52 protein-coding genes (1 of these 52 running past the window's edge) are annotated in these 56,840 nt (G+C 62.0%); 32 read left to right on the forward strand and 20 right to left on the reverse strand.

The window, feature by feature from the left end:
* The first annotated feature begins 191 nt into the window (after positions 1-191).
* Positions 192-764: a hypothetical protein gene (locus tag BN1127_RS18515; RefSeq protein WP_042650435.1), complete on the forward strand. Its 573-nt coding sequence runs from the start codon at positions 192-194 to the stop codon at positions 762-764.
* A gap of 145 nt (positions 765-909) precedes the next feature.
* Here the strand turns inward: BN1127_RS18515 and BN1127_RS18520 are convergent, their stop codons facing one another.
* Positions 910-1,395: a VOC family protein gene (locus tag BN1127_RS18520; RefSeq protein ID WP_042650436.1), complete on the reverse strand. Its 486-nt coding sequence runs from the start codon at positions 1,393-1,395 to the stop codon at positions 910-912.
* Positions 1,396-1,614: 219 nt separating this feature from the next.
* Between BN1127_RS18520 and BN1127_RS18525 the strand changes: the two genes are divergently transcribed.
* Entirely contained in the window at positions 1,615-2,370 is a 756-nt protein-coding gene (locus tag BN1127_RS18525; protein WP_042650437.1) for a class I SAM-dependent methyltransferase, read from the forward strand.
* 121 nt (positions 2,371-2,491) lie between these two features.
* Here BN1127_RS18525 and BN1127_RS18530 read toward each other — a convergent pair whose 3' ends face one another.
* Positions 2,492-2,737, reverse strand: coding sequence for a hypothetical protein (locus tag BN1127_RS18530; protein WP_042650438.1), 246 nt, complete (start codon positions 2,735-2,737; stop codon positions 2,492-2,494).
* A gap of 116 nt (positions 2,738-2,853) precedes the next feature.
* Here BN1127_RS18530 and BN1127_RS18535 point away from each other — a divergent pair, with 116 nt between their 5' ends.
* Positions 2,854-4,155 (forward strand): MFS transporter, encoded by a 1,302-nt coding sequence (locus BN1127_RS18535; protein ID WP_042650439.1) that lies wholly within the window; start codon positions 2,854-2,856, stop codon positions 4,153-4,155.
* Between the two features lie 72 nt (positions 4,156-4,227).
* Here BN1127_RS18535 and ahpF read toward each other — a convergent pair whose 3' ends face one another.
* From ahpF to BN1127_RS18550, 3 genes are all read right to left on the reverse strand, one after another.
* Entirely contained in the window at positions 4,228-5,814 is a 1,587-nt protein-coding gene (ahpF, locus tag BN1127_RS18540; protein ID WP_042650440.1) for an alkyl hydroperoxide reductase subunit F, read from the reverse strand.
* Between the two features lie 141 nt (positions 5,815-5,955).
* Positions 5,956-6,522 carry an alkyl hydroperoxide reductase subunit C gene (gene ahpC, locus BN1127_RS18545; protein ID WP_005324327.1) on the reverse strand — a complete coding sequence of 189 codons (567 nt, stop codon included), beginning with the start codon at positions 6,520-6,522 and terminating at the stop codon, positions 5,956-5,958.
* Positions 6,523-7,164: 642 nt separating this feature from the next.
* Positions 7,165-7,611 (reverse strand): CBS domain-containing protein, encoded by a 447-nt coding sequence (locus BN1127_RS18550; RefSeq protein ID WP_042650441.1) that lies wholly within the window; start codon positions 7,609-7,611, stop codon positions 7,165-7,167.
* 275 nt (positions 7,612-7,886) lie between these two features.
* Between BN1127_RS18550 and queA the strand changes: the two genes are divergently transcribed.
* The 7 genes from queA to nlpI all read left to right on the forward strand — a co-directional run bounded on the left by queA (position 7,887) and on the right by nlpI (position 14,921).
* Positions 7,887-8,954: a tRNA preQ1(34) S-adenosylmethionine ribosyltransferase-isomerase QueA gene (queA, locus tag BN1127_RS18555; RefSeq protein ID WP_042650442.1), complete on the forward strand. Its 1,068-nt coding sequence runs from the start codon at positions 7,887-7,889 to the stop codon at positions 8,952-8,954.
* Positions 8,955-9,071: 117 nt separating this feature from the next.
* A complete protein-coding gene (gene tgt, locus BN1127_RS18560) occupies positions 9,072-10,208 on the forward strand; it encodes a tRNA guanosine(34) transglycosylase Tgt (RefSeq protein ID WP_042650443.1) in 1,137 nt (378 codons plus the stop codon).
* Positions 10,209-10,258: 50 nt separating this feature from the next.
* On the forward strand, positions 10,259-10,594 hold the full coding sequence (gene yajC, locus BN1127_RS18565) for a preprotein translocase subunit YajC (RefSeq protein WP_042650444.1): 336 nt from the start codon (positions 10,259-10,261) through the stop codon (positions 10,592-10,594).
* 18 nt (positions 10,595-10,612) lie between these two features.
* Positions 10,613-12,466 (forward strand): protein translocase subunit SecD, encoded by a 1,854-nt coding sequence (secD, locus tag BN1127_RS18570; protein WP_042650445.1) that lies wholly within the window; start codon positions 10,613-10,615, stop codon positions 12,464-12,466.
* Positions 12,467-12,475: 9 nt separating this feature from the next.
* A complete protein-coding gene (gene secF, locus BN1127_RS18575) occupies positions 12,476-13,423 on the forward strand; it encodes a protein translocase subunit SecF (RefSeq protein ID WP_042650446.1) in 948 nt (315 codons plus the stop codon).
* Positions 13,424-13,529: 106 nt separating this feature from the next.
* Positions 13,530-13,898: a rhodanese-like domain-containing protein gene (locus tag BN1127_RS18580; RefSeq protein ID WP_042650447.1), complete on the forward strand. Its 369-nt coding sequence runs from the start codon at positions 13,530-13,532 to the stop codon at positions 13,896-13,898.
* A gap of 90 nt (positions 13,899-13,988) precedes the next feature.
* A complete protein-coding gene (gene nlpI / locus BN1127_RS18585; RefSeq protein ID WP_301270914.1) occupies positions 13,989-14,921 on the forward strand; it encodes a lipoprotein NlpI in 933 nt (310 codons plus the stop codon).
* 77 nt (positions 14,922-14,998) lie between these two features.
* On the opposite strand, the gene BN1127_RS18590 is transcribed toward nlpI, so the two are convergent.
* Positions 14,999-15,871, reverse strand: coding sequence for a U32 family peptidase (locus BN1127_RS18590; protein ID WP_042650449.1), 873 nt, complete (start codon positions 15,869-15,871; stop codon positions 14,999-15,001).
* 12 nt (positions 15,872-15,883) lie between these two features.
* Positions 15,884-16,879 carry a ubiquinone anaerobic biosynthesis protein UbiU gene (gene ubiU / locus BN1127_RS18595; RefSeq protein WP_042650450.1) on the reverse strand — a complete coding sequence of 332 codons (996 nt, stop codon included), beginning with the start codon at positions 16,877-16,879 and terminating at the stop codon, positions 15,884-15,886.
* Between the two features lie 190 nt (positions 16,880-17,069).
* Between ubiU and ubiT the strand changes: the two genes are divergently transcribed.
* A complete protein-coding gene (gene ubiT / locus BN1127_RS18600) occupies positions 17,070-17,585 on the forward strand; it encodes a ubiquinone anaerobic biosynthesis accessory factor UbiT (RefSeq protein ID WP_041206966.1) in 516 nt (171 codons plus the stop codon).
* Here ubiT and BN1127_RS18605 read toward each other — a convergent pair.
* Positions 17,550-17,966, reverse strand: coding sequence for a hypothetical protein (locus BN1127_RS18605; protein ID WP_042650451.1), 417 nt, complete (start codon positions 17,964-17,966; stop codon positions 17,550-17,552). The two genes, ubiT and BN1127_RS18605, sit on opposite strands and share 36 nt — an antisense overlap.
* 184 nt (positions 17,967-18,150) lie before the next feature.
* Here BN1127_RS18605 and trmJ point away from each other — a divergent pair, with 184 nt between their 5' ends.
* The 20 genes from trmJ to BN1127_RS18705 all read left to right on the forward strand — a co-directional run bounded on the left by trmJ (position 18,151) and on the right by BN1127_RS18705 (position 37,066).
* Positions 18,151-18,885, forward strand: a complete 735-nt coding sequence (gene trmJ / locus BN1127_RS18610; RefSeq protein ID WP_042650452.1) for a tRNA (cytosine(32)/uridine(32)-2'-O)-methyltransferase TrmJ — start codon at positions 18,151-18,153, stop codon at positions 18,883-18,885.
* A 93-nt stretch (positions 18,886-18,978) separates the two neighbouring features.
* Positions 18,979-19,482 carry a Fe-S cluster assembly transcriptional regulator IscR gene (gene iscR / locus BN1127_RS18615; protein WP_025327241.1) on the forward strand — a complete coding sequence of 168 codons (504 nt, stop codon included), beginning with the start codon at positions 18,979-18,981 and terminating at the stop codon, positions 19,480-19,482.
* A 52-nt stretch (positions 19,483-19,534) separates the two neighbouring features.
* Positions 19,535-20,749 carry an IscS subfamily cysteine desulfurase gene (locus BN1127_RS18620; RefSeq protein WP_041205949.1) on the forward strand — a complete coding sequence of 405 codons (1,215 nt, stop codon included), beginning with the start codon at positions 19,535-19,537 and terminating at the stop codon, positions 20,747-20,749.
* A 54-nt stretch (positions 20,750-20,803) separates the two neighbouring features.
* Positions 20,804-21,187, forward strand: coding sequence for a Fe-S cluster assembly scaffold IscU (iscU, locus tag BN1127_RS18625; RefSeq protein WP_005299770.1), 384 nt, complete (start codon positions 20,804-20,806; stop codon positions 21,185-21,187).
* 15 nt (positions 21,188-21,202) lie between these two features.
* The gene (gene iscA / locus BN1127_RS18630; RefSeq protein ID WP_005324290.1) at positions 21,203-21,526 is read left to right on the forward strand and encodes an iron-sulfur cluster assembly protein IscA; all 324 of its coding nucleotides are present in this window, start codon (positions 21,203-21,205) and stop codon (positions 21,524-21,526) included.
* Between the two features lie 86 nt (positions 21,527-21,612).
* Complete coding sequence (gene hscB, locus BN1127_RS18635; RefSeq protein WP_042650453.1) at positions 21,613-22,131, forward strand: co-chaperone HscB; 519 nt, start codon at positions 21,613-21,615, stop codon at positions 22,129-22,131.
* Positions 22,132-22,159: 28 nt separating this feature from the next.
* The gene (gene hscA, locus BN1127_RS18640; RefSeq protein WP_042650454.1) at positions 22,160-24,016 is read left to right on the forward strand and encodes a Fe-S protein assembly chaperone HscA; all 1,857 of its coding nucleotides are present in this window, start codon (positions 22,160-22,162) and stop codon (positions 24,014-24,016) included.
* A gap of 1 nt (position 24,017) precedes the next feature.
* A complete protein-coding gene (fdx, locus tag BN1127_RS18645; RefSeq protein WP_005324284.1) occupies positions 24,018-24,356 on the forward strand; it encodes an ISC system 2Fe-2S type ferredoxin in 339 nt (112 codons plus the stop codon).
* 159 nt (positions 24,357-24,515) lie between these two features.
* Positions 24,516-25,820 (forward strand): aminopeptidase PepB, encoded by a 1,305-nt coding sequence (pepB, locus tag BN1127_RS18650; RefSeq protein WP_042650455.1) that lies wholly within the window; start codon positions 24,516-24,518, stop codon positions 25,818-25,820.
* The gene (gene pepB, locus BN1127_RS18655; RefSeq protein WP_042650456.1) at positions 25,817-27,109 is read left to right on the forward strand and encodes an aminopeptidase PepB; all 1,293 of its coding nucleotides are present in this window, start codon (positions 25,817-25,819) and stop codon (positions 27,107-27,109) included. Before pepB (BN1127_RS18650) ends, pepB (BN1127_RS18655) begins: the two co-directional genes overlap by 4 nt.
* A 270-nt stretch (positions 27,110-27,379) precedes the next feature.
* Complete coding sequence (gene ndk, locus BN1127_RS18660) at positions 27,380-27,808, forward strand: nucleoside-diphosphate kinase (RefSeq protein ID WP_005324280.1); 429 nt, start codon at positions 27,380-27,382, stop codon at positions 27,806-27,808.
* 168 nt (positions 27,809-27,976) lie between these two features.
* Positions 27,977-29,080: a dual-specificity RNA methyltransferase RlmN gene (gene rlmN / locus BN1127_RS18665; RefSeq protein WP_041205947.1), complete on the forward strand. Its 1,104-nt coding sequence runs from the start codon at positions 27,977-27,979 to the stop codon at positions 29,078-29,080.
* Between the two features lie 12 nt (positions 29,081-29,092).
* Positions 29,093-29,884 carry a PilW family type IVa pilus biogenesis/stability lipoprotein TapF gene (gene tapF, locus BN1127_RS18670; protein WP_082030168.1) on the forward strand — a complete coding sequence of 264 codons (792 nt, stop codon included), beginning with the start codon at positions 29,093-29,095 and terminating at the stop codon, positions 29,882-29,884.
* On the forward strand, positions 29,874-30,803 hold the full coding sequence (locus tag BN1127_RS18675; protein WP_042650458.1) for a RodZ domain-containing protein: 930 nt from the start codon (positions 29,874-29,876) through the stop codon (positions 30,801-30,803). Before tapF ends, BN1127_RS18675 begins: the two co-directional genes overlap by 11 nt.
* 10 nt (positions 30,804-30,813) lie before the next feature.
* Positions 30,814-31,929 carry a flavodoxin-dependent (E)-4-hydroxy-3-methylbut-2-enyl-diphosphate synthase gene (ispG, locus tag BN1127_RS18680; RefSeq protein WP_042650459.1) on the forward strand — a complete coding sequence of 372 codons (1,116 nt, stop codon included), beginning with the start codon at positions 30,814-30,816 and terminating at the stop codon, positions 31,927-31,929.
* Between the two features lie 139 nt (positions 31,930-32,068).
* Positions 32,069-33,346, forward strand: a complete 1,278-nt coding sequence (gene hisS, locus BN1127_RS18685) for a histidine--tRNA ligase (protein WP_042650460.1) — start codon at positions 32,069-32,071, stop codon at positions 33,344-33,346.
* A gap of 3 nt (positions 33,347-33,349) precedes the next feature.
* Entirely contained in the window at positions 33,350-34,000 is a 651-nt protein-coding gene (locus tag BN1127_RS18690) for a YfgM family protein (RefSeq protein WP_042650461.1), read from the forward strand.
* The gene (bamB, locus tag BN1127_RS18695) at positions 33,993-35,177 is read left to right on the forward strand and encodes an outer membrane protein assembly factor BamB (RefSeq protein ID WP_042650462.1); all 1,185 of its coding nucleotides are present in this window, start codon (positions 33,993-33,995) and stop codon (positions 35,175-35,177) included. The genes BN1127_RS18690 and bamB overlap by 8 nt, the downstream gene beginning before the upstream one ends.
* Before the next feature lie 74 nt (positions 35,178-35,251).
* The gene (gene der, locus BN1127_RS18700) at positions 35,252-36,748 is read left to right on the forward strand and encodes a ribosome biogenesis GTPase Der (RefSeq protein ID WP_041205938.1); all 1,497 of its coding nucleotides are present in this window, start codon (positions 35,252-35,254) and stop codon (positions 36,746-36,748) included.
* Between the two features lie 87 nt (positions 36,749-36,835).
* Positions 36,836-37,066: a zinc ribbon domain-containing protein gene (locus BN1127_RS18705; RefSeq protein ID WP_042650463.1), complete on the forward strand. Its 231-nt coding sequence runs from the start codon at positions 36,836-36,838 to the stop codon at positions 37,064-37,066.
* 342 nt (positions 37,067-37,408) lie between these two features.
* Here BN1127_RS18705 and mltF read toward each other — a convergent pair whose 3' ends face one another.
* Complete coding sequence (gene mltF / locus BN1127_RS18710) at positions 37,409-38,902, reverse strand: membrane-bound lytic murein transglycosylase MltF (RefSeq protein WP_041205934.1); 1,494 nt, start codon at positions 38,900-38,902, stop codon at positions 37,409-37,411.
* A gap of 149 nt (positions 38,903-39,051) precedes the next feature.
* Here mltF and purL point away from each other — a divergent pair, with 149 nt between their 5' ends.
* Positions 39,052-42,945, forward strand: coding sequence for a phosphoribosylformylglycinamidine synthase (gene purL / locus BN1127_RS18715; protein WP_042650464.1), 3,894 nt, complete (start codon positions 39,052-39,054; stop codon positions 42,943-42,945).
* Between the two features lie 259 nt (positions 42,946-43,204).
* Here purL and nuoN read toward each other — a convergent pair whose 3' ends face one another.
* The 11 genes from nuoN to nuoC all read right to left on the reverse strand — a co-directional run.
* The gene (nuoN, locus tag BN1127_RS18720; protein WP_042650465.1) at positions 43,205-44,668 is read right to left on the reverse strand and encodes an NADH-quinone oxidoreductase subunit NuoN; all 1,464 of its coding nucleotides are present in this window, start codon (positions 44,666-44,668) and stop codon (positions 43,205-43,207) included.
* Positions 44,669-44,717: 49 nt separating this feature from the next.
* On the reverse strand, positions 44,718-46,235 hold the full coding sequence (gene nuoM, locus BN1127_RS18725) for an NADH-quinone oxidoreductase subunit M (protein WP_042650466.1): 1,518 nt from the start codon (positions 46,233-46,235) through the stop codon (positions 44,718-44,720).
* A gap of 68 nt (positions 46,236-46,303) precedes the next feature.
* Positions 46,304-48,151 (reverse strand): NADH-quinone oxidoreductase subunit L, encoded by a 1,848-nt coding sequence (nuoL, locus tag BN1127_RS18730; protein WP_042650467.1) that lies wholly within the window; start codon positions 48,149-48,151, stop codon positions 46,304-46,306.
* Complete coding sequence (nuoK, locus tag BN1127_RS18735) at positions 48,148-48,456, reverse strand: NADH-quinone oxidoreductase subunit NuoK (protein ID WP_005299823.1); 309 nt, start codon at positions 48,454-48,456, stop codon at positions 48,148-48,150. Before nuoK ends, nuoL begins: the two co-directional genes overlap by 4 nt.
* On the reverse strand, positions 48,453-49,004 hold the full coding sequence (nuoJ, locus tag BN1127_RS18740; RefSeq protein ID WP_042650468.1) for an NADH-quinone oxidoreductase subunit J: 552 nt from the start codon (positions 49,002-49,004) through the stop codon (positions 48,453-48,455). The genes nuoK and nuoJ overlap by 4 nt, the downstream gene beginning before the upstream one ends.
* A gap of 9 nt (positions 49,005-49,013) precedes the next feature.
* Positions 49,014-49,556 (reverse strand): NADH-quinone oxidoreductase subunit NuoI, encoded by a 543-nt coding sequence (gene nuoI / locus BN1127_RS18745; RefSeq protein WP_025327221.1) that lies wholly within the window; start codon positions 49,554-49,556, stop codon positions 49,014-49,016.
* A gap of 7 nt (positions 49,557-49,563) precedes the next feature.
* Positions 49,564-50,532, reverse strand: coding sequence for an NADH-quinone oxidoreductase subunit NuoH (nuoH, locus tag BN1127_RS18750; RefSeq protein ID WP_025327220.1), 969 nt, complete (start codon positions 50,530-50,532; stop codon positions 49,564-49,566).
* Positions 50,529-53,258 carry an NADH-quinone oxidoreductase subunit NuoG gene (gene nuoG, locus BN1127_RS18755; RefSeq protein WP_042650469.1) on the reverse strand — a complete coding sequence of 910 codons (2,730 nt, stop codon included), beginning with the start codon at positions 53,256-53,258 and terminating at the stop codon, positions 50,529-50,531. Before nuoG ends, nuoH begins: the two co-directional genes overlap by 4 nt.
* Positions 53,259-53,316: 58 nt before the next feature.
* Positions 53,317-54,702, reverse strand: coding sequence for an NADH-quinone oxidoreductase subunit NuoF (nuoF, locus tag BN1127_RS18760; protein ID WP_042650470.1), 1,386 nt, complete (start codon positions 54,700-54,702; stop codon positions 53,317-53,319).
* The gene (gene nuoE / locus BN1127_RS18765) at positions 54,699-55,238 is read right to left on the reverse strand and encodes an NADH-quinone oxidoreductase subunit NuoE (protein ID WP_042650471.1); all 540 of its coding nucleotides are present in this window, start codon (positions 55,236-55,238) and stop codon (positions 54,699-54,701) included. The genes nuoF and nuoE overlap by 4 nt, the downstream gene beginning before the upstream one ends.
* 72 nt (positions 55,239-55,310) lie before the next feature.
* Positions 55,311-56,840, reverse strand: the 3' portion of a protein-coding gene (gene nuoC, locus BN1127_RS18770) for an NADH-quinone oxidoreductase subunit C/D (RefSeq protein WP_042650472.1). 276 nt of this gene lie beyond the right edge of the window; the window shows 1,530 of its 1,806 coding nt (coding positions 277-1,806); the start codon falls outside the window, past its right edge — the gene reads right to left on this strand; its stop codon occupies positions 55,311-55,313.

Consider the following 56,840-nt stretch of genomic DNA (forward strand, 5'->3'; position numbering starts at 1 on the left):
ATTCAAGGCATTTGCGGGAGCAAAAAATCGGCTAAAACATGAAGAAATGAAATGACTGAGTCAGCCGAGAAGAATTTCCCCGCTTATTCGCACCTTCCTTAGCTCAGGAAGCTGACTCAGTCTTATTAAATGAGCAGGAATGTGTTGAGCTTGACAAAAAAGGTGAAGCACCACTCACAACAAACTCAGCAATGTTTGCTTTGCTACGTGACCGTTTGGTCGACCTTGATGAACTGCTAAAAAGTGATGTTTCGCCACAAGAGGCATGGGCGCAAATTGATCAAGAGCGAATTATGCGCCGCGAAATCGCGCGTGAGTTACAGCATGCAGCCAATGGTATATATAAGGTGGATCAAGAGTCAGTGACCGCTGATGAAAAGGAGACCGATATTCGCCTTCGTTCGACGGCTTCTGAATATGAGACAGTAATTGAGTTGAAACTTGGTGATAATCGCTCGGCTCGAGACCTGCGTGACACGATCGAATCTCAATTGGTAAAAAAATACTTGTCGCTTGAAACTCGCCGATCCGGTGCATTACTTATCACCTTGTCCAAGGTGCGGGACTGGGATCATCCTGATAGCGGGGAAAGAATCGGCTTAGAAGAGCTCAAGGAGCTGTTGGATGATGAAGCCAGACGTGTAGAGCGGGAAATGGGAGGTGCAGTTTCATTGACCATACATGTGCTGGATCTTAGACCGAGGCTGCTGACAGAAAAGCAGTCTCGGTCTGGGGTGATGAAGAAAAGGGTTAATCCTGCGTAAAGTTGCCAGTCTTTCGAACAGGATTTATCTCAGGCTGCAGTGAGAAATAGCTTCCAACCAGTACCTTTGGTAGGGTCTTTTCAGCACAATCTCCCACGGTGTTAGCTTTTGATCAATTAGCGAGATGTCGAGGGTTATGGTCACTTCAACCACGCCGTGCCGCCTCGATGGCGGCAATATCAATCTTGCCCATCTGCATCATGGCCTCGAAGGCGCGCTTGGCAGCCTCGGGGTCGGGATCGGTGATCGCCTCGGTGAGGGCGAGGGGGGTGATCTGCCAGGAGATGCCCCACCTGTCCTGGCACCAGCCGCACTCGCTCGCCCGGCCGCCGTTCTCGATGATGGCGTGCCAGTAGCGATCCGTCTCGGCCTGGGTCGTCGTTGCGACTTGAAACGAGAAGGCCCAGTTGTGGCTGACCCCGGGCCCGCCGTTAAGGCCGAGGCAGGGGATCCCCATCACCCTGAACTCGACCGTCAGCACATCCCCTTCCTTGCCGGCGGAGTAGTCGGCCGGGGCGCGGTGCACGGCGTCGACGGCAGAGTCGGGGAAGAGGCTTGTGTAAAACCGTGCCGCCTCCTCGGCATCCCCGTCATACCAGAGGCAGATCCTGTTCTTTGCGGTTGTCATCATCTCGTGGCTCCTGCCGGTTGCTGTCATCCTGTGCCCCTCCCTTTCTCTTGCCCCATTGGTTGCTACCTGGCGCCCTCTGTTGCCAGCCGGGGAGTTGCATGATGTCGTCAAGTGTAGTGGCATAGGGATCCGGCCCGCCCGGTCTGGCGTGCAACGCGGCAGGAAGGGAAACGGGATGCGGGCAGATGGTGCCCGTCACTGACAAGAGAGGTGTGCGCGATGGACAGTACCCAGCGATTCTCGACCCGGGTCGAGGCTTATGTGAAGTACCGCCCCGGTTATCCAGCGGCCATGCTGGACTTTCTGGCTGACGAGCTTGCCATGGTGCCCGAGGCCCAGGTGGCCGACATAGGGGCGGGCACCGGCATTCTGACCACCCTGCTCGCCCCCCGGGTGGCGCGGGTCTGGGCGGTAGAGCCCAACGATGAGATGCGTGGCGCCGCCAGACGGCTGCTGGCGGATATGGGCAACATAGGTTGGTCCCACGGCAGTGCGGAGGCCACCGGCCTACCGACGGGCTCGGTGGATCTGATCACGGTTGCCCAGGCGTTTCACTGGTTCGATCGCGCGGCCTTTCGGCAGGAGTGCCAGCGCCTGCTCAGACCCGGTGGCCGGGTCGCCCTGATCTGGAACGATCGGCTGACGAACACCGATTTTCTCAAGGCTTACGAGGAGGGGCTGCACGCCTATTCGGGGGATTACGAGGAGGTCAATCATCGCAACCTCGGCGAGCACGATTTTCGTGCCTTCTTCGAAGGGGAGTATCGGCTCGATCGCTTCGAGAACCGCCAGCTGTTCGATCTGGACGGCGTGCTGGGGCGGCTCAACTCCTCCTCCTATGCGCCCGCCGTCGGCACCCCGGCCCATGAGCAGATGACGGCGCTGATCCGCCGTGAATTTGGCCGTCATGCGGTCAACGACAGGATCTCCTTCAACTATTGCACCCTGGTTTACAGTGGTCGGGTGTCGGCCTGACCGAGGCCGGCTTCCCGACATGACAAGGCCCTCGTCGTTCTCGACGAGGGCCTTGGTGATGACCCTGGGACCTCGCATGGGTGGGCTGTGAAGCAGACTGTCGCGAGGGGGTACCATGACCTTACTCCATGTCGATGCCCAGGATGGCCATGGCTTTGGCCAGGGTATCGACGGATTCCTGATGTTTGCCTGCCTTGTGCAGGGTCTCTCCTTCTGCTCTCAACTGTTTTACCTCGGCCAGTTGCTCGGCGCTGAGGGCGGGGTTCGTTGCCAGGGCATCATCAATCTTCTTCATGTCTATGGGGCAGTGGAAGGCGATGGCGCTCCCGGCGAAGAGCAGGGTTGCCAACAACAGCATGAGTCTCATCTCTATGACCTCCTTGATGGGATCCCGTTAAGAATAGCCCGGGAGGGCCTGGGCCATTGGGTTGAACCGGGCAAGAAACAAAGGCTACCATGACCCTTTCGTCACGAGGAGGTGCCATGACACTCACGAGATTGCTGTCACCCCTGACCAGCCTGGTGATCTTCATTCTGGGCCACGGCATGTTCAACACCCTGCTGACGGTGCGCCTCTTTGCCGAGCAGGTGTCGGTGCAGGCCATCGGCCTGGTGTCGGCCGCCTACTTCGGCGGCCTGGTGCTGGGGGCCTTCGTCAATGCGCGCCTCATCATCCGGGTGGGCCATATCCGGGCCTATGCGGCCTACGCCTCCCTGCTCTGCTTCCTGTTCCTGCTACACGGCATGGTGGTGGACCCTATCGCTTGGGCGGCGCTGCGGCTGCTGGGAGGCTTTGCCACCGGCGGCCTGTTCGTGGTGCTGGAGTCATGGATGCTGGTCTCAAGCACCCCGGCCAACCGGGGGCGGCTGATGTCCCTCTACATGATCCTGCTCTATGGCTCCCTAGCCATGGGCCAGTTGTTGCTCAAGTGGGTGGATCCCATGGTGTTGACCCCCTTTGCCCTGTGCGCCATGGCCGCCACCCTGTCGGTGGTGCCGCTCGCCCTCTCCCGGGTGCCCACTCCGGCCATGGTGGCACCCCAGCCGGTCGGGGTGCTGGAGCTTGTCCGGCTCACCCCGGCGGGCATGGGCAGCAGCTTCACCTCGGGCCTCATCCTCGGGGCCATTTACGGCCTGCTGCCGCTCTACTTTACCGACAGCGGTGCCTCGCTCTCTCGGGTGGCGGACATGATGGCGCTGGTGATCCTGGGGGGCATGTGCCTGCAATACCCCATAGGCCGGATGTCAGATCGTTATGACAGGAGGCTGGTGATCCTGCTGCTGTGCGGGGCGCTGACTCTGCTCGCCCTGCTGATGGTGCTGCTGCCCGAGGCGTGGCGCGAGCCGATCGCGGGTGCCCTGGTGTTCCTGCTGGGGGGGATGGCGTTCTCCATCTACCCCCTGAGTCTCAGCCACGCCTGCGACGAGTTGCGCCCGGATCAGGTGCTGGGGGCCAATCAGGGGCTGCTGCTCGCCTACAGCCTGGGGGCCATGACGGGGCCACTGTTGGCGCCCTTCGTCATGGTGCAGTTCGGGCCAGAGGGGCTGTTTATCTACTTCGCCCTGTGCGGTGCCCTGCTGGCGGGTTATCTGGGCTGGCGCAGGCGGCAGCGGGCGCCCATTCCCCTGGCTGAGCACCAGGTGTTCATGCCGGTGCCGCCCAATACCCCGATGACGGCCGAGCTGGAGCCGAGAACGGATCTGGAAGGGGAGGCGGTGCCCGCGAGTTATGCCGCGCCCGAGGTTGAGGATGTGGAGGGGATGGAGGAGCCGCAGGTTCGCTGAGGCAGCCAGCCCGAAGACGCGCATAAAAAAGCCGACTCCAGGGAGTCGGCTTTTTGTCGGGCGTGGGGCCCGTCAGGCGGTCACTGCATCGGCCTTGGCGGCAGCGGCTTCCGGCGCCGCATTGCGGATGAGGTAATCGAAGGCCCCCAGGGCGGCGGTGGCACCGGCGCCCATGGAGATGATGATCTGCTTGAACGGCACAGTGGTGGCATCTCCTGCGGCGTAGACGCCGGGCAATGAGGTGGCGCCCTTGGTGTCGATCTCGATCTCGCCGAAGCGGGTCAGGGCAACTTCGCTCCCCTTGAGGAACTCGGTGTTCGGTACCAGACCTATCTGCACGAAGATGCCGGCCACCGCCAGGTGCTTGATCTCGCCTGTGGTACGATCTTCGTAATCCATGCCCACCACCTTGCTGCCGTCACCGATCACTTCGGTGGTGCGGGCGCTCATGATGATGTCGATGTTGCCCATGGAGCGGGCCTTCTTCTGCAACACCTCGTCGGCGCGCAGAGTGTCGGCGAATTCCACCACGGTGACGTGTTCGACGATACCAGCCAGATCGATGGCCGCCTCGATACCGGAGTTACCACCACCTATCACCGCCACCCGCTTGCCCTTGAAGAAGGGACCGTCGCAGTGGGGGCAGTAGGCCACGCCCTTGGTGCGGTACTCGAGCTCGCCCGGCACGTTCAGGTCGCGCCAGCGGGCACCGGTCGCCAGGATCACGGCACGGCTCTTCAAGGTGGCACCGGAGGCAAGATCCACGTTCACGTAGCCATCCTTGCTGATGGCGGCAGCACGCTGTTCGGTGATCACTTCCACGCCGTACTGCTTGACGTGCTGCTCCAGGCTCGCGGCCAGCTTGGGGCCCTCGGTGTAGGGCACGGAGATGAAGTTCTCGATGCCGACGGTGTCCATCACCTGACCGCCGAAGCGCTCGGCGACGATGGCGGTGCGAATGCCTTTACGAGCTGCATAGATGGCCGCTGCGGCGCCAGCCGGGCCACCGCCCACTACCAGCACGTCGTAGGGGGCCTTTTCGCTCAGCTCTTGCGCCTTGCGCTCTGCCGCGCCGGTATCGAGCTTGGCAATGATCTCTTCCAGGGAGGTGCGACCCTGGCTGAACGGCTGGCCGTTCAGGTAGACGTTCGGGACCGCCATGATCTGGCGCTCGTTCACCTCGTCCTGGAACAGGGCACCGTCGATCATGGTGTGGGTGATGCCGGGGTTCAGGGTGGCCATCAGGTTCAGGGCCTGTACCACGTCCGGGCAGTTGTGGCAGGAGAGGGAGATATAGGTCTCGAAGTGGAACTCGCCCTTGAGGTTCCTGACCTGCTCCAACACGGCCGGATCGGCCTTGGAGGGGTGGCCGCCGCTTTGCAGCAGGGCGAGCACCAGGGAGGTAAATTCATGACCCATGGGGATGCCGGCAAAATGCACGCGCGGTGCCTGGCCTTGTGGCGCCACGCTCATGGAAGGCTTGCGGGCGGCAGTGCCATCGGTCATGGAAATCTTGGGGGACATCTCTGCTATCTCGTTGGCCAATGCCAGGAGCTCTGCGGATTTGTCGCTGTCATTGCCGGACACGCTGATCTCGATGGGATTGACGATGTACTGCAAGTAACCGTTGAGTTGTTGTTTGAGGTTGGTATCTAACATGGTCGAATTCCTTCTTGTTATGGCGGTCGGCACTATTAATGAATACAGAAAGCACTGGATGCAAAAAACAGTGAATACAGGAAGCGCTGGGCCAGAAAGCAGACCGGCCCTTGAGTGGGCCGGTCTTGGAGAGCAGGAGGCTTAGATTTTGCCTACCAGATCCAGGGACGGGGCCAGGGTGGCATCGCCTTCTTGCCATTTGGCCGGGCACACTTCACCCGGGTGAGCGGCAACGTACTGGGCAGCTTTGACCTTGCGCAGCAGCTCCAGAGCGTCACGGCCGATGCCACCAGCGTTGATTTCAACGATCTGGATGACACCTTGCGGGTCGATGACGAAGGTACCGCGGTCAGCCAGGCCAGCTTCTTCGATCATCACGCCGAAGTTGCGGGTGATGGTGCCGGTCGGGTCGCCTATCATCGGGTACTGGATCTTCTTGATGGTGTCAGAAGTGTCGTGCCAGGCCTTGTGAGTGAAGTGGGTGTCGGTAGAAACGGCGTAGATCTCGACGCCCAGCTTCTTGAAGGCAGCGTAGTTGTCAGCCAGGTCGCCCAGCTCGGTCGGGCAAACGAAGGTGAAGTCAGCCGGGTAGAAGAACACCACGGACCACTTGCCTTTCAGGTCAGCGTCAGACACCTGAACGAATTTGCCATTGTGGTAGGCGGTAGCGTTGAACGGCTTGATTTCAGTGTTGATATAGGTAGACATGTATTTGCTCCTTGGTGATGTACATATGCCCGTCTGGTCGTGAAGTGCTTGGCCAGGCGAGGCGCTTAACTTTCGATGGAGGCATCATAGGGCTTTTAGCTAATCGGTCAAAGCCACAATTTTGAATCACTTAAATCTATTTATTAGATAGCCCATCGCAACTGTACCTAACATGAATATCTCAGGCCTTCAGAGATAACTCATTGTCGAAGTTCAATTTCTGTCCGCCATGTCACATTTTCAAGTCCCGGATGGGAACTTGTTTTATGCCGGAGGTGATGAGAGGAGTGTTGAAGGTGCGTCGGGCAGAGGGGGAGGGCGTGAGAGACGGGCAAAAAAATCCCGGCGCCGTCGCACAGACAGTGCCGGGTCATCAAACAAGGAATGGCGATATAAAAATGCTTTACAGCAAAGACTAACTACGGGGTGTGCAAACTTGCAGACATATGAAGAGAAGACATCGGGTGCACAATCCTCATCTCCTCTTCGGCAACCATTGCATGGACAGCATCATAGTGTGATGAAGATCACAAAGCAAGTTTGTGGTGTAAGTTTTCAATCAAACTGAAAGTGTTTCAGCTATTTAGCCGATTAATCAGGCTGAAAACGCTTTTATTGTAATTTAATTACAGTTTTTTGTGATCAAAAATCGGAGGGCGGCTCCTGCTCCTCCATCAGTTCCAGCAGATTGATGGCGACAGTGATGAAGTCCGACTCCGTGACGATGCCCACCAGCTTGCGTCCCCGCACCACCGGCAGGCAGCCATATTTGTGGCGCTGCAGGTAGAGGGCCGCTTCCTTGATGCCGGCGTGGGGATCCACGCTCGCCACCTGGCGGGTCATGATCTCGTCGAGCTGGACGCTGTCGGTGAATTCCGCCTCCCGCTCCGGATTGATGAGCAGCAGCTTGGAGTCGCGGGTTGCCAGGATGTCGGAGAGGGTGACCAGCCCCAGCAGATGCAGGTGCTCGTCGACGATGGGGATGTGGCGGATCTGCTCCTGCTGCATCAGCTCCATCGCCTGCTTGACGCTGTTCTGCGGCCCCAGGGTGAAGGGGTGTTCGGTCATGATTTCAGTCAGGGTCATCATGGTGGGCCTCCTTGTGTTTCTGATCTCACCCTAGCTCAGCTCCTGGCCTTGGAACCTGATCAGGGTCAATACAGTTCATTAAAGAATCATTAACCCAGGGGTTGTTGGTACGGCGGGGTACAAATTGACGCCCAAGTGTCCGTGTCGGTGCGCCAAGGGGCCCCCAGGCTCGCAAAAAGAGCGCTATCCCTTGCCGGCCTTGGGTTTTTGGTCTTTTGGGTTGCCTTGGAAGAGGGGGATAACTAGACTAGCCGCCGATTCCCCCGAGGTGAAAGATGCAAGTATCCGATTTTCATTTTGATCTGCCAGACGAGCTGATTGCCCGCTATCCGATGGCAGAGCGCACCGCCAGCCGCCTGTTGCAGCTCGATGGTCAAAGCGGCGCCCTGCGCCACGGTCAATTTGTGGATGTGCTGGACCAGCTCAACCCGGGCGACCTGCTGGTGTTCAACAACACCCGGGTCATTCCGGCGCGCATGTTTGGCCAGAAGGCCAGCGGCGGCAAGCTGGAGGTGCTGGTGGAGCGCATCCTGGACGAGCACAGCGTGCTGGCCCATGTCCGCTCTTCCAAGTCTCCCAAGCCCGGAACCCGCCTCATCCTCGATGGCGCCCCCGATGGGGAGAAGGTGGAGGCCGAGATGCGCGCCCGCCACGATGCCCTGTTCGAGATCCACTTCCTGGACCCGCGCCCCGTGCTGGAGATCCTGGAAGCCATCGGCCACATGCCGCTGCCCCCCTATATCGACCGTCCCGACGAGGACGCCGACAAGGAGCGCTACCAGACCGTCTACAACCAGAAGCCGGGCGCCGTGGCGGCGCCGACCGCCGGTCTGCACTTCGACGAGCCGCTGCTCGAGAAAATTCGTGCCAAAGGGGTTGAAACAGCCTTCGTCACCCTGCACGTGGGGGCGGGCACCTTCCAGCCGGTACGGGTGGAGAAGATTGAAGATCACCACATGCATTCGGAATATGCCGAAGTGCCGCAGGAGGTGGTGGACGCCATAGCCGCGACCCGTGCCCGCGGTGGTCGCGTGGTTGCGGTGGGCACCACTTCGGTGCGATCCCTCGAGAGCGCGGCCAGGGTGACCCTGGCCCAGGGCAAGCCGCTGGCGCCCTTCTTCAGCGACACCGACATCTTCATCTTCCCGGGTTACCAGTTCCAGGTGGTCGATGCCATGGTCACCAACTTCCACCTGCCCGAATCCACCCTGATCATGCTGGTCAGCGCCTTCGCGGGGTACGACAACGTGATGGCGGCCTATCAGGCTGCAGTGGAAGATCAGTACCGTTTCTTCAGCTACGGGGACGCCATGTTTGTCACCCGTCGCCAGGTTGAGGCATAAGCCTCCGCCTTCAGAAGCCGTTCAGGGAGGTCTTGTCAGGATCCTGGCCGGTTTCTTGTATCGGGCCCATGGGGCCCTCCGTTGTCAGACTGTTTCTCTGACTGAATCGAGGTAGCAATGAAATTTGAACTGAAAACCACAGATGGTCGCGCCCGTCGCGGTCAGCTGGTATTCGAGCGCGGTGTGGTCCAGACCCCGGCCTTCATGCCGGTCGGTACCTACGGCACCGTCAAGGGGATGACCCCGGAAGAGGTGCGCGAGACCGGCGCCCAGATCCTGCTTGGCAACACCTTCCACCTCTGGCTGCGGCCGGGTCAGGCGGTGATGCGCGCCCACGGGGATCTGCATGATTTCATGAACTGGCAGGGCCCCATCCTGACCGACTCCGGTGGTTTCCAGGTGTTCAGCCTGGGGCACATTCGCAAGATCACCGAGGCCGGTGTGCACTTCCGTCATCCCATCAACGGCGAGAAGATCTTCCTCGACCCCGAGAAATCCATGGAGATCCAGTACGATCTGGGCTCCGACATCGTGATGATCTTCGACGAGTGCACACCCTATCCGGCGACCTACGAAGAGGCGCGCAAGTCCATGGAGATGTCCCTGCGCTGGGCCAAGCGCTCCCGCGACAAGTTTGATGCACTGGGCAACAAGAACGCCCTGTTCGGCATCATTCAGGGTTCCGTCTACGAGCCGCTGCGGGATGTCTCCCTCGACGGTCTGCTGGAGATCGGCTTCGACGGCTATGCGGTAGGCGGTCTGGCGGTGGGCGAGCCCAAGGAGGACATGCACCGCATCCTGGATCACGTCTGCCCGAAGATCCCGGCCGACAAGCCGCGCTACCTGATGGGGGTGGGCAAGCCGGAGGATCTGGTGGAAGGGGTGCGCCGCGGCATCGACATGTTCGATTGCGTGATGCCGACCCGCAACGCCCGCAACGGCCATCTGTTCACCACCGACGGGGTGGTCAAGATCCGCAACGCCAAGTATCGCGAAGACACCAGCACCCTGGATGCCGACTGCGATTGCTACACCTGCAAGAACTACACCCGCAGCTATTTGTACCATCTGGACAAGTGCAACGAGATCCTCGGTGCCCGTCTGAATACCATTCATAACCTGCGTTATTACCAGCGTGTGATGCAGGGTTTGCGGGACGCGATCGAGCAGGGTAAATTAGACGACTTTGTAACTGAGTTTTACCGTCGGCAAGGGAAGCCCGTGCCTCCGTTAACTGAAAATGACGTGAAATAACAACGACATATAAGTTAGTTTTCAAATCCACATCAATAAGAGGTTGTTAAATGAGCATTATCTCCAAGGCGTATGCAGAAGGCGCAGCTCCGGGTGCACAGGGTGGTGGCATGGAAATGATCATCATGCTGGCCGTGTTTGGCCTCATCTTCTATTTCATGATCTACCGTCCCCAGGCCAAGCGCGCCAAGACTCATCGCGATCTGATGAGCTCCCTGGCCAAGGGTGACGAAGTGCTCACCTCCGGTGGCCTGGTCGGCAAGATTGCCAAGGTGTCCGTCGATAGCGACTACATCGTGCTGGCCCTGAACGATCAGACTCAAGTCACCATCAAGCGTGATTTCGTCTCTGCCGTTCTGCCCAAGGGTTCTATCCAGTCCCTTTAATCTCCCGAGGAGCACAGCGTGTTAAATCGCTATCCGCTGTGGAAATACCTGATGGTGATCGTCGTGATCGCCATCGGTTTTCTATATGCAGCCCCCAATCTTTACGGCGAAGACCCGGCCTTGCAGGTCTCTGCCAGCCGTGGTGCCGAAGTCAAACTAGAGACGCTCGATCAGGTGAAGGAGACGCTCGAAGCGGCTCAGATCCCGGTCAAACATGCTGCGTTCGAACACGGTTTCATTCTGATCCGGTTCACCAATACCGAAGACCAGCTCAAGGCACGTGACGTTGTCGCCAACAAGCTGGGCGACAACTTCATTACCGCCCTCAACCTGGCACCTTCCACTCCTGCCTGGCTCGAAGCCATCGGCGCCGCTCCCCTCAAGCTGGGTCTGGATCTGCGCGGTGGCGTGCACTTCCTGATGGAAGTGGACATGGCCGAGGCGCTGACCAAGCAGCAAGAGCAGATGGTGCAGGATTTCCGCTCCGAGCTGCGCACCCAGAAGATCCGTTACTCCGGCGTGCGCCGGGTGGGTGATCAGGTGCAGGTGGTGTTCCGCGAGGAGGCCGATCAGGCCAAGGCCGCCGCCTTCCTGCGTCGGCAGAATCCAGATCTCACCTTCACCACAGAGCAGAAAGGGGATGACTTCATCCTGCTGGCTGGCCTGAGTGAAGCCAAGATCAAGGAAGTGAAGAAGTACGCCCTCGAGCAGAACATCACCATCATCCGTAACCGGGTGAACGAACTGGGTGTGGCCGAGCCGCTGGTACAACAGCAGGGTGCCGAGCGCATCGTGGTGGAGCTGCCCGGTATCCAGGACACCGCCCGTGCCAAGGAGATCCTGGGTGCCACTGCGACCCTGGAGTTCCACATGGTCGATGAGGCCGCCGACATCCAGGCCGCGGCCGCAGGTCGGGTGCCGCCGAGCTCCAAGGTCTACAACGATCGCAACGGTCGTCCCGTGGTGCTGCAAAAGCGCGTGATCCTGACCGGTGACCACATCGTGGGTGCCCAGTCCGGTTTCGATGAATACAGTCGTCCCCAGGTCAACATCAAGCTCGATGGCCAGGGTGGCAACAAGATGGCCAACTTTACCAAGGACAACGTTGGTAAGGGCATGGCCACCGTCTTCATTGAGTACAAGCCGGTCGGTCAACCTGGTCCGGACGGCAAGCGCAAGTTCCGCAAACAGGAGGAGGTGATCAACGTCGCCACCATCCAGTCGCGTCTTGGCAGCCAGTTCCGCATCACCGGCATCGACAACGCCAACGAAGCACACAACCTGGCGCTGCTGCTGCGTGCCGGTGCCCTGATAGCCCCCATCCAGATCGTCGAAGAGCGCACCATAGGCCCGAGCCTGGGTCAGCAGAACATCGACAGCGGGATGGAAGCCATCGGCTGGGCCATGCTGGTGATCGTGCTGTTCATGGGGATCTACTACCGTGCATTCGGTTGGGTGGCCAACCTGGCTCTCTCCATGAACCTGGTGCTGATCGTCGGCATCATGTCTATGATACCGGGGGCCACCATGACCCTGCCGGGTATTGCCGGTATCGTGCTGACGCTGGGTATGGCAGTGGATGCGAATGTGCTGATCTACGAACGTATTCGTGAAGAGATCCGTAACGGCCGCGGCGTGCAGCAAGCCATCCACATGGGCTTTGACCGCGCCTTCTCGACCATCGCCGACTCGAACGTCACCTCGCTCATCACCTGTGTGATCCTGTTTGGCATCGGCACCGGCGCCATCAAGGGCTTCGCCCTGACGCTGGGCATCGGTCTGACCGCCTCCATGTTTACGGCCATCACGGTATCCCGCGCCATCATCAACCTGGCCTGGGGCGGACGGCGCATCGACAAGCTGCCGATCTAAGGAAGAGACATGTTTCAGATTCTACATTTTGAAAAGCCCATCCCCTTCATGCGCTTCGCCAAGTCGGGAATGGTGTTCTCTGCCTTGCTGACGATGCTCGCCCTGTTCTGTCTGTTCGATCGCGGTTTGAACTGGGGTCTGGACTTCACCGGGGGGACCACCATCGAGGTGGGCTTCCAGCAATCGGTGAGCCTGGACAAGATGCATGAGGCGCTGGACGAGCAGAAGATTGAAGGGGCGACCCTGCAATTCTTCGGCTCCAGCCGCGACGTGCTGGTGCGCATGGCTCCGAAAGATGGGGTCAAGGTCGAGCAGCAGGGCAACGAGGTGCTGGCGGCCGCCAAGCTGATCGACGAGAGCGCCGTGCTCAAGCGGGTCGAGTTCGTCGGTCCTTCGGTCGGTGACGAGCTGGCGACAGACGGTGCCCTGGCCATGCTGGCCTCCATCCTCTGTATCCTGGCCTATGTGGCGGTGCGCTTCGAGTGGCGTCTGGCGATGGGGGGTATCCTCTCTCTGGCGCACGACGTGATCATCACCCTCGGCATCTTCGCCTATTTCCAGTACGAGTTCGACCTGACCGTGCTGGCGGCGTTGATGACGCTGGTGGGTTACTCCCTGAACGATACGATCGTCGTGTTCGACCGGGTGCGGGAGAACTTCCGCAAGGTGCGCCGGGGTGATACCGCCGAGATCATGGATCTCTCCATGACCGAGACCCTGAGCCGGACCATCATCACCTCGGGGTTGACCTTCGTGGTGGTGGTGGCGCTGCTGCTCAAGGGCGGCCCGCTGATCCACGGTTTTGCCATCGCCATGGTGATAGGGGTGGCCTTCGGGACCTACTCCTCCATCTATGTGGCGAGTGCCTCTGCCATGTTCTTCGGGGTCAAGCGGGAGCACATGCTGCCGACCCAGGTGGAAAAAGAAGGTGCGGATCAGCAAGAGATCTTGCCGTAACAGACAAGGGCGCCACAGGGCGCCCTTTCTCTTGGGGTGCGGCTGAGTCATTATGCTCCCCAACAGCCATCCTCATGACCCATTACAAGTACGCAAGGAGCAAGCCATGCAACACAATCCCCGTTTTCTGGCCCTGGTAGAGGCCATTCGCCCGCAGATACGGGAAACCGATGTGCACCAGATCAGGCGCTGGCAGGAAGAAGGCCGTGCTTTTCACCTGATCGACGTGCGGGAAGATAACGAGTGGGCGAAAGGGCACCTGCCGGGGGCGGAACACTTGGGCCGCGGTGTGATGGAGCGGGACATAGAGACCCGTTTTCCCGATCCCGACACCGAGCTCTACCTCTATTGTGGTGGGGGTTTTCGCTCCATCCTGGCGGCGGACAACCTGCAAAAGATGGGGTATTCCCGGGTGGTCAGCGTCGATGGAGGCTTTCGTGGTTGGAGTGATGCCGGATACCCTGTCGAATCCTGATTTATTTGAGGGATAGGGGTTGCGCCACATGACAAAAGGCCGGTTGACCTTTACCATATGCGGGGTCAAGCGTAAGCGTCGGAGTGTTCATTGAACGTCAGGAAAGGGATTGGATACCTCACCGGTATTCTGTTGTTGCTCCCCATGTGGGGATGCAGCAGTAGCAGTCAGGTTACAGCGCCTCAAGTTCCCAAGCCGCAACCCGCTTCATTGGTATTGGCGACCCCCTTGCAGGTCTCCTACCAGAGCGAGTTGGCGTTGGCGCGACTCGGGCAGATGCTCAGTGAAATGGAATTGACGACCGAACAGCGGGCAGAACTCTTCTATGAGCGTGCCGTGGTGTTTGACCGGGTGGGCTTGCGTTCCCTGGCGCGACTCGACTTCAACCGCGCCCTGCGGGAGAAGCCGGATTTTGCCGAGGCCTACAACTTCATCGGTGTCTATCTGGTTCAACAGCAGAACTACGACGAGGCCTATGAGGCGTTCGACTCCGCCCTGGAGCTCGCCCCGGATTACGACTACGCCTATCTCAACCGGGGAATCGCGCTCTATTACGGCAATCGCCCCGAGCTTGCCGCGGCGGATATGAAGCGCTTCTACGAGGCGCAACCAGAAGACCCTTATCGGGTGATCTGGCTCTATCTGGCCGAGCAGAAGCTCAACGGACCGGCGGCCATGAGCCGGATGCGCGAGCGGCTCAGCAAGTATGACGACGACGCCTGGAACTGGGATCTGGTGCGCCTCTATACGGGCGACATCAATGCCACCCAGTTGATGAGCAACGTGGTGAAAGGGGTCAAGGACAACAGGGAGCTCGCCGAGCGCCTGTGCGAGACCTACTTCTATCTCGGCAAGTTCGAGCTGGCCAAGGGTAACCGCAAGGAAGCCATCAGCTACTTCAAGCTGGCGCTGGCCAACAACGTCTATGACTTCATCGAGCATCGCTATGCCTTGCTGGAGCTGGAACTGATGGCGCGCAAGCCCCAGCCACCCGGAGCCCAGGGCAAGAGCGGCAAAGCGTGACTAAACGGGTTTGAACCCCATGAAAAAGGCCTCTTGACGAGGCCTTTTTGCTGTCTGCTGCAGTCGTCCCTGCGTGATCACTCCACCAGGCTCATGCCGGGGATCTGTCGCCAGTAACCGTTGCAGTCCCGTTCCTGCTGCAGGGGGAGGGGAGCCTGACCCTGCTGGTTGGCCTTGAAACGCGCCAGCATGTCGAGTGTCTCCATCCCTTCGGGAGATAGGCGCACTACATCCACCAGTCCAGCCATGCCTTTAAGCTCGTTGCCGAGGTTGTAGCAGTAGCCGGACTGGGTCTGGATGCCGTTGAGATTGAACACCTTCTGTCCCTCGCGGCTGCTGGCCAGCCGTCCGGTCGGGTAGTGGATGCAGGCGAGCTCGCAGTTGTCCTTGGGCTTGTCGAGGGAGCGGGCGGTGAAGCAGCGCGCCGAGTAGGCGAGCGGCAGGTGGCCGTAGGCGAACACCTCCACCTCGAACTGCTGGCGGAGCGGGCCAAGATCCTCATTGAGTTGCACCAGCCAGTCGCGGGAGAGCTCCACCGGCATCACCCAGCGCTGCATCCCCTGTTTGAGCAGCATGCGCAGCACGTCTGCGTTGTAGGCATTGATGGCCGGGCCACACACGAAGGGCAGGCCCGCCTCACAGGCGAGCTGGACGGTGCCGAGATCGTTGGCCTCGACCATGAGATCGCCGTTGTCCACCAGCCGCTTCACCTCCTTGAGCTCCGACGGCGCCGAGATCAGCGCCAGAGTGGAGAGCACGGTCTGTTTACCTGTGCTCGCCACCTGGCGGGCTAGGGCAATCCAGTCATCTACTTTCAGTTCACGGCGTTTGCTGCACACCGTCTCACCCAGATAGATGATGTCGGCCTGGCTCTGCACCGCCGCCTCATAGAAGGCCCGGGTGTCGGTCTTGGGCCAGTAGAAGAGCAGGGGCCCGAGAGAGAATTTCATGAACAGTGCTCCTTATTGCCACTGGCGGTGATAGGCGCCGAGGGTGGTCTGACTTCCCTCGGAGACGCGGGCAAGCTGGGCATCCCACTCGCTCTTGACGCTGTAGGCGTTGGGGTTGGCTTGATAAGCATTGATGGCGGCGCGCCAGACCCGGGTCACCTGCTCGACATAGGCGGGGCTGCGCTGGCGGCCCTCGATCTTGACCGACTGGATCCCGGTCTGGAAAAGCTCGGGCAAGAGGCCAAGCGTGTTGAGACTGGTGGGCTCCTCTAGGGCGTGATAGGTCTGGCCATCCACCTCGAAACGTCCCTTGCACAGGGTTGGGTAACCGGCGTTTTCCCCCGGGCCGTAGCGATCGATCAGCACCTCATTGAGACGGGATTCGAGACCGCGGGGGGTCTCTTCCCAGCGTACGAACTTGGCGGGGGAGCAGGCGCCCACGGTATTGGGGCTCTCGCCGGTCATGTAGGAGGAGAGATAGCAGCGCCCCTCCGCCATGATGCAGAGGCTGCCGAATGCGAACACCTCGAGGCCGACGTCGGTCTCGCGGGCCAACTGCCTGACCTGATGCATGGAGAGCACCCGTGGCAGCACCACCCGGCCGACATTGAAGTGCTGCTGGTAGAAGCGGATGGCGGCGGCGTTGGTGGCGCTGGCCTGGACAGATACATGGAGCTCCATGTCGGGATGATGGCGGCTGGCGTAATCCAGCACGGCGAGATCGGCGATGATCAGGGCATCGGCACCGAGCGCCACCCCTCTGTCCACCGCCTGCTTCCATCTGGCATCCGAGCCCGGGTGGGCGAAGGTGTTGATGGCGATGTGCAGCTTTCGACCATGTTGATGCACATAATCCACCGCCTTCTCCAGTTTGCTGTCCGTGAAGTTGAGCCCGGCGAAGTGGCGGGCGTTGGTGTCATCCTTGAAGCCGATATAGACCGCATCGGCCCCGTTATCCACGGCTGTCTTCAGTGCCGGCAGGCTACCTGCCGGGCAGAGTAATTCCATCGGGTACGCTCCGAGAGGGCAAAAATGCAAAAAGTGGCCCGATTGTATGCAGGCTTGACCCCCCGCTTTTTGACCTGAGGCAGCTTTGTGTGGCTTTACCCTTCTAGAGGTAAGTGGGCACAAGTTTGATTTTCAACAGGATCCTGATAATTGCACTGTGTTTGAATGCGCAAAAAACTGGGAGTTTATCGTGTTCCAACAACTGCAACGCCGCCTGGTCGAACAGGCCCCTCGTCTCTTGCGCCGCCCGCTCAAGCTGGTGCCCTTCACCCTGCAGCAAAACCTGATGGAAGCCTTGTTGGCGCAGGCGTTCAAGGAGGCCATCCAGGACGGGGATTTCGCCTTCCTGGCCGGCAAGTGGCTGAAAGTTGAGGTGTCGGACCTCGAACTATGCTGGTTTGTCAGCGAGCGAGAGGGAAAACTGGTGGTGGCCCGTGACTGCGAGCGAGCCGATGTCTGCTTCAGCGGCAGCAGCCAGGATCTCATCCTGATTGCCGGTCGCAAGGAGGATCCGGACTCCCTCTTCTTCCAGCGCAGGCTGAAGATAGAAGGGGATACCGAGTTGGGCCTCGAGGTGAAGAACCTGATGGACAGCCTGGATCTCGATGGGCTGCCCGGGCTGATGAAATATCCCCTGATGGACCTGGCAACCCTGATAGAGCGGGTCCGATCAGCGCAGGATCCGCTGCCCGCGTCGATGGCCTGAGCCGCGTCTCAGCTGCATCGCCAGCCCCGGGGTATGATGGCGATGACGCCGCCTGGTCCATAGGCAGCGACCAGCCCAGAGACAGGGGAGCAGGGCGAGCAGGGCCGTGGTGTCAGGCAGGCGCAGCAGCACCAGCCCGAGCGCCAGCCACAGGAAAGGCAGGGCCTCATAGTACCACTCCGGTTGCAGCCAGCGTTTGGCGGGATAGATGACCAGATCGGTGCGCCTGTAGTTGGAGCGCATCATCCAGAGGAGAGCACCCACCACAAACAGCAGGATCGCCGCGAGCCAGAACAGCGGTGAGTGGGCAAAGAACCACAACACGGCGGAGAGCAGCAGGTAAAGCAACGGCAATTGTTCATAGATCCAGGGGGGAAGCATGAGAGGAGTGCTCCGGGTAATGCAGCTTGACCCTCTAAGGTTAGCTCTCCCTTTTCCCGCCTTCAGGCCGGTTGGTTATACAAGCGGTGATTTTTGTTCTGAAATGCAGGGTCAGAAGCGATGCCAAAATAGCGATTCGTTATGTTACTATTACGCGCCATTTTTGACTGAAGATTGACTGGGCATGTTGGATCAGATTCGTATCGTTTTGGTAAACACCTCTCACACCGGCAACATGGGCTCTGCGGCGAGAGCCATGAAGACCATGGGGCTGACTCAGCTGGTGTTGGTTGATCCGCAAGCCTTGCCCGATGACGATGCCATCGCCCTGGCGGCGGGAGCCAGCGATGTACTGGTCAACGCCCGCATCGTGCCGACGCTCGATGAGGCCATCGCCGATTGTGGCTTGGTCATCGGCACCAGTGCCCGCTCTCGGACCCTGAGCTGGCCCATGCTGGATCCCCGCGAAGCGGGTGAGAAGCTGGTGACGGAGGGGGTGACGCATCCGGTCGCTCTGGTGTTTGGTCGTGAACGCACCGGCCTCACCAACGATGAGCTGCAAAAGTGCCACTACCACGTGGCCATCCCGGCCAACCCCGAATACAGCTCCCTCAATCTGGCCATGGCGGTGCAGACCCTCTGCTACGAGGTGCGGATGCGCTGGCTGGAGACTCAGGGAACTGCCACGGTGGAATCGGATGCGGAGCGGGTGGATTATCCTAGTGCCCAGCAGTTGGAAGGCTTCTATCTGCATCTGGAGCAGACCCTGCAGAAGACAGGCTTCATTGCCGATGATCACCCCGGTCATGTCATGAGCAAGCTGCGCCGTCTGTTCAACCGCGCCCGGCCGGAAGTGGTTGAATTGAATATCCTGCGAGGCATTCTCACCTCGGTGCAGAAAGCCCGGCCGCAGGATTAATCCCGACTGATTTACTCAACCATATACTTGACTGTTTTAGTCGGGTATGTGACCATGTGCCCATATTGATTTGTTCGCAAGACGGTAAGGCATATGAGACTGACCTCAAAAGGACGTTACGCAGTGACAGCTATGCTCGACGTGGCGTTGCATGCAGAGCAGGGGCCCGTTCCTCTTGCTGATATTTCAGAGCGCCAGGGCATCTCCTTGTCCTATCTGGAACAACTGTTTGCCCGTCTGCGCAAGCATGGGCTGGTGAGCAGCGTGCGCGGCCCGGGCGGCGGTTATCGCCTCGGCCTGGCCCCTGGCGAGATCTCGGTAGGTCAGGTGATCACCGCGGTCGATGAATCGGTCGATGCGACCAAGTGCCTCGGCAAGGGTGGCTGCCACGGTGGTACCCAGTGTCTGACCCACTCCCTGTGGCGTGACTTGAGTGAGCGCATTTCCAGTTTCCTGGGGGACATCACCCTGGCGGAGCTGGTCGGTCAGGCCGATGTGCGCCGCATCGCCGGCAAGCAAGATGAACAAATGAAGACCGTGTTGTCCCTGGTTGACCGGGCCGAACGCGGTGATGTGAGCTTGAAAGTCCAACTATAAACGTGCTTTCCACGACGAGTCGCTGTGTGGCCGCGTCGTAACGGAGAAAAACATGAAACTGCCTATTTACCTTGATTATTCGGCAACCTGTCCGGTGGACCCGCGTGTCGCAGAAAAAATGATGCAGTGCCTCACCATGGACGGCCTGTTTGGCAATCCTGCCTCCCGCTCTCACCGTTTCGGCTGGCAGGCCGAAGAGGCGGTGGACCTGGCCCGTAATCAAGTGGCAGAGCTGATTGGTGCAGATCCTCGCGAGATCGTCTTCACCTCCGGCGCGACCGAATCCAACAACCTGGCCATCAAGGGCATAGCCCACTTCTATGCTGGCAAGGGCAAGCACATCATCACCTCCAAGACTGAACACAAGGCGGTGCTTGACACTTGCCGCCAGCTGGAGCGTGAAGGCTATGAGGTGACCTACCTCGAACCGATGCCAAACGGCCTGTTCACCCTGGAGCAGATCGAAGGTGCCCTGCGCGATGACACCATCCTGGTCAGCATCATGCATGTGAACAACGAGATCGGTGTGGTGCAGGATATCGCCGCCATCGGCGAGCTGTGCCGCTCCCGCAAGATCCTGCTGCACGTGGACGCGGTCCAGAGCGTGGGCAAGATCCCGGTGGACGTGGAAGCGTTGAAAGTGGATCTGCTCTCCATGTCCGCCCACAAGGTATACGGCCCCAAGGGGATCGGTGCCCTGTACGTGCGCCGCAAGCCCCGCGTACGCTTGGAAGCCCAGATGCACGGTGGCGGTCATGAGCGCGGCATGCGTTCCGGCACCCTGGCGACCCACCAGATCGTTGGCATGGGTGAGGCTTTCCGCATCGCCAAGGAAGAGATGGCGAGCGAGAGCCAGCACATCATGGCCCTGCGTCAGCGTCTGTGGAATGGCATCAAGAACATCGAAGAAGTCTATATCAACGGCGATCTGGACCAGCGCGTCCCGGGTAACCTGAACGTCAGCTTCGCCTATGTGGAAGGGGAATCCCTCATCATGGCGCTGAAGGATCTGGCTGTCTCTTCCGGTTCGGCCTGTACTTCGGCCAGCCTGGAGCCTTCCTACGTGCTGCGCGCCCTGGGCCTGAACGACGAGTTGGCACACAGCTCCATCCGCTTCAGCATCGGTCGCTTCACCACAGAGGAAGAGATCGACTACGCAATCAAGCTCATCTGCGACTCCATCGGTCGTCTGCGCGAGATGTCCCCCCTGTGGGAGATGTTCAAGGACGGCGTCGATCTGAACACGGTCGAATGGGCACATCACTGATCCTTGCCAGCGTGGCAAGTGTTTGGTGAACAACGGAATTAGCAGGAGTTAGATATGGCTTATAGTGAAAAAGTAATCGACCACTACGAGAATCCCCGCAACGTCGGTGGTTTTGACAAGAACGACCCCAGCATCGCGACCGGCATGGTCGGCGCCCCGGCCTGTGGCGACGTGATGAAGCTGCAACTGAAGATCAGCGACGACGGCATCATTGAAGACGCCAAGTTCAAGACCTACGGCTGTGGCTCCGCCATCGCCTCCAGCTCACTGGTGACCGAGTGGGTCAAGGGCAAGACCCTGGACGAAGCCGCCGGCATCAAGAACACCGACATCGCCGAAGAGCTGGCCCTGCCACCGGTGAAGATCCACTGCTCCATTCTGGCGGAGGATGCCATCAAGGCCGCCATCGCCGATTACAAGCAGAAGAAAGGTCTCTAAGGTCCGGAGAGCAGTATGGCCATTACCATGACAGACGCCGCAGCGGCACGGGTTTCCTCTTTCATAACCAACCGGGGCAAGGGCATAGGCCTGCGCCTCGGCGTTAAGACCACCGGCTGTTCTGGCCTTGCCTATGTGCTCGAGTTTGTGGATGAGCTGGCCGCTGAGGATCAGGTGTTCGAGCAGAACGGTGTCAAGATCATCGTCGATGCCAAGAGCCTGATCCATCTGGATGGCACCGAGCTGGACTTCGTCAAGGAGGGCCTCAACGAGGGCTTCCAGTTCAACAACCCGAACGCCAAGGGCGAGTGCGGTTGTGGCGAGAGCTTCAGCGTCTAATCGATGAAGCCGGCAGCCTGCTGCCGGCTTTGCCGTTCAAGATGGATGGTGAGCAAGGCACTAGCCTTCGAGTCTGAGGACACAGAATGAATCATTTCGAGCTGTTCGGGCTGGCAGAGGGCTTCGAGCTCGATACCCGCCAGCTGGCAGACACCTACCGCCAGTTGCAAACCCGGTTTCACCCCGATCGTTTTGCCACCGCCCCCGAGTGGGAGCAGTTGGCCGCGGTGCAGCATGCCGCCCAGATCAACGATGCCTTCACTACCCTCAAGTCCCCCCTGCGCCGAGCAGAATACCTGCTCTCCCTGCGCGGTACCGACATTCGAGGCGAGCAACAGACCCTGCAAGACACCTCTTTCCTGATGCAACAGCTGGAGTGGCGCGAGCGCCTGGCCGAGTTGAAAGGAGAAGCGGATCCTGAGGGGGCCATCGAAGATTTTCGTCGCGAGATCAGGCATGATCACCAGTCTCTGATGCAACGGCTGACCGATACCCTCACCGCGGGTGAAGATCTGGCGGCGGCCGATTGCGTGCGCAAACTCAAGTTTGTCGACAAGCTCCTCGAGGAGCTGGAACGATTCGAAGACTCGCTGTTCGAGTCTTGACCCTCTAACGCTGGAATTGTGATTACCCATGGCATTACTGCAAATCGCCGAGCCCGGCCAGAGCGCCGCGCCTCATCAGCACAAACGTGCCGTAGGCATCGATCTCGGCACCACCAACTCCCTGGTTGCCGCCGTACGCAGCGGCCAGGCCGACACCCTGTGTGACGAGCAGGGGCGCGATCTGCTGCCCTCTGTGGTGCACTATCAAGCTGGCCAGGACGCCGCCATCAGGGTGGGCTTTGACGCCAAGCGCGAAGCCGCCCTCGATCCCCACAACACCATCGTCTCGGTCAAACGGATGATGGGCAAGGCGCTGGCCGACATGGATACCCGTCAGCAGCCTTACGAGTTCGTGGCCGCCGACAACGGCATGCCCCAGATCCAGACCCGCCAGGGGCTGGTCAATCCGGTGCAGGTCTCGGCGGAGATCCTGAAAAAACTGGCCGAGCGCGGCGCCGCCTCCCTGGGGGGCGACCTCGACGGTGTGGTCATCACAGTGCCCGCCTATTTTGATGACGCCCAGCGCCAGGGCACCAAGGATGCGGCCCGTCTGGCCGGTCTGCACGTGCTGCGCCTGCTCAACGAGCCCACCGCCGCCGCCATCGCCTACGGCCTCGACTCCGGTCAGGAAGGGGTGATTGCCGTCTATGACCTCGGTGGCGGCACTTTCGACATCTCCATCCTGCGTCTGCATCGCGGGGTGTTCGAGGTGATGGCCACCGGCGGCGACTCGGCGCTGGGGGGCGATGACTTCGATCACCTGCTGGCGGACTGGATCAAGGCGCAGGCCGGTTTGAGTGGCCAGCTCGATGCCCGCACCCAGCGCGAGTTGCTGGACGTGGCGGCGGCGGTCAAGCACGGCCTGACGGATGCCGACCGCGTTGCCTGCTCCTTTGCCGGCTGGCAGGGGGAGGTGAGCCGCAGCCAGTTCGACGAGCTCATCCTGCCGCTGGTCAAGCGCACCCTGCTGGCCTGCCGCCGCGCCCTGCGCGATGCGGGGCTCGAGCAGATGGAAGTGCTGGAAGTGGTGATGGTGGGGGGCTCCACCCGGGTGCCGCTGGTGCGCGAGCTGGTGGGGGCGTTCTTCCAGCGTACGCCGCTCACCAGCATAGATCCGGACAAGGTGGTGGCCATCGGCGCCGCCATCCAAGCCGACATCCTGGTGGGCAACAAGCCCGATGCCGAGATGCTGCTGCTGGACGTGATCCCGCTCTCTCTGGGTCTTGAGACCATGGGGGGGCTTGCTGAGAAGGTGATCCCGCGCAACACCACCATACCGGTGGCCCGTGCCCAGGAGTTCACCACCTTCAAGGATGGCCAGACTGCCATGGCCATCCACGTGGTGCAGGGAGAACGCGAGCTGGTGGCGGATTGCCGCTCCCTGGCCCGCTTCACCCTGACCGGTATTCCGCCCATGGCGGCCGGTGCCGCCCACATTCGCGTCACCTTCCAGGTGGATGCGGACGGACTGCTGTCGGTCAGCGCCATGGAGAAATCCTCCGGCGTGCAGGCTGAGATCCAGGTCAAGCCCTCCTATGGCTTGGCGGAAGAGGACATCCTCAGCATGCTGAGCGCCTCCATCGCCAATGCCCAGCAGGACATGGATGCCCGCATGCTGGCGGAGCAGCAGGTGGAAGCCGATCGGGTGGTGGAGAGCCTCAATGCGGCGCTGGCCGCCGATGGCGAAGCGCTGCTCAATGCTGCCGAACGTGCCGAGATCGACGCCGCGATCACTCATCTGCTGGCCATGCGTGCCACAGGCACAACCAATCAAATCAAAGATGCCATCGAGGCGGCGGATGCCGTCAGTGGCGAGTTTGCGGCCCGTCGCATGGATGCGTCCATTCGCAAGGTGCTGACCGGCCAAAACGTCAACAAGGTGTAATATGCCAAAACTGATCATTCTGCCTCACCCCGAACTCTGTCCGGACGGCGCAGCCCTCGAGGGCGCGACCGGTGAGACCATACTGGACATCGCCCTGCGCAACGGCATCGAGATCGAGCATGCCTGCGAGAAGTCTTGTGCCTGTACCACTTGCCACTGCGTGGTGCGGGAGGGTTTTGACTCCCTCGAGCCGAGTGATGAGCTGGAAGACGACATGCTGGACAAGGCATGGGGACTGGAGCCGGAATCCCGCCTGAGTTGCCAGGCCCGTCTGGCGGATGAGGATCTGGTGGTGGAGCTGCCCAAGTACACCATCAACCTCGCCTCCGAGCGTCATTGATTGACCCGCTAATTACACATGAGTGAATTGCGCGTGCAGCATCTCATGGTGCAGTGATGATATGGTGAAGGCCGTACCCCTCGGGGGAACGGCCTTTTTTGTCTCCGTTACCCCGCGTTGTTAATGAATCGTGCCAAGAAGAAAAGGAAGCAAGAGAAAATGGCTGACATGATGAAGGTACTGTTATCCGCCCAGGCTGCTGCCGCCCACTGGGGTGAAGGCGCCCTGCTCAGTTTCAGCGGTGAGGAGACCCTGATCCACCTGGGTTCCACCGTCTTGCAGCAGGATATCCTGCGCACCGTTCAGCGTGCGGCTCGCCGACTCGAATCGAGCGGCATCAAGCGGGTGAGCCTGGTCGGTGAGGGTTGGGATCTGGAGCGCCGTTACGCCTTCGCCCAGGGCTTCTATGCCGCCAAGGGGCAGCGTGAACTGGACTTCGGCGAGCAGAGCGCAGCGGATGCCCTTGAGCTGGAGGCGCTGGTCAAGGCTACCCGCTGGGTGCGCGAGGTGACCAACGGTTGCCCGGAAGAGATCTACCCCATGAGCCTGGCGGAGTCCGCCCTGCTGCTGATCCGCGGCCTGGGTGGCGATCAGGTCACCGCCCGCATCACCGCAGGCGAAGCTCTGCGCGAGGCCGGCCATATCGGGATCTGGTCGGTGGGCCGCGGCAGCGAGCGCGAGCCCGTGCTGCTGGAGCTGGACTACAACCCGACCGGGGATCGCAACGCCCCCGTGGTGGCGGCTCTGGTGGGCAAGGGCATCACCTTCGACTCCGGTGGCTACTCCATGAAGTCCTCTGACAACATGCTGCCGATGAAGTCCGACATGGGTGGAGCCGCCATGGTGACCGGCGCCCTGGCGCTCGCCATCAGCCGCGGTCTGGACAAGCGGGTGAAGCTCATTCTCTGCTGCGCCGAGAACCTGGTCTCCGGCCACGCCTTCAAGCTCGGTGACATCCTCACCTACAAGAACGGCATCTCGGTGGAGATCCAGAACACCGATGCGGAAGGGCGCCTGGTGCTGGCCGATGGCCTGCTGGCAGCCTCCGACAGCGGCGCCGCCCACATTCTCGATGCCGCCACCCTGACCGGCGCCGCCAAGACCGCGCTGGGCCGCGACTACAATGCCGTGTTTGCCCTGGACGAGTGCGAGCAACAGCGCGCTCTGGCCGCCGCGAAAGCCGAGCAGGAGAAGGCCTGGCCGCTGCCGCTGGAACCCTGGCATGTGGGGCAGCTCACCTCGGCCTTCGCCGAGCTGGGTAACGTCGCCTCCGCCGAAGGCACCGCCGGGGCCACCACGGCCGCCGCGTTCTTGTCGCGCTTCGTGCGTGACGAGGGCAAGGGCTGGGTGCACCTGGATCTCGCCGCCTCTTATCAAAAATCGGGCAACGATCTCTGGGCGACCGGTGCCAAGGGTCACGGTCTGCGCACCATCGCACGCTGGCTGCAGGAGGTGACTGCATGAATGTCTGGTTAAGTCGTGAATTTGCACCAGCCGAGTGGGGTGAGGGGGCGCTGCTCTCCCACCGTGCCGATGGCATGGTGATCCACCTGGTGACGGCGTCCCCCTTGCTGGACATCCAGCAGGCGGCCCGCCGTCTCTGCGGTCAGGGGATCCAGACGGTCGCCCTGTGCGGTCACTGGGAGCGCGAGCAGCAGTGGGCCTTCGCCCAGGGGCTGCAGACCCCCAAGGCCGAGGTGGAGCTGCAGTGGGCGACCTCGTCCGAAGAGGACAGGGAGGAGCTGGAGGCGCGCTGGCTGTGCGGGCGCTGGGTGCGCGAGATGACCAATGCCACCCCGGAACAGCTGGGGCCGCTGGAGCTGGCGGTGGAGGCGGCAGCTTTCATCACCGAGCTGGCACCGGACAGGATCAGCCATCGCATCCTCAAGGGTGAAGCCTTGCAGCAGGCGGGTTGGGTCGGTCTCTATCAGGTTGGCCGCGGCAGCGATCGCGAACCCGTGATGCTGGAGCTGGACTACAACCCCACCGGGGATCGCAACGCCCCCGTGGCGGCGGCCCTGGTAGGCAAGGGCATCACCTTCGACTCCGGCGGCTACTCCATGAAAACCTCCCAGGGCATGCTCACCATGAAGCATGACATGGGGGGGGCGGCCATCGTCACCGGCGCCCTGGCGCTGGCCATACTGCGCGGCCTCGACAAGCGGGTGAAGCTCATTCTCTGCTGCGCCGAGAACCTGGTCTCCGGTCACGCCTACAAGCTGGGTGATATCCTCACCTACAAGAACGGCACCACGGTCGAGATCGTCAACACCGACGCCGAGGGGCGCCTGGTGCTGGCCGACGGTCTGCAGCTCGCCGGGGAGTCCGGCGCACCGCTCATCATCGACGCCGCCACCCTGACCGGGGCCGCCGTGATGGCGCTGGGGGGGCGCTACAACGCCCTGTTCGGCCTCGACAAGGGATTGGTGAGCCGTGCTATGGCCTATTCGGATGCGGAGCAGGAGCCAGCCTGGCCGCTGCCGCTGGAACCTTGGCACCGCCAGCAGTGCCCGTCCCACTACGCCGATACGGCCAACAGCCGTCCGGTGCCGGGCGGTGGCCCGGGCGGCGCCTCCAACGCGGCGGGTTTCCTCTCCCGCTTCGTCGGCAATGAAGGGCGGGGCTGGCTGCACGTGGATCTGGCCGCCTGTTTCAGCGAGAACGGTGACAACCTCTGGGCCCCCGGGGCCAACACCCTGGGGATGCGCACCATCGCCCATACCCTGCTGGCGGAGACGCGCCGAGGGGCATGACAAGGCGAAAGGGCACCTCGGGGTGCCCTTTTCAACGGTGCTGGTTATATGAGCAATAGATAGGGTTTTAGCGGGTTAGCGTGACTATCGTGCACAAGCGCACATTTTTTCTCAGTGCCATGGCACAAGATGAGTCACCATGTTGTTTCAAGGAATTTTTTGTTTAATAAAAAGTTGCTATTTTGTGTGTTATTTCGGTTTTTGTTTACGTATAATCGCCGCCGAACATGGATTCCTACAATAAAACTCTGTAGTTAAGGAAAGAACTCAATGGCTATCGAACGTACCTTCTCTATCGTCAAGCCGGACGCGGTCAGCAAGAACCTGATCGGTGCCATCTACAGCCGCTTCGAGAGCGCCGGCCTGAAAGTGGTCGCCGCCAAGATGCTGCACCTGAGCAGCGAGCAGGCCGCCGGTTTCTACGCCGAACACCAGGGCAAGCCTTTCTATGATGGACTGGTTGCTTTCATGACCTCTGGCCCCGTCATGGTACAGGTGCTCGAAGGGGAAGACGCCATTCGCCGTCATCGCGAAATCATGGGCGCCACCAACCCGAAAGAGGCCCTGGCCGGCACCCTGCGCTCCTGCTATGCCGAGAGCATCGATCGCAACGCCGTGCACGGTTCCGATGCCCCGGCCTCTGCCGCCCGTGAAATCGCCTACTTCTTCTCCGACGCCGAGATCTGCCCACGCGGCTGATTTTCGTCAGAAGATCATCAAGGGAGCCTCGGCTCCCTTTTGTTTTTTGGTCATTCGGTCAATATCCTCTTATTCTCCAGGTGGAAAGGCAGACCCATTATTTGTACAATGCCGCCCCCTGACGTAGGTCAGCCGATAATTTATGAAGTGTGTGAGCTGAGGCCCTTGATGAGCGAAACAAAAACCAACCTGCTGGATCTCGATCGGGATGCCATGCGTGCCTTCTTCGTCGAGCTGGGCGAGAAGCCGTTCCGGGCAGATCAGATAATGAAGTGGATCTACCACTCCGGTTGTGATGACTTCGATCAGATGAGCAACGTCAACAAGGCGTTGCGTGAGCGTCTCAAGGCCATTGCCGAGATCCGAGCCCCCGAGATCAGCCGTGAACAACGCTCCGCGGATGGCACCATCAAGTGGGCCCTGCAGGTCGGGGATCAGGAAGTCGAGACCGTCTACATCCCGGAGGCGGATCGGGCGACCCTCTGTGTCTCCTCCCAGGTCGGCTGCGCCCTGGCGTGCACCTTCTGCTCCACCGCCCAGCAAGGTTTCAACCGCAACCTGAAGGTCTCCGAGATCATCGGCCAGGTCTGGCGTGCCGCCAAGGTGGTGGGCGGCAAGCGCCCCATCACCAACGTGGTGATGATGGGCATGGGCGAGCCGCTGCTGAATCTCGCCAACGTGGTGCCGGCCATGAGCCTGATGATGGATGACTTTGGTTTTGGTATCTCCAAGCGCCGCGTCACCCTCTCCACCTCCGGCGTGGTGCCGGCGCTGGACATGCTGGGCGACCAGATCGACGTGGCGCTGGCCATCTCGTTGCATGCACCGAATGACAAGCTGCGCTCCGAGATCATGCCGATCAACGACAAGTACAACATCGAGGCCTTCCTGGCGGGGGTGCGCCGCTATCTGGCCAAGTCCAACGCCAATGGCGGCCGGGTGACGGTGGAATATGTGCTGCTCGATCATATCAATGACGACATGCAGCATGCCCACGAGCTGGCGCAGGTACTCAAAGATACCCCTTGCAAGGTCAACCTGATCCCCTTCAACCCCTTCCCGGGCAATCCGTTTGGCAAGCCGAGCAACAGTCGCATCGACCGCTTCTCCAAGGTGCTGATGGAATACGGTATGACCGTCATCGTCCGCAAGACCCGCGGGGATGACATCGATGCGGCCTGTGGCCAGCTGGTGGGGGAGGTGATCGACCGCACCAAGCGCACCATGAAAAATCGGATGCAACAGGATGGGATTTCCGTCAAAATGGTTTAACTCGCTAAGCCATTGTATAGACAGGAAATGGATATCCGTACATTGATCGTAGTGGCAGCGCTCTGCGCGCTGCCTGGCTGTGTCACCGAGACCACTTACGCTGGCCAGAATTCTACCCAGCGTGAAGTGGGTCCCGACTTCAAGGCGGCTGCCCAGACCCGCCTCGATCTGGGTATTCAATATCTGCGTCAGGGCAATGCCGAACAGGCCAAGTTCAACCTCGATCGGGCCCTCCAGTACGACCCCAGCAACCCTCAGGTGTATATCGGCTTCGCCTATTTCTACCAGCAGGTATCCGATTTCAAGGCGGCCGAAGAGAATTACAAGAAGGCACTGGCCATGGATCCGACCAACGCTGACGCGATGAACAACTACGGTGCCTTCCTGTGCAACCGTGGGCGCTTCGACGAGGCGGAGAAGGCATTCCTGCAGGCGGTCAGCCAGCCGGATTACATCAAGATCGCCGATACCTACGAGAATGCGGCGCTCTGCTCGATGCAAAATCACAGAAATGACAAGGCCAACGAGTACTATCGTCTGGCCTTGGGGTATAATCCCCGCAATCCAAGGTTATTGCTGGACATGGCCGAGCTTTCCATGAAAGATGGCAAGCTGCCTGATGTGCAGTCTTACCTCGCGCGTTTCGCCGACGTGGCAGACGAGAACGAGGAGAGCCTCTGGCTCCGGCTGAGGCTTGCCCAGGCCATGGACAAACCGGCATTACTTCACCAATTCGGGACTGAGCTGGTAAGGCAATATCCCACTTCGCAACAAGCCAAGCGTTACTTAGCCAATGACTACTGAACAGCCACACGATTTCCAAGACGACTCCCAGGCAGTTGGCCCAGGCCAGCTGCTGCGCAACGCCCGTGAACAGCTCGGCTGGACACGAGAGCAGGTTGCGTCCCGCATTCACCTTCGTCTGACCCTGATCGCCGCTATCGAATCGGATACCTACGACAAGCACACGTCCCATACCTTCATTCGGGGCTATCTGCGTACTTATGCCAAGCTGGTCGGCATTCCCGAGGAAACCATACTCGCGGCCTACGACAAGCTGGGGCTGACGCCGCCCGATAACATCGACATGCAGAGCTTCTCCCGCCGCTCCCGCCAGCAAGCCAACGACAGTCGGCTCAAGGTGGTGACCTGGCTGGTGATCCTGGTACTGATTGCGCTCTCCATCGCCTGGTGGTGGCAGAGTACAGCACGTCGCTCCGCCGGGGATGAAGCCCTTGCGGCGAGCGAGATGGGCACGGACCCGACCGCGTCGGTCGCCAACGTGACGCCTACGGTGGACGTGGCCGACCCCGTGTTGCCCGTGGCCTCCGATGCCGTGGCGACTGAGCCTGCGGTGAGTGACGCCGCCGCCACAGCACCGGATGTCGTTGCCGCGACCAGCGCCGCCCTGTCTACCGAGGCCTCGGCAGCAGAGGCGACCCTGGCGCCGGCAGAGACGGTCGCCACCGAACCTGGCAAGGCGCCCCAGCTCAAGATGAGCTTCACCGCCGACTGCTGGCTGGATGTCAAGGATGCCAACGGCAAGACCCTGTTCAGCGGTCTGAAGAAGGCGAACGACGAGCTTGTGCTGGAAGGACCCGAGCCACTCAGATTCATCATTGGCGCGCCCATGGCGGTCAATCTCGAATACCAGGGCAAGTCCTTCGACATGAGCCGTTACAACAACGGCCGGACTGCTCGCTTCTCACTGCCGCAGGAGTAATCTGTCCGCCATGTCCGCTCACGAATCCCCCATTATTCGTCGTCAATCCAGGCAGATCATGGTCGGCAACGTGCCGGTTGGGGGCAATGCCCCCATCACGGTGCAAACCATGACCAACACCAAGACTACCGATGTTGCCGCCACCGTCGAGCAGATCCAGCGGATCGAGCGGGTCGGTGCTGACATAGTCCGGGTCTCGGTGCCCACCATGGAAGCGGCGGAAGCCTTCCGGCTCATCAAGCAGCAGACCCGCATTCCCATCGTCGCCGACATCCACTTCGACTACCGTATCGCTCTGAAAGTGGCCGAGTACGGTGCTGACTGCCTGCGCATCAACCCGGGCAACATCGGCAACGAAGAGCGGGTGCGCGCCGTGGTCGACTGTGCCCGCCATTACAACATTCCGATCCGCATCGGCGTTAACGGCGGCTCTCTGGAACGTGACATCCAGGAAAAGTATGGCGAACCGACCCCGGAAGCCCTGCTCGAGTCGGCCATGCGCCACGTGGATTACCTGGATCGCCTCAACTTTGAGAACTTCAAGGTGAGCGTCAAGGCCTCCGACGTCTTCCTGGCGGTCGGTGCCTATCGCCTGCTGGCCAAGCAGATCGACCAGCCGCTGCACCTGGGGATCACCGAGGCGGGCGGATTCCGTGCCGGCGCGGTGAAGTCCGCCATCGGGCTCGGCATGCTGCTGGCCGATGGCATAGGCGACACCATTCGCATCTCCCTGGCCGCCGATCCGGTGGAAGAGGTGAAGGTGGGTTTCGACATTCTCAAGTCCCTGCGCATCCGCTCCCGCGGCATCAACTTCATCGCCTGTCCATCCTGCTCCCGTCAGGAGTTCGATGTGATAGGGACGGTGAACGCCCTGGAAGAGCGGCTGGAGGACATCATCACCCCGATGGACGTCTCCATCATCGGCTGCGTGGTCAACGGTCCGGGCGAGGCCCTGGTCTCGGATCTAGGCCTTGCCGGTGCTGCCAACAAGAGTGCCTTCTATGAAGGGGGCCAGCGGGTCGACAGGCTCGACAACAAGGATCTCATCCCCGTGCTGGAGCGCCGCATCCGCGCCCGGGCGGCCATGCTGGATCCCGCCAACCAGATCCAGGTGGACAAAGGTTGAACCATGAAGGGGCCACCTGGGGTGGCCCCGGCTTTAGGTTGTTGATTTTACATCCCGCATCCGGGCACCCTGATTTTACCTCGGGGCCGAAAATCCCTATAATGCGGCCAAATTTTACCTCTTTTTCTCGAGTATCAACGTGGCAAAACAGATCCAAGCTATTCGCGGTATGAATGATTGCCTGCCGGAGCAGAGCCCGGTATGGCAGAAAGTGGAACAGATCCTGCGCCAGGTCGTCGCCAGCTACGGCTACAGCGAAGTGCGCATGCCCATCGTCGAGCAGACCCATCTGTTCAAGCGCGCCATCGGTGAAGTGACCGACGTGGTCGAAAAAGAGATGTACACCTTTGAAGACCGTAACGGCGACAGCCTGAGCCTGCGCCCGGAAGGGACAGCCAGCTGCGTGCGTGCCGGTATCGAGCACGGCCTGCTCTACAACCAGGAACGCCGGATGTGGTACATGGGCCCCATGTTCCGTCACGAGCGTCCCCAGAAGGGCCGTTATCGCCAGTTCCATCAGTTCGGTGTCGAGCTGTTTGGCATCAACGGGCCGGACATCGATGCCGAGCTGATCATGCTGACCCACCGTCTGTGGCGCCTGTTCGGCATCAGCGATCATGTCACCCTGCAGCTCAACACGCTCGGTCAGAGTGAAGAGCGCGCCGCCTACCGCGATGCCCTGGTCGCCTACCTGGAGCAGTACAAGAGCGAGCTGGACGAAGAGAGCCAGCGCCGCATGTACAGCAACCCGCTGCGGGTGCTCGACTCCAAGGACGAAAAAGTGCAGGCCATCCTGGTGGGTGCGCCCCGTCTGTTCGATCACCTGGGCGAAGAGAGCCTGGCCCACTTCGAGGGGCTCAAGCGCTTGCTCGAGTCCGCCGGTATCCAATACGAGGTGAATGAGCGTCTGGTGCGCGGCCTCGACTACTACAACCTCACCGTGTTCGAGTGGGTGACCAACAGCTTGGGTGCCCAGGGCACCGTCTGTGCCGGTGGTCGTTACGACGGCCTGGTGGAGCAGCTCGGCGGTCAGGCGACCCCGGCCGTGGGCTTTGCCATGGGCATGGAACGTCTAGTGCTGATGCTCGACACCCTCGAGCTCAACGCCGATATCCGCCCGGCGGTGGATGTCTATCTGGCCATGGTGGGCGAGGGGACAGAGCAGGCTGGTTTCCAGCTTGCCGAGCGGCTGCGCGACGCCCTGCCGGACCTGCGTCTGATGAGCCACTGCGGCGGCGGCAACTTCAAGAAACAACTCAAGCGTGCCGACAAGAGCGGCGCGGCCATTGCCCTGATCCTCGGCGAGACCGAGGTGCAAAGCGGGGAGATCACCATCAAATATCTGCGTGGCCAGGCCGAGCAACAGACCGTCTCGGTCGATGCCGCCATCGCCCTGCTGGCAGCTAAAGGAGAGTAAGCTGTGGAAGTGTATACCACTGAAGAACAACAGGTTGAGGTCATCAAGAGCTGGTGGAAAGAGAACGGCACCTCGGTACTCGCCGGGACCGTGATCGGTCTGGTCGGCCTCTTTGGCTGGCGTTACTACAACGAGCTGCAGCAGACCAACCAGGAAGCCGCCTCCCAGGCTTACAACGCCATGACAGCCCAGCTCGCCAAGGGTGACGATGCCGCCCTTGAGCAGGCCAAGAGCTTCATCAGCGCCCATCAGGGCGACGCCTATGCGGAGCTGGCCGCCCTGCAACTGGCCGCGGCTGCGGTCAAGGCGGGCAAGCTGGATCTGGCTGCCGAGCAGCTGACCCTGGTGGCCGCGAGTGGCGACGAGAGCATCAAGCCCATCGCCGCCCTGCGCCTGGCCCGGGTGCTCAAGGATCAGGGCAAGGCTGACGAGGCTCTGGCCCAGCTTGGCAAGATCAACAACGATGCCTTCAAGGCCCAGGTAGCGGAAGTGCGTGGTGATGTGCTGCTGGGTCAGGGCAAGCCCGAAGAGGCGCGCGATGCCTATCAGGTGGCGGCCGATGCCGGCGGCCTGCAGAGCAGCGCCGAGCTCAAGCTGAAGATGGACGATCTGGCGCTGCCAGCGGTGACAGCGGGTGAGGCTCCGGATGCGTAATCTGTACAAGAAAATGGCGCTGGGGGTGGCAGTTTCCCTGGCCCTGCAGGGCTGCTCCCTGTTCAGTTCCGAGGAAGACTTGACCCCGATGGCGCCCCTGCCCGTGGTCGAGTCCGCCTTCACGGCCGACACGGTCTGGTCTTCCTCCGTCGGCGATGGCATCGGTGATTTCTACTCCCAGTTGCAACCCGTGGTGGAAGAGGATCACATCTATGCCGCCGCCCGTGATGGCGACGTGACCGCCTTCGATCGCAACAGTGGCGAGACCCTGTGGAGCGTGGATCTGGCGGATCTGCCCATCAACGCCGACAAACGCAGCGCCCGTCTCTCCGGCGGTCTGGTCTCGCGCTATGGCAAGTTGTTCCTCGGCTCCGAGAACGGGGTGGTCTACGCCCTGAACGAAGCGAACGGGGAAGTGCTGTGGCAGACCACTGTCCCCGGTGAAGTGGTGGCGAGCCCCGCCGTCGAAGATGGTCGCGTGGTGGTACTGACCACCTCGGGTCGTCTGGTGGCGCTCGACACCGATGAGGGCAAGTTGCAGTGGACCCTGTCCGAAGAGCAGCCGCCCCTGACTCTGCGCAGTGCCGGGACCCCGGTCATCACCAATGGCGCCGTGCTCTATGGCCGTGCCGATGGCAAGGTGGGCATCGCCCTGCTGAGCAACGGCCAGCCGGTGCGCCAGTCCAAGGTGGCTGACCCGCGCGGCGCCACCGAGCTGGACCGCATGGTCGACGTGGACGCCAGCCCGCTGATTGCCGGTGATGAGCTCTACGCCATCGCCTACAATGGCCAGCTGATGGCCCGCAAGCTGATGACCGGTGACGAGGTGTGGAAGCGCAAGTATTCCGGCTACCGCGACATGGCGGTGACCGGCAATGCCATCGTGCTGACCGATAACCGCAGCCATCTGTTTGCGGTCGATCGTCGCAATGGACTCGAGCTGTGGTCCAACACCCAGCTGGAAAACCGCACCGTGACCGCCCCCGTCGTCCTGGGTGACTATGTGGTGGTCGGCGATGTGGAAGGCTACCTGTATTGGCTGGATCGTACCGACGGGTCCATCAAGGCCATGCAGCAGCTCGACAGCAGTGGTCTCTATGCCGCGCCCTTGGTGGACGGTGACACCCTGTATGTGCAGAGCCGTGGCGGCAAGTTGTACGCAATCAAGCGTCCCTGATCGCCCGTCAATCTGAATATCCGGCTCCTGGTCTTCGGACCCGGAGCCTTTGTCGTCTTGAGAATGAGGCTTTTATGACTCCTGTAGTAGCCCTGGTGGGCCGCCCCAACGTGGGGAAATCCACCCTGTTTAACCGCCTGACCCGTACCCGGGATGCCTTGGTTGCCGATTTCCCCGGCCTGACCCGGGATCGTAAATACGGCCAGGCGAAGTTGGGCGAGCTGGAATTTATCGTGGTCGATACCGGCGGTATCGATGGCACCGAGGAGGGGATCGAGCTGAAGATGGCCGAGCAGTCCCTGTTGGCCATCGAGGAAGCTGATGTGGTGCTGTTCATGGTGGATGCCCGTGCCGGTTTGACCGCAGCGGATCAGGCCATCGCCGAGCACCTGCGCAAGACCCACAAGAAGGTGTTCCTGGTCGCCAACAAGACCGATGGCATCGACGGTGACTCCGCCGTGTCCGAGTTCTACGGTCTGGCGCTGGGGGAGGTCTACCAGATCGCCGCCGCCCATGGCCGTGGCGTGTTGAGCCTGCTGGAGCTGGCGCTGGCTCCCCACCTTGAGACCCTGGTCGAGGCCGCCGAAGAAGAGACGCAGGAAGAGGAGGACTTCGACGAAGAAGCCCTGCTGCGCATGGTGGCCGCCGGTGATCTCGACACCCGGGAAGACACCAAGGAGACCCCGTTTGCCGACCTGCCCATCAAGTTCGCCATCGTCGGTCGCCCCAACGTCGGCAAGTCGACCCTGACCAACCGCATGCTGGGTGAAGACCGGGTCATCGTCTATGACATGCCGGGTACCACCCGCGACTCCGTCTACATCCCCATGGAGCGTGACGAGCAGAAGTACGTGGTCATCGACACCGCCGGCGTGCGCCGTCGTGGCAAGGTGCACGAGACGGTGGAGAAGTTCTCCGTCATCAAGACGCTCAAGGCGATTGAAGATGCCAACGTCTGCCTGCTGGTGATCGACGCGCGCGAGACCATCACGGATCAGGACTTGAGCATCCTTGGCTTCGTCCTCCACAGCGGCCGCTCCGTGGTGCTGGTGGTGAACAAGTGGGACGGTCTGGATCAGAAGGTGAAAGAGGACGTCAAGAACGAGCTGGACCGTCGTCTGGGCTTCATCGATTTCGCCCGCGTCCACTTCATCTCCGCCCTGCACGGTAGCGGTGTCGGCCATCTGTTCGAGTCCATCAACGAGGCTTACCAGTCCGCCACCCGTCGTACCAGCACCGCCATGCTGACCCGCATCATGCAGATGGCGCAGGAAGACCACCAGCCACCGATGGTGAATGGTCGCCGCGTCAAGCTCAAGTATGCCCACGCCGGTGGCTACAACCCGCCGCGCATCGTGATCCACGGCAACCAGCTGAACGACTTGCCGGACTCCTACAAGCGGTATCTCATCAACTACTTCCGCAAGTCCCTAAAGATCATGGGGACCCCGATCAGGGTCGAGTTCCAGGAATCGGTCAACCCGTTCGAGGGCAAGAAGAACACCCTGACTCTGAGCCAGGAGCGGCAACGGGATCGCCTGCTCAAGGCGAAGAACAAGAGCAAGAAATAAGCCCTGACGGCTGCCCCGGTGGCAGCCGTTTTTTTATCTGCAAGATGAGAGGTGAGCCCAGCGCTCATGCCCTGAGAGGAGATGACCATGAGTCTCTTGACATGCCCGGCCTGCCACGCCGAGCTGGACAGCCGCAGTGCGGAGGCGAGCTGCGGCCAGTGCCATGCCAACTATCGGATCCGGGCGCTGTGCCCTACCTGCCAGCATGAGCTTGAACGGCTCAGGGCATGTGGCGCCGTGGATTACTTCTGCCACCACTGCAACAGCCTCATCTCCAAACGTACTGTCCAGTTTGAGCTGACGCCGGTCGAGGCATAAAAAGGCATTAAAAAACCCGGCCTTGGCCGGGTTTATGCTGTGTGCTCCGCAATCAGCAAGGTGTAGGAGCGGTTTCGGTGCCATATCTTGCGTTTCATGTCGGCCAGTTTCAGCTTGCGTCTGGGGCTCCAGGCGCATCTGGTCTTTCTGGTCAACGTGGCTCTTCTGCGTGTTCGCATCTGGTTTTCCTCCCTGGTCATCCCGGCGACGCTGACAGCCCTGACATAGGGGGCCATCGGTGTCGCAAGTTGATGAATATATTGCAACAAGCCTCTCTCAGACAGGCTTGGGTCTGGGAGGATGGTAACAGAGAATTTCCCCAGACGACACACCCGGCAGGGCTCAGGGGGTGATGATCTGCTTGACCACTTCGGCGATGATGGCGGGGCGCTCTGCCGGGGCGGCCGGCTCGCTGCCGTCGTCCTCGTCCAGGGTTTCGCGGCGATGAGCCTTCTGTTGCTCGTTGTCGAGCCACAGCAGGCTCTGGTAGTACTGGCGCACGTTGTTGACATAGTTGCGCGCCTCGCCACCCCGGGCATAGCCATAGCGTACCTTGCGATGCCAGCGTGACTGCTGCAGCAGGGGCAGCACCTCTTTCACGTCCCCCCAGGCATCGGGGTTCTTGCCGAGCTCCTTGGTCAGGCGACGGGCATCCATCATGTGGCCATAGCCGATGTTGTAGGCGGTGAGGGCAAACCACACCTTCTCGTCGGCCGGTACCGAGTCGGGCACCTTCTCCATCATCTCCTGCAGGTAGCGGGCGCCCCCCTTGATGCTCTCCTCCGGGTGCAGCCTGTCATTCACCCCCATCGCCTTGGCGGTAGGGCCGGTGAGCATCATCATGCCGCGCACCCCGGTGTAGGAGCGAGCCTGAGGATCCCAGTGGGACTCCTGATAGCTGATGGCGGCCAGCAGGCGCCAGTCGATCTCCTTGGCGTGAGTCTGGAACAGATCCTGGTACTTGGGCAGCAGGCTCTTGGCCCGCTGCAGGAAGGTGCGGGTGTCGACGAAATCGAAGTTCTGCACGTGGCCAAAGTACTTTTCGTCGAGCTTGGCGATGGAGCCATCCATGAAGCGCTGACCGAAGAAGTCGATGATGCTGGCATAGAGGCTGTCATCGGGCAGCTTGGTCATGGCCCAGGCCACGGTCTGCTTGCTGGCGAGGGTCAGCCCCTCGGTGAGCTCGGGGTAGTAACGCTGGGTGCGGGCCAGTACGGTGTCCTGCACCACTGTGTAGTCCACCTCGCCGTCGGCGACCTGCTTGAGCAGCTCCTCCACATCGGCATCGCGGTTGATGCGCCAGTTCAGATTGGGGTACTGGCTGGCCATCTCCTTCATCAGGTCCTCACCGGTGGAGCCGGCAGGCACCACTATGGTGCCCTTGATGTCGCCGAGATCTTTGGGCCTGGGGGAGCCGTTGCGATAGACCAGCTTGGGGGATACCTGGTAGAAGCCCGGGCCGAAGCGAAACAGCTTGCGTCGCTCCGGAGTCACGACGATGGCGGCGGCGGCGAGATCCAGCTTGCCCTTTTGCAGTTGCTCGACCAGCTCGGCGGTGGAGTAGGCCGGGACTATGGTCAGCTTGACCCCCAGCCAGTCGGCATAGTGCTGCGCCAGCTCGTAATCGAACCCCTGGGCGGTGTCGTCGCGCTGGTAATAGGAGGTGGGACCATAAAGGGTGCCAACACGGATCTCGCCCCGTTGGCGGATCTGCTCCAGCTGGCTGGAGGGGGAATAGAAGTCACAGCCGGCCAGGGCCAGCGTCAACAACATCCCGATAAACAGTCGAAAAATGCAGCGCAAGTAGGTGAGTACCCTTGTTGAAAAAATCGGCATTTGTCAAAAAAGAGGCACCTTTATACCAGAGACGGTGGAGGGAGTCACATCGTGGGAGATGAGAAAAACGTTTGTTCGCGATGGGCCTGATCCCTATAATACGCGCGTCTCAAATCCCCCCACACTCTAAAACTTGGTGAGAAAGGTATATGGAAATCTTGCGTGGTGCCCCAGCACTGTCTGAGTTTCGTGTCCACAAGCTGCTGCAGAGCTGCGCACAGAGAGGAGTAGAGATAGCAGACGTCTATGCCGAATATGTGCACTTTGCCGAGCTTTCGAGCCCGCTGTCGCCCCCTGAGCGAGCGACCTTGGGCCAGCTTCTGCGCTACGGCCCGACCATCCCGGAACACACCCCCAGCGGTCAGCTGTTTCTCGTTACCCCCCGCCCCGGCACTATCTCCCCCTGGTCTTCCAAAGCAACCGACATCGCCCACAACTGCGGCCTGCACCAGGTCAAGCGGCTGGAGCGCGGCATTGCCTATTACGTGCAGGCCAAGGGTGAGCTGACCGCAGCCCAGCGTGGCGAGGTCGCGGCCCTGCTGCACGATCGCATGATGGAGACGGTGTTCGATGAGCCGAGCCAGGCCGTCGCCCTGTTTGCCCATCACGAACCGCGCCCCTTCACCCAGGTGGACGTGCTGGGTGGTGGCCGCGCCGCCCTGGCCTCGGCCAACGTCGAACTGGGCCTGGCCCTGGCCGACGACGAAATCGACTACCTGGTGGAGAACTTCACCCGCCTGGGTCGCAACCCCAACGACATCGAGCTCTACATGTTCGCTCAGGCGAACTCCGAGCACTGCCGTCACAAGATCTTCAACGCCGACTGGACCATAGACGGCGAGGCGCAGCCCAAGTCGCTGTTCAAGATGATCAAGAACACCTTCGAGCAGACGCCGGATCATGTCCTGTCTGCCTATAAAGACAACGCCGCCGTGATGGAGGGCAGCCAGGGTGGCCGTTTCTTCCCGAGCCCCGCCAGCGGTGAGTACCAGTATCACCAGGAGCGCGTCGACATCCTGATGAAGGTGGAGACCCACAACCACCCGACCGCCATCTCCCCCTTCCCGGGGGCGGCCACCGGCTCCGGCGGCGAGATCCGCGACGAGGGTGCGACAGGCCGTGGCGCCAAGCCCAAGGCGGGCCTGGTGGGCTTCTCCGTCTCCAACCTGCGCATCCCCGGTTTCGAGCAGCCCTGGGAGCAGGATTTCGGCAAGCCGAGCCGCATCGTCAGCGCCTTTGACATCATGCAGGAGGGGCCCCTTGGTGGCGCCGCCTTCAACAACGAGTTCGGCCGTCCCGCCATCCTCGGCTACTTCCGTACCTTCGAAGAGCAGGTGCCGAGCCACAACGGTGTCGAGGTGCGTGGCTACCACAAGCCCATCATGCTGGCGGGCGGCATCGGCAACATTCGCAGTGAACACGTCCAGAAGGGAGAGATCCCGGTAGGGGCCGCCCTTATCGTGCTGGGCGGCCCGGCCATGAACATCGGCCTGGGGGGTGGCGCAGCCTCCTCCATGGCCTCTGGTCAGTCTGCCGAAGACCTCGATTTCGCCTCGGTGCAGCGGGACAACCCCGAGATGGAGCGCCGTTGCCAGGAGGTGATCGATCGCTGCTGGCAGCTCGGCGATGACAACCCCATCGTCTTCATCCACGACGTGGGGGCCGGTGGCCTTTCCAACGCCATGCCGGAGCTGGTGAACGACGGCGATCGGGGCGGCCGCTTCGACCTGCGAGCCATCGCCAGCGACGAGCCGGGCATGAGCCCGCTGGAGATCTGGTGTAACGAATCCCAGGAGCGTTACGTGCTGGCGGTCGCCCAGGACAAGCTGCCGCTGTTCAAGGCGCTGTGCGAGCGCGAGCGCGCTCCTTATGCCGTGATCGGCACCGCCACCGAAGAGAAGCATCTGACTCTCTCTGACAGCCACTTTGACAACCAGCCCATCGATTTGCCGCTGGACGTGCTGCTCGGCAAGGCACCCAAGATGCACCGCGACGTGGTGACTCTGCCCGCCCAGGGCAAGGCGCTGCAACTGGATGGCATCACCCTGAACGAGGCGGCCGAGCGGGTACTGCGCCTGCCGACCGTGGCGGAGAAGTCCTTCCTCATCACCATCGGCGATCGCAGCGTGACCGGTCTGGTCAACCGTGACCAGATGGTCGGCCCCTGGCAGATCCCGGTGGCCGATTGCGCCGTCACCGCAGCGACCTACGACAGCTATCACGGCGAAGCCATGTCCATGGGGGAGCGTACCCCGGTGGCACTGCTGTCCCACGCTGCCTCGGCCCGTATGGCGGTGGCCGAGGCCCTGACCAACCTGGCACCGGCCCACATCGGATCGCTGAAGCGGGTCAAGCTCTCCGCCAACTGGATGTCTGCCGCCGGTCACCCGGGGGAAGATGCCGGCCTCTACGAAGCCGTGAAAGCGGTGGGCGAGGAGCTCTGCCCGGCCCTTGGCATCACCATTCCGGTGGGCAAGGACTCCATGTCCATGAAGACCCGCTGGCAGCAGGACGGGGAGGAGCGCAGCGTCACCTCGCCGCTCTCCCTGCTCATCTCGGCGTTTGCCCGGGTCGAGGACGTGCGCAATACCGTCACCCCGCAACTGCGCACCGATCTTGGAGAAACCGATCTTATCCTGATTGACCTTGGCAACGGCAAGCAGCGCCTCGGCGCCTCCGCCCTGGCCCAGGTCTATCGCCAGCTTGGCGAGAGTGCCCCGGATCTGGACAACCCGGTCCAGCTCAAGGGCTTCTTCAACGCCATCCAGGCGCTGGTGGCAGATCGCAAGCTGATTGCCTACCACGACCGCTCCGACGGCGGCCTCTTCGTCACTCTGACCGAGATGGCCTTCGCCGGTCACTGCGGCCTCGACATCCAGCTCGACCGCGTGGGCGGCGAGCTGCTGCCGGCTCTGTTCAACGAGGAGCTGGGTGCCGTCATCCAGGTGCGCCGCGACGACAAGGAAGCGGTGCTGACCCTGTTGGCCGGGCACGGTCTGGCGGCCTGCTCCCACGTGCTGGGCACGGTACGTGAAGACGACCTCATCCTGTTCCAGCGCGCCGGCACCGAAGTGTACCGCGCCAGCCGCACCGTCCTTCGCACCCTCTGGGGTGAGACCAGCTGGCAGATGCAGCGTCTGCGGGACAACCCGGAGTGCGCGGATCAGGAACACGCCGCCCGCCAAGACGCCACCGATCCGGGTCTGCAGGCCAGATTGACCTACAACCCGTCCGAGGACGTGGCCGCCCCCTATATCGCCCGCGGGGTCTCCCCCCGTCTGGCGGTACTGCGCGAGCAGGGGGTCAACTCCCACGTGGAGATGGCCGCGGCGTTCGATCGTGCCGGGTTCGCGGCGGTGGATGTGCATATGAGTGACATCCTGTCCGGTCGCATCAAGCTGGAAGAGTTCCAGACCCTGGTGGCCTGTGGCGGCTTCTCCTACGGCGACGTGCTGGGGGCGGGGGAAGGCTGGGCCAAGTCCATCCTGTTCAACGACGGGGCCCGCGAGCAGTTCCAGCGCTTCTTCGAGCGTGGCGATACCTTGTCGCTGGGCGTGTGCAACGGTTGCCAGATGATGTCCAACCTGCGTGACCTCATCCCGGGGGCCGATCTCTGGCCGCGTTTCGTGCGCAACCGCTCCGAGCGTTTCGAGGCGCGCTTCAGCCTAGTGGAAGTGCAGGAGTCACCCTCCGCCTTCTTCGCCGGCATGGCGGGCTCCGTGATGCCCATCGCCGTCTCCCATGGGGAAGGGCGGGTGGAGGTGCGCGACGCCGCTCACCTTGCCGCGCTGCAACAGAGCGGCCTGGTGGGGCTGCGCTTCGTGGACAACCACGGCAAGGTCACCGAGCAGTACCCGGCCAACCCGAACGGGGCACCGGCGGGCATCACCGCGGTCACCACCACGGACGGCCGCGCCACTATCATGATGCCGCACCCGGAGCGGGTGTTCCGCACCGTGGCGAACTCCTGGCACCCGGACAACTGGGGCGAAGATGGCGCCTGGATGCGGATGTTCAGAAATGCTCGCGTGCGTCTGGGTTAATCCCGCGCTGACATGTTAGAAATCAAAAACCGGCCCCGTGGCCGGTTTTTTTATGGGCGCGTGAGACGCTCTGCGCCCCTTGGGGTGATGGCTGGTGAATGGTGACTGAGGGAGGGGAGAGCAAAGATGATCGTTGAGGTGAGAGGGCGAACGGGGGGAGGGCATTGGCACGGCGAGCTTGACCCCTGGGCCCGGCCGTCAGGTGACATAAAAAAACCGGCCACGGGGGCCGGTTTTGCTGTGTGGAGTGACGCTGAGGCTAGCGCAGCACCACGTGCTGGAAGCCCTGCACCAGGCTGATGACCGGCTGGGGATAGATGCCGAGCGCCACCACCAGGATGGCGGAGAGCAGTACCACCAGCCCGCCGGAGGAGAAGGCCCAGTCGGCCCTGGCATCGCGCAGCTGCATGCCGGGTTCGCGCAGGTAGAGGGTGACCATGACGCGCAGGTAGTAGTAGAGGCCCAGGGCGCTGCCAAGCACTATGGCGCCGGAGAGCCACCACAGCTTGGCATCGACCGTCACCCCGATGAGGTAGAACTTGCCGATGAAGCCGAGCGTCATGGGAATGCCCGCGAGCGACAACATCATCACCGTCATGACGGCGGTCAGGTAAGGGCGCTTCCAGAACAGGCCGCGATAGCTGTGCAGGGAGTCCGCATCCTTGCCGCGATAGGGGCTGGACATCATGCTGATGACGCCGAAGGCCCCCAGGCTGGTGAACAGATACATCAGCAGGTAGACACCCGCCGCTTCCACCGGCATCTGGCCGAGGCGGCTCGCCACCACCACTGCCAGCAGATAGCCGAAGTGGGAGATGGAGGAGTAACCCATCATTCGCTTGATGTTGGTCTGGATCAGCGCCAGGAGGTTGCCGACCACGATGGAGATGACTGCCATGGCTGCCAGCAGCCAGTGGATCATGGGATCCGAGGTGGCCGGTACCGCCAGGTAGAAGCGCAGCAGCACGCAGAACACGGCTATCTTGCTCACGGTGGCGAGGAAGGTGGCCACAGGCGCCGGGGCGCCCTCATAGACATCCGGTGTCCAGAGGTGGAAGGGGGCGAGCGACAACTTGAAGGCGAAGCCCACCAGCATCAGGCCGAATCCCCCCATCAGCAGCGGGTGGTGAGCCGGGCTCTGGGCCAGGGTCAGGCCGAGATCGCTGAAGCTCAGGCTGCCCGCCTGGGCATAGAGCAGCGCCATGCCGAACAGCAGGAAGGCGGTGGCGGCGGCGGAGAGCACCATGTACTTGATGCTGGCCTCCAGGGAGTGGCGCTCGCGGTAGGCATAACCCACCAGACCGAACATGGGCAGGGTCAGCATCTCGATCCCGATGAACAGCGATGCGAGGTGACGGGAGCCCGCCAGCACAAGGCCGCCTGCGGTGGCGATGAGCAGCAACAGGTAGAACTCTTCCCGGTTGTCCGGGTAGCCCTTGAGCCAGGAGCGACCGAAGGTACAGGTGGCCAGGGCGCCGATGAGCACCAGCCCCATGTAGAAGACTGCATAGCTGTCCACTTGCAGCAGGGGAGTGACCCCCTGATCCCCCTGGGCCATGACGATGGGCAGGGAAAACAGCGCCAGGTTGAGGCCGGTGATGGTCACCACGAAGGCGGTGTCATCGCAGCGTTTCCAGGCGATGGCGAGCATCAGGGCGACCATGGCTCCCGTGGTCAGCAACAGGGGCAGCAGGGCCAATAGTTGGGCGGCGGTAAACGTCATGACAAGGCTCCCGGCGTGGACGAGGAAAGGGAGAGAGAAGGAGAGGGCATCATTGCAGTGCTCCTGTGGCTGGCAGCGCGTACCAGTGCAGCACGCTCAGCAGGCTGCTGCTGGCGGTGTCGAGCACGGGTTGCGGGTAGAGGCCGAGCAGCACCAGCAGGCCGGCGATGGTCAGCATCATGGCCAGCTCCCGTCTGTCCAGGCCCTTGAGGACGCTCTCGTCCCTGGGGGCACCGAAGCAGGCACGCTGCAGCATGATGAGGGAGTAGACCGAGGCCAGCACCAGGCCGAAGGTGGCGATGATGGTGATGATGGGGGCCACCTGGAAGCTGCCGATGAGGATCAGGAACTCGCCGACGAAGTTGCCGGTACCCGGCATGCCAAGGGAGGCCACCGAGAAGAACAGCATGACGCCGGGCAGGTAGCGCAGCCGACCCCAGAGGCCGCCCATCAGGCGCAGATCCCGGGTGTGCAGCCGCTCGTAGAGCTGACCACACAGGATGAACAGACCGGCGGCGGAGAGGCCGTGGGCGATCATCTGCACCACGGCGCCCTGCAGGGCCAGCTCGCTGCCCGAATAGATGGCGATCATCACGAAGCCCATGTGAGAGATGCTGGTGTAGGCCACCAGACGCTTGATGTCGGTCTGGGCGAAGGCCAGCAGGGCGCCGTAGACGATGCCGAACAAGCCAAGGAGCATGGCGTAGGGAGCGAACTCGGCGGAGGCCTCCGGAAAGAGCGGCAGGGTGAAGCGCAGCAGGCCGTAGGCGGCGGTTTTCAGCAGGATCCCAGCCAAGTCCACCGAGCCCGCGGTCGGTGCCTGGCTGTGGGCGTCAGGCAACCAGCCGTGCAGGGGCACCAGGGGCATCTTGACCGCGAAGGCGATGAAGAAGCCCAGCATCAGCAGCCACTGTACGCCCTTGCTCATCGGAGTGTTGAGCAGGTCGAGGTAGTTGAAGGTGAAGACACCTGTGCTGGCGTGATGGGTCAGCACCAGCCCCAGGATGGCCACCAGCATGATGAGGCCGCTCGCCTGGGTGTAGATGAAGAACTTGGTGGCCGCGTTGATCCGGGATTTGCCGTCGGTGACCGAGTGGCCCCAGAGCGCGATCAGGAAGTACATGGGGACCAGCATCATCTCCCAGAAGAAGAAGAACAGGAACAGGTCCACCGCCATGAAGACACCGAGCACGCCCCCCAGGATCCACAGCAGGTTGAGGTGGAAGAAGCCGATGCGCTGCACGATCTCTTTCCAGGAGCAGAGGATGGCCAGCACCCCGATGAAGCTGGTGAGCATCACCATCAGGAGGGACAGGCCGTCTACCGCCAGGTGCAAGGAGATGCCGAAGCGGGGGATCCAGGGTTGCTGCCACTCGGCCGCCCAGACGGGGAGGCCGGGGCTCGCGAGGGAGAAGTCACCCCCCAGCCAGATGGCACCGGAGAGCACCAGACAGGCGCTCATGGAGAGCAGGGCTACCCAGCGAACGAATTGTCCGCCGAGCCGCTCCATCTGCCAGCAGAGCAAGCCGCCGATAAAAGGAATTAACAAGATCCAGAGTAAGGTCACGATATCAGCTCTCGTCTAGGTTCTAGTCGGGCAGGCCTCGGGCCTGCCACACATATTGGGCTCATGGATCAGCCGAGCAGCAGCAGGGCCAGGATCAGGGCGGCGCCCATCCCCATGGAGGCGGCGTACCAGCGCAGCTTGCCGGAGACGGTCCAGGCCAGCAGCTGGTGACCACCCTGGGCCAGCACGGCGGGCAGGTTCATCATTCGATCCAGCGGGTCCTTGCCGAGCAAGCGGGTCACCAGCAGGTAGGGCTTGACCCAGATCCAGTCATAGAGCCAGTCAAAGCCCCAGGCATTGAACCAGAGGGTGCTGAGGGCGCGGCCCGGCGCACTCTCGGCGATCTGCTTCGCCAGGCGGCGCTCGCCCAGGAACAGCACGGCGGCCAAAGCGATGCCGGCGATGGCGACGATGCCGGAGGCTACTTCCAGGGCGTGGCGTCCCTCCTCTATATGATCCCCGGGGCCAGCCGGCAACACCCCGGCGAGCGGCGGCACTATCAATGCGCCCACCCCGGTGGAGAGCACCAGCAACACCAGCAGCGGCAGCTGGTGGGCCAGGCCGTGTCCGGCGTGCGCCTGCGTCTGCTCCTTGCCGTGGAAGGCGATGAAGATGAGGCGGAAGGTGTAGAGGGAAGTCAGGAAGGCCCCACCCAGACCGGCCCACAGCAGGGCGCTCTGGCCACTGGCCTGCACCTGCCAGAGGATGGCGTCCTTGCTGTAGAAGCCGGCGGTGACCAGCGGCAGCGCGGCCAGGGCCGAGCCCCCCACCAGGAAGCAGGCATAGACCAGCGGCAGACTCTTGCGCAGGCCCCCCATCTTGAAGATGTTCTGCTCGTGGTGGGTCGCGACTATGACGGCACCGGCGGAGAGGAACAGCAACGCCTTGAAGAAGGCGTGGGTCATCAGGTGGAAGATGGCTCCTTCCCAGGCGCCGACCCCCAGGGCCAGGAACATGTAGCCTATCTGGCTCATGGTGGAGTAGGCCAAAATCCGCTTGATGTCGGTCTGGACCAGGGCGGCGAAGCCGGCCAGTACCAGCGTGATGGCACCGACCAGGGCCACCAGATGCAGGATCTCCGGGGCCAGCAGGAACAGACCATGGGTGCGGGCGATGAGGTAGACACCGGCGGTCACCATGGTGGCCGCGTGGATCAGCGCCGAGACCGGGGTCGGGCCCGCCATCGCATCCGCCAGCCAGGTCTGCAGCGGCAGCTGGGCGGACTTGCCGACCGCGCCACCGAGCAGCATCAGGCAGGCGAACGACAGGGCAGGGGAGCCCTCGGCAAACATCGCAGGGGCACGCACCAGCAGCTCGTGGATGTTGAGGGTGCCCAGTTCGCGATAAAGGATAAACAGCCCGATGGCGAGGAAGACGTCACCGACCCGGGTCACCACGAAAGCCTTGAGGGCAGCCGCCCCGTTGGCGGGGTTGCGGTAGTAGAAGCCGATCAGCAGGTAGCTGCACAGCCCCACCCCTTCCCAGCCGAGGTAGACGAACAGCAGATCATCGGCCAGCACCAGGAACACCATGCTGGCGATGAAGAGGTTGGTGTAGGTGAAGAAGCGGGAATAGCCCTCTTCCCCGCGCATGTACCAGGAGGCGAACAGGTGGATGAAGAAGCCCACCCCGGTCACCACCCCCAGCATGGTGAGCGACAGCCCATCCAGCGCCAGGCGGAACGTGGGCGTGAAGCTGCCCACCGACATCCACTGCCACAGGGTCTGGGTATAGACACCGCCTTCCGGCATGTTGCCGAAAAAGTCGATGCCAACCCAGAGCGTGGTCAGGGCCGACAGGCCTATGCTGCCGACACCGATCAGTGCCGCGCTGCGCTCGCCGAGACGGCCGATGGAGAAGGCCAGCACCAGCCATCCCAGCAGGGGGAATAGAAACGTCAGGTATAGGAGGCTCATCCGCGCATCTCGCTCACAGTGTCCACGTTCAGGGTGTGGTAACGACGATAGAGCAGCAGTAACAGGGCGAGGCCGATACTGGCCTCCGCTGCCGCCAGAGAAATCACCAGTATGTACATGATCTGGCCGTCGGCCTGGGCCCAGCGGCTACCCGCCACCACGAACGCCAGCGCGGACGCATTCATCATGATCTCGATACTCATGAGGATAAACAGCAGGTTGCGGCGGATCAGCAGACCGCACAGCCCGATGCAGAACAGGACGGCCGCCAGCAGCAGACCGTGTTCCATTGGGATTCCATTCATGACTGACCTCCTTCCTGGGATGGGCGAGCTGTGGGTTTGGGGACGGAAAGCACTTCCCCGCTCTTGTCTTCACGGCCAAGGTGATAGGCGGTGACCAGACCCGCCAGCAGCAGGATGGAGGCGAGCTCCACCGCCAGCACATAGGGGCCAAACAGGGCGATGCCGACCTCCTTGGCGCTGACGTCGGTCAGCCCCAGTTCACCGCCGGTGACCCCGAGGATGCCGTAGGCCAGAAAGCCAAGCAGGATGAGGGAGAGCAGGGCGGGTCCACCCCAGGTCATGGGGGTGAGCCAGTTGCGCTCCTGATCCTGGGAGGAGCCCAGGTTCAGCATCATCACCACGAACACGAACAGCACCATGATGGCGCCGGCGTAGACGATCACCTGCAGGGCGCCTGCGAAGGAGGCCCCCAGGCAGAAGAAGATCATGGCCACGGCGATGAGGGAGATGATGAGATTGAGCAGCGCATGCATGGGGTTGCTGGTGCTGATGACCCGCAGCGTGCTGTAAACGGCGACCAGGGCCGCGGCATAAAATGCCAGTTCCATGATTGACTCCTAGGGCAGCAGGCTCTTGACATCGATGGGCTTGGCTTCGTTCTCGGCATCCCCTTTGGGCTTGCCGTCGATGGCCATCCCGCTCATGCGGTAGAAGTTGTAGTCCGGGTATTTGCCGGGGCCGCTGATCAGCAGATCTTCCTTCTCGTACACCAGATCCTGGCGGCGATACTCCCCCATCTCGAAATCCGGCGTCAGCTGGATGGCGGTGGTGGGGCAGGCCTCTTCACACAGGCCGCAGAAGATGCAGCGGGAGAAGTTGATGCGGAAGAACTCCGGGTACCAGCGACCGTCGTCCCGCTCCGCTTTTTGCAGCGAGATGCAGCCGACCGGGCAGGCCACGGCGCACAGGTTGCACGCCACGCAGCGCTCGTCACCGTCCGGATCCCGGGTCAGTACGATGCGGCCACGGAAACGGGGCGCGGCATAGACCTGCTGCTCCGGGTAGTTCAGGGTCTCGCGGGGGCGCCATGCATGGGAGAAGACCATCCCCAGACTGCGCAGTTGGGTGCCAACACCCTTGATAATGCTCGTAATTTTCATTGGTGCCTCACTGCACGTTCATAAGCACGACGGCGCCGGTTACCAGCATGTTGAGCAAGGTAAGCGGTAAGCAGACTTTCCAGCCAAAGGACATCACCTGATCGAAGCGCGGGCGGGGCAGGGAGGCCCGCAGCAGGATGAAGAACACCATGAAACAGGCGGTCTTCAGGGCAAACCAGATGAAGGGCGGCAGCCAGGGGCCGTGCCAGCCACCGAAGAAGAGGGTCACGATGAGGGAAGAGATCAGCACTATGCCGATGTACTCGCCCACGAAGAACAGACCCCATTTCATGCCCGCGTACTCGATGTGATAGCCGTCGGCGAGCTCTTGCTCGGCCTCCGGCTGGTCAAACGGGTGGCGGTGGGTGACGGCAACCCCGGCAAACAGGAAGGTAATGAAGCCCAGGAACTGGGGGATCACGTTCCACAATCCGGCTTGCGCTTCTACTATGTCCCGCAGGTTGAAGCTGCCGGTCTGGATGACGATACCCATGAGCGACAGGCCGAGGAACACCTCGTAGGAGAGGGTCTGGGCCGAGGCGCGCAGGCTGCCGAGCAATGAGTACTTGTTGTTGCTCGACCAGCCGGCGAACAGCACGGCGTAGACCGCGAGCCCTGCGATGGCCAGGATGTAGAGCAGCCCCACGTTGAGATCCGCCACGCCCCAGGTGGGGGTGATGGGCACCACAGCAAACGCCAGAATGAAGGCGGTGAAGGCGATGATGGGGGCCAGCACGAAGATCCGGCGATCCGCGAACGGCGGGATCCAGTCCTCCTTGAAGAACATCTTGACCATGTCGGCCGCCAGTTGCAGCAGGCCGAAGGGGCCCACCCGGTTGGGGCCGTACCTGTCTTGCCAGAGCGCCAGCAGACGGCGCTCGATGAAGCTCATGAAGGCGCCTGCCCCCACGATCCCCACCAGCACGATCAAGGCTTTGCCTACCTCCAGCAACAGATCGATCAGCTCATTGCTCATGCGATGGCCTCCTGCAAGTCAGTCACATAGGCCTGGTGCAGCGCGGTCGGCAGACCATGGGCCCCCAGGGGCAGGCCGAGCAGGCCTGGTGCCAGCCGTTCGCTGAGCCGCAGGGTCAGCCGCCAGTGGTGGCCACCCCAGGAGAAGGCCACCAGATGGCCGGCATGAAGGGCCAAGCGGGCGGCGTCGGCCGGGTTCAGCACCAGCTCGGGGTCCCCCATGCGGGCCTGGATGACGGGGCTGCGCGCGGAGAGCTCGTCGCCACCGAACAGCTGGTCATAACTGACCACCTGCAGGGCTGCCTCTGCCCTGAAGGGGGCGGGAATGGTGTCGAACCAGCCGAGAGACTCGCTGCCTGGCTCCAGCAGGCGACGACCGGGATCGCCGGCCCGCAGGTTGCCACCCACCTCGTCCTGGAACTTGTTCCAGGCGGAGGGGGAGTTCCAGCCCGGCGCCCAGGCGAACGGCACCTGTTGCAGGGGTTGGCGGGCACCGGCATAGCCTTCCATGGAGAAGTTGAAGGGGGAGTCGGGGTCTTGCGCCACACGGGGCTCGCTCACGTTCTGATCCGCCAGCATGGAGGTGCGTCCGCTGTAGCGGTGCGGCTCGCGGGCGAGCTTCATGCCACGGATGCGCAGACCCGCGTTGGGGGCCGCTTCGCGCATGGTGGCCAGTAGCGGAGCCGAGGCGGCGCAGGCCGCACTCACCTCGTCGAAGGTGTTCCAGCGCGGGGCCTTTCTGTCCAGCGTGCCTTGCAGCGCGGCCAGCCAGCGCCAGCCCTCGCGTACCTGGATGTCAGCGTCGTAGAAGGCGGGGGCATAGACCTGGAAGAAGCGCTGGGCGCGGCCTTCCATGTTGATCAGGGTGCCATCGGCCTCCGCGAAGCTGGCGGCAGGCAGCACCAGGTGGGCCTGCTGGGCGGTGCGGGTGTCCTGATGATCCACCACCAGCAGATGCTGCAGGCGCTTGATGGCGGCATCGATCCGGTTGCGGGGGGCACGGCGGTAGAGATCGTTCTCCAGAGTGATCAGCGCAAGCCGATCGCTCCCTTCGATGCGCTCGAGGGCGGCTTCCAGCGGGGCGGCGTTGCCAGCCAGCATGGCCAGCCCCAGGCTGTTGGCCTCTTGGGCAACCAGCGCCAGCTCGACGGCCTGACCGCGACCCTTGAGGGCGTGGGCTATGTTGCTGGCTGCCTCGATCAGCGCCTGACTGCGGGCACCATTGCCTGCGATGATGAGGGGCTTTTTGGCATTGCCGAGCAGCTCGGCCCAGCGGCTGGCTTGCGCCAGCTGATCGGCGTCCAGATCCTGCGGGGCAGGGGCCGAGCCGTCGAGCAGGTGGGCGATGGCAAAGCCGAGGCGGGCCTGATCGGCGTGGGGGGCATGCAATGTATCGGCGGCCACGTCGTCGAGACGGGTCTGATCCAGGCTGGTGATGAGCAAGGGGTAGCGCTCATTTTGAGCGAGCGTCTGCACCGCGGCGACCTGCCACAAGTCCACCTTCAGCTTGCGGGCTATTTCGCGTCCCTTGCCCTTGACCGCTTGACGCAGGGCCAGGGCAATACGGGCGGCCGTCTGGGTGACATCTTCACCCAGCACCAGCACGGCGTCGGCCTCTTCCATGTCCCTAAGGCTCGGGGTACGAACCCCGCCCTGGTGCAGGACGTGCAGCATCTTCTGCAGGCAGGCCCATTCGCTCTGCTCAACGCCTGCGTAGAAGTTGTCGGCGCCCACCAGCTCGCGCAGGGCGAAGTTGCTCTCGAGCGAGGCGCGGGGCGAGCCGATGCCGATGATGCCGGCGGCGGTGCGCAGGGCATCGGCAGCGCGGTTTAGGGCGCCATCCACCGTGATGGCCAGTTTGTCATTGCCATCGCGCAGCAGCGGCTGGCGCGGGCGATCGGCCTGGTTGACATAGCCGTAACCGAAGCGACCGCGATCACAGAGGAAATAGTGGTTCAGGGCGCCGTGGAAGCGGTTCTCGATGCGGCGCAGCTCGCCATAACGCTCCCCCGGGCTGATGTTGCAGCCGACCGAGCACTGCTGGCAGATGCTGGGCGCAAACTGCATGTCCCACTTGCGGTTGTAGCGCTCGGAGTGGGTCTTGTCGGTGAAGACGCCGGTGGGGCAGACCTCCACCAGGTTGCCGGAGAACTCGCTCTCCAGGGTGCCATCCTCGACCCGGCCGAAGTAGACGTTGTCGTGGGCGCCATAGACCCCCAGATCCTCGCCGCCGGCGTAATCCTTGTAGTAGCGCACGCAGCGATAGCAGGCGATGCAGCGGTTCATCTCGTGGTTGATGAAGGGGCCAAGATCCTGATTCTGGTGGGTGCGCTTGGTGAAGCGGTAGCGGCGGCTGTTGTGGCCCGTCATCACCGTCATGTCCTGCAGGTGGCAGGCGCCACCCTCTTCGCACACCGGGCAGTCGTGGGGGTGGTTGGTCATCTGCCACTCCACCACCGTCTTGCGAAACTCCTTCGCCTCTTCGTCCTCGATGGAGATATAGGTGCCATCGGTGGAGGGGGTCATGCAGGACATGACCAGGCGGCCGCGCTTGTCGTCGGCATTCTGGTACTGTTTGACCGCGCACTGGCGGCAGGCGCCGACGCTGCCGAGCGCCGGGTGCCAGCAAAAATAGGGGACGTCCAGACCCAGCGACAGACAGGCTTGCAGCAGGTTGTCTGCCCCGTCTACCTCGAACTCTTTACCGTCTACATGAATGGTTGCCATACAACTTCCCTGAAACCTGTTTTGTGAAATCGGCTATTGCCCGATGCGTCCTGACGTATTACCAGCGCTCGCCCAGCAGATTGGGCTGGATACCCTTGAACAGCTTGTGATTGTCATGGGGGGCCTTGACCCCGGCCTCGAACTCGGACCGGAAGTACTTCATGGCACTGCCAAGGGGCTCGACGGCGCCGGGGGCATGGGCACAGAAGGTCTTGCCTGGCCCCAGGAAGCTGACCAGCTGCTCCAGGGTGGCGAGATCCTCGGGTTGGCCTTCGCCTCGCTCCAGGGCCCGCAGGATCTTGACGCTCCAGGGCAGGCCGTCGCGGCAGGGGGTGCACCAGCCGCAGGATTCGCGGGCGAAGAACTCTTCCATGTTGCGCAAGAGGCCTACCATGTTGATGCTGTCATCCACCGCCATGGCGAGCCCGGTGCCCATGCGGGTGCCGACCTTGCCGATGCCGCCTGCGTACATCTGGGCATCTAGGTGCTCGGGCAGCAAGAAGCCGGTACCGGCGCCCCCCGGTTGCCACGCCTTGAGGCGATAGCCGGGCTTCATGCCGCCGGCGTACTCCTCGAACAGCTCGCGGGCTGTGATGCCGAACGGCAGCTCCCAGAGACCGGGGTTGTTCACCTTGCCGGAGAAGCCCATCAGCTTGGTGCCGTGATCCTCCGACCCCGGCAGCGCCAGTCCCTGATACCAGGAAACACCGTTGCCTATGATGGCGGGCACGTTGCACAGGGTCTCGACGTTGTTGACGCAGGTGGGTTTGCCCCAGACACCGGAAACGGCGGGGAAGGGGGGTTTGGCCCGCGGGTTGGCGCGGCGCCCTTCCAGGGAGTTGATGAGCGCCGTCTCTTCGCCACAGATGTAGCGGCCGGCGCCGGTGTGGACGAACAGCTCGAAGTCAAAACCCGAGCCCAAGATGTTCTTGCCAAGCAGCCCCGCGGCCTTGGCCTCTTCCACCGCGCGGCGCAGGTGGATGGCGGCATCCACGTACTCGCCGCGCAGGAAGATGTAGCCGCGATAGGCCTTGAGGGCCCGGGCACTGATGATCATCCCCTCGATCAGCAGGTGGGGCAGTTGCTCCATCAGCAGCCGATCCTTGTAGGTGTTCGGCTCCATCTCGTCGGCATTGCAGAGCAGGTAACGGATGTTCATGCTCTCGTCCTTGGGCATCAGGCCCCACTTCACCCCGGTGGAGAAGCCGGCACCGCCGCGCCCCTTGAGGCCAGCGTCCTTGACGGTACTGACGATATCATCCGGGCTCATCTGGCCCAGTGCCTTGCGGGCGGCTTCATAGCCCTGTTTGGCCTGATACTCCTCCAGCGACACCGGCTGGCCGTCGTCGCGCAGCCGCCAGGTGAGGGGATGGGTCTCGGGGACGCGGGGGATGCGGTTGGCGGTGCCGAGGGAGGTGAGTGTCTTGCCTGGCTGGGTGCTCATGGGTAAGCCTCCAGGGTTTTCAGCAACGTCACCGGATCGAGTCCGCCATAGGTATCGTCATCTATCATGATGGCCGGTCCCTTGTCGCAGTTGCCGAGGCAGCAGACCGGCAGCAGGGTGAAGCGGCCATCCGGGGAGGTCTGGCCGGGGGCCAGATTGACGACCTCTTTCAGACCGGCCAGCAGCTGCTCGTGGCCGTTGATGTAGCAGACCATGCTGTCGCAGACGCGGATGATGTGGCGACCCACCGGCTGGCGGAAGATCTGGCTGTAGAAGGTGGCGACCCCCTCCACGTCGCTGGCGGGGATGCCGAGTTCGGCACCGATGGCGTGAATGGCACCGTCGGGCACCCAGCCGCGGGCCTGCTGCACTATCTTGAGCGCTTCTATGCTGGCGGCACGGGGATCTTCGTAGTGGTGTTTCTCATGTTCGATGGCATCGCGCTCAGCCTGGCTCAGGACGAAATCGCCCTGCTGGCTGCTGCATGCCCCTTGCCCTTGGGGGGTCTGGTTATTGTGACACTGACATTGGCTCATGACTTGACCTTTTGTGGCTTTTCCCTTTACTGCGCGTCTTGCCCTTCGCCCCGTCGGCCGGGGCGAGAGGACTCAACGATCCACATCTGACATAACGAAATCGATACTGCCCAGGTAGACGATGAGGTCCGACACCATCTGGCCACGGATCACCGAGGGGATCTGCTGCAAGTGGGCAAAGCTCGGGGTCCGGATCCGGGTCCGGTAGCTCATGGTGGAGCCGTCGCTGGTCAGGTAGTAGCTGTTGACGCCCTTGGTCGCCTCTATCATCTGGAAGGACTCGGCGGCCGGCATCACCGGGCCCCATGACACTTGCAGGAAGTGGGTGATCAGGGTCTCGATGTCCTGCAGGGTGCGCTCTTTGGGGGGCGGCGTGGTGAGCGGGTGATCCGCCTTGAACGGCCCCGCCGGCATGTTCTTCATGCACTGCTCTATGATGCGCATGCTCTGGCGGATCTCCTCGATGCGCACGGTGGCGCGGTCGTAGGCATCCCCATTGCTGCCCACTGGCACCTCGAACTCGAACTGATCATAGCCGGAATAAGGGCGCCATTTGCGCACATCGAAGTTGAGGCCGGTGGCCCGCAGACCGCCCCCCGTGGTGCCCCAGGCGAGCGCCTGCGCCGTGTTGTAGGCGGCGACGCCGATGGTGCGACCGCGCAGTATGCTGTTGCGCATGGCGGCCTTTTCATACTCCATCAACCGCTTGGGCAGCCAGCTCAGCAGATTGTCCTGGATGAGACGGGCCCAGCCGGTGGGCAGATCGTGCGCCACACCGCCGATGCGGAACCAGGCCGGGTGCATGCGGGCGCCCGTGATGGCCTCGATGATGGTGTAGATCTTCTGCCGGTCGGTGAAAGTGAAGAAGACCGGGGTCATGGCCCCCACGTCCTGGATATAGGTGCCAAGGAACAGCAGGTGGCTCTGGATGCGGAACAGCTCCGCCATCATCACCCGGATCATGTCGACCCGGTTGGGTACTTTGATCCCCGCCAGCTTCTCGACCGCCAGCACATAGGGCAGGTTGTTCATCACCCCCCCCAGGTACTCGACCCGGTCGGTGTAGGGGATGTAGCTGTGCCAGGACTGGCGCTCGCCCATCTTCTCGGCACCGCGGTGGTGATAGCCGATGTCGGGCACGCAGTCGCGGATCTCTTCCCCGTCGAGCTGCAGCACCAGGCGGAAGGCGCCGTGGGCCGAGGGGTGGTTGGGGCCGAGGTTAAGGAACATGTAGTCCTCGTTCTCGTTGCCACGGGCCATGCCCCACTCTTCGGGCTTGAACAGCAGGTTGTCCTGCTCCTGATCCTGCTTGACCGCATCGAGCATGAAGGGATCGAACTCGGTGGCCCGGGCCGGGTAGTCCTTGCGCAGCGGGTGTCCCTGCCAGCTCTTGGGCATCATGATGCGGGTCAGATGGGGGTGACCGTCGAAGGTGATGCCCATCAGATCCCAGACTTCCCGCTCGTACCAGTTGGCGTTGGGGAAGTGGCGGCTGATGGTCGGCAGGTGCAGATCGCTCTCCATCAGCGGCACCTTCAGCATCACATCGGCGTTACGGTCGATGGAGATGAGGTGATAGAAGACGGTGAAGTCGCTGTCCGG

The organism is Aeromonas media, assembly GCF_000819985.1.
Classification (GTDB): domain Bacteria; phylum Pseudomonadota; class Gammaproteobacteria; order Enterobacterales; family Aeromonadaceae; genus Aeromonas; species Aeromonas media.

Excerpts from the sequence above, each read along its gene's own strand:
- BN1127_RS18515 (WP_042650435.1), top strand. The coding sequence starts at position 192 with ATGTTTGCTTTGCTACGTGACCGTTTGGTCGACCTTGATGAACTGCTA.
- BN1127_RS18520 (WP_042650436.1), bottom strand. The coding sequence starts at position 1,395 with ATGATGACAACCGCAAAGAACAGGATCTGCCTCTGGTATGACGGGGAT.
- BN1127_RS18525 (WP_042650437.1), top strand. The coding sequence starts at position 1,615 with ATGGACAGTACCCAGCGATTCTCGACCCGGGTCGAGGCTTATGTGAAG.
- BN1127_RS18530 (WP_042650438.1), bottom strand. The coding sequence starts at position 2,737 with ATGAGACTCATGCTGTTGTTGGCAACCCTGCTCTTCGCCGGGAGCGCC.
- BN1127_RS18535 (WP_042650439.1), top strand. The coding sequence starts at position 2,854 with ATGACACTCACGAGATTGCTGTCACCCCTGACCAGCCTGGTGATCTTC.
- ahpF (WP_042650440.1), bottom strand. The coding sequence starts at position 5,814 with ATGTTAGATACCAACCTCAAACAACAACTCAACGGTTACTTGCAGTAC.
- ahpC (WP_005324327.1), bottom strand. The coding sequence starts at position 6,522 with ATGTCTACCTATATCAACACTGAAATCAAGCCGTTCAACGCTACCGCC.
- BN1127_RS18550 (WP_042650441.1), bottom strand. The coding sequence starts at position 7,611 with ATGATGACCCTGACTGAAATCATGACCGAACACCCCTTCACCCTGGGG.
- queA (WP_042650442.1), top strand. The coding sequence starts at position 7,887 with ATGCAAGTATCCGATTTTCATTTTGATCTGCCAGACGAGCTGATTGCC.
- tgt (WP_042650443.1), top strand. The coding sequence starts at position 9,072 with ATGAAATTTGAACTGAAAACCACAGATGGTCGCGCCCGTCGCGGTCAG.
- yajC (WP_042650444.1), top strand. The coding sequence starts at position 10,259 with ATGAGCATTATCTCCAAGGCGTATGCAGAAGGCGCAGCTCCGGGTGCA.
- secF (WP_042650446.1), top strand. The coding sequence starts at position 12,476 with ATGTTTCAGATTCTACATTTTGAAAAGCCCATCCCCTTCATGCGCTTC.
- BN1127_RS18580 (WP_042650447.1), top strand. The coding sequence starts at position 13,530 with ATGCAACACAATCCCCGTTTTCTGGCCCTGGTAGAGGCCATTCGCCCG.
- BN1127_RS18590 (WP_042650449.1), bottom strand. The coding sequence starts at position 15,871 with ATGAAATTCTCTCTCGGGCCCCTGCTCTTCTACTGGCCCAAGACCGAC.
- ubiU (WP_042650450.1), bottom strand. The coding sequence starts at position 16,879 with ATGGAATTACTCTGCCCGGCAGGTAGCCTGCCGGCACTGAAGACAGCC.
- BN1127_RS18605 (WP_042650451.1), bottom strand. The coding sequence starts at position 17,966 with ATGCTTCCCCCCTGGATCTATGAACAATTGCCGTTGCTTTACCTGCTG.
- trmJ (WP_042650452.1), top strand. The coding sequence starts at position 18,151 with ATGTTGGATCAGATTCGTATCGTTTTGGTAAACACCTCTCACACCGGC.
- iscR (WP_025327241.1), top strand. The coding sequence starts at position 18,979 with ATGAGACTGACCTCAAAAGGACGTTACGCAGTGACAGCTATGCTCGAC.
- BN1127_RS18620 (WP_041205949.1), top strand. The coding sequence starts at position 19,535 with ATGAAACTGCCTATTTACCTTGATTATTCGGCAACCTGTCCGGTGGAC.
- iscU (WP_005299770.1), top strand. The coding sequence starts at position 20,804 with ATGGCTTATAGTGAAAAAGTAATCGACCACTACGAGAATCCCCGCAAC.
- iscA (WP_005324290.1), top strand. The coding sequence starts at position 21,203 with ATGGCCATTACCATGACAGACGCCGCAGCGGCACGGGTTTCCTCTTTC.
- hscB (WP_042650453.1), top strand. The coding sequence starts at position 21,613 with ATGAATCATTTCGAGCTGTTCGGGCTGGCAGAGGGCTTCGAGCTCGAT.
- hscA (WP_042650454.1), top strand. The coding sequence starts at position 22,160 with ATGGCATTACTGCAAATCGCCGAGCCCGGCCAGAGCGCCGCGCCTCAT.
- fdx (WP_005324284.1), top strand. The coding sequence starts at position 24,018 with ATGCCAAAACTGATCATTCTGCCTCACCCCGAACTCTGTCCGGACGGC.
- pepB (WP_042650455.1), top strand. The coding sequence starts at position 24,516 with ATGGCTGACATGATGAAGGTACTGTTATCCGCCCAGGCTGCTGCCGCC.
- pepB (WP_042650456.1), top strand. The coding sequence starts at position 25,817 with ATGAATGTCTGGTTAAGTCGTGAATTTGCACCAGCCGAGTGGGGTGAG.
- ndk (WP_005324280.1), top strand. The coding sequence starts at position 27,380 with ATGGCTATCGAACGTACCTTCTCTATCGTCAAGCCGGACGCGGTCAGC.
- rlmN (WP_041205947.1), top strand. The coding sequence starts at position 27,977 with ATGAGCGAAACAAAAACCAACCTGCTGGATCTCGATCGGGATGCCATG.
- BN1127_RS18675 (WP_042650458.1), top strand. The coding sequence starts at position 29,874 with ATGACTACTGAACAGCCACACGATTTCCAAGACGACTCCCAGGCAGTT.
- ispG (WP_042650459.1), top strand. The coding sequence starts at position 30,814 with ATGTCCGCTCACGAATCCCCCATTATTCGTCGTCAATCCAGGCAGATC.
- bamB (WP_042650462.1), top strand. The coding sequence starts at position 33,993 with ATGCGTAATCTGTACAAGAAAATGGCGCTGGGGGTGGCAGTTTCCCTG.
- der (WP_041205938.1), top strand. The coding sequence starts at position 35,252 with ATGACTCCTGTAGTAGCCCTGGTGGGCCGCCCCAACGTGGGGAAATCC.
- BN1127_RS18705 (WP_042650463.1), top strand. The coding sequence starts at position 36,836 with ATGAGTCTCTTGACATGCCCGGCCTGCCACGCCGAGCTGGACAGCCGC.
- mltF (WP_041205934.1), bottom strand. The coding sequence starts at position 38,902 with ATGCCGATTTTTTCAACAAGGGTACTCACCTACTTGCGCTGCATTTTT.
- purL (WP_042650464.1), top strand. The coding sequence starts at position 39,052 with ATGGAAATCTTGCGTGGTGCCCCAGCACTGTCTGAGTTTCGTGTCCAC.
- nuoN (WP_042650465.1), bottom strand. The coding sequence starts at position 44,668 with ATGACGTTTACCGCCGCCCAACTATTGGCCCTGCTGCCCCTGTTGCTG.
- nuoL (WP_042650467.1), bottom strand. The coding sequence starts at position 48,151 with ATGAGCCTCCTATACCTGACGTTTCTATTCCCCCTGCTGGGATGGCTG.
- nuoK (WP_005299823.1), bottom strand. The coding sequence starts at position 48,456 with ATGAATGGAATCCCAATGGAACACGGTCTGCTGCTGGCGGCCGTCCTG.
- nuoJ (WP_042650468.1), bottom strand. The coding sequence starts at position 49,004 with ATGGAACTGGCATTTTATGCCGCGGCCCTGGTCGCCGTTTACAGCACG.
- nuoI (WP_025327221.1), bottom strand. The coding sequence starts at position 49,556 with ATGAAAATTACGAGCATTATCAAGGGTGTTGGCACCCAACTGCGCAGT.
- nuoH (WP_025327220.1), bottom strand. The coding sequence starts at position 50,532 with ATGAGCAATGAGCTGATCGATCTGTTGCTGGAGGTAGGCAAAGCCTTG.
- nuoG (WP_042650469.1), bottom strand. The coding sequence starts at position 53,258 with ATGGCAACCATTCATGTAGACGGTAAAGAGTTCGAGGTAGACGGGGCA.
- nuoF (WP_042650470.1), bottom strand. The coding sequence starts at position 54,702 with ATGAGCACCCAGCCAGGCAAGACACTCACCTCCCTCGGCACCGCCAAC.
- nuoE (WP_042650471.1), bottom strand. The coding sequence starts at position 55,238 with ATGAGCCAATGTCAGTGTCACAATAACCAGACCCCCCAAGGGCAAGGG.